Genomic DNA, 50,959 nt, shown 5'->3' with positions numbered 1-50,959 from the left:
GCACGCTCCCGCGGGGGTCTTCCAGCTCACAGCCGTAGACGGCGTGCCCGGCCAGCGCTTCCGCCGGCGCGTCACCCAGCAGCGCCTCCACCGCGGCGCGCCCGGCGTTGTCGCCCACGTGGCCCCGGGCCGTGGTGATGCCGCCGCTGAAGCGCAACGCTCCACCCGCGTCGTAGAAGAGCACCTGGCCGGAGGTGACGGCGCCGAAGCGCTCCGCCTGGACGCCGCCCTCGTCGCGCAGGGCGGTGACGCCCGGAATCGCCGCCGCGGAACGCCACAGCTCGCCCTGCTCCCAATCCTCGCCGGTGCCCTCGGGCTTGAGGAAGAGCACGAAGGCGTCGAGCCGCCCCTGCGCCTTCGCCATCACCAACGAGAGCTCTCCCATGCTCGCGCGCGTGCAGGGACAGAGCGGGTGCGCCAACATCACCAGCGTGGGACGGCCCTCCACGCGTGGCACGGTGGAGTCCCCGGGCCAGCGCGCGGGTGCCGCCAGGGACTCGCCGGGCGTGAGGGAATAGCGAGCCATGGCGAGCGAACCCGCCACGATGCCGCCGAGCCAGACGACGCCGGTCACCACCCACCACCCACGCTTGCCCCCGGGGCGCCTCATCGCTCACCCCCCGGGTTCACCCGCGACCCATGCAGGCGCCCTGCGCACGGAACCGTGGCGGACTTGGCAAGTGAGGCTGTCGAGTGGACGGCGGCGGTGGTGACGAGGTGGGGGGCCTCGGCGTCGACCCGCAGCACCTGGAGGCGCTGGGCTTTCATGGCGTGACAAGCCACACGATAACGCCCAGCCCCCCAGGTCTGTCAGGGGTTTGAATGGCAAATGTTCGGAATGTGCGTCGCGCGACCGCCCAGCTGGATGTCTGTAATGGGAATGAAGCGCCGCGCGAGCGACACCGTCACCCGTGGTGCGTGTTGAGCGCGTCCGCGTAGTGTTGGAGCTGGCGCCTGGCGGCGTCGAACGCCTCCGTCACCGCTTGATAGGCATCCTCGTGCCCGGTGCGCGCCTGCGGATCCCGGCTGGCGACGATGTTCCTTCCTGGCACACTCACATCCACGCGCACGTGGAAATGCCTGCCGTGCTGCTTGTGCCGGTGCGGCTCCTCCACCACCACGTGGCACCCCACGATGCCGTCGTAGAACTGCTCCAGCTTGCCGGCGTGGTCGCGGATGTGCTCGCTCAGGGCCTCGCTCGTCTCCATGCCCCGATAGGTGATTTGCAGCGCTCGGTTCATCGTCCGCCTCGCGTGGTGGTGCCCCCGGGAAGGGGGCATCGGGTTGCCTTCCCTTCCGGATGCATTTGCGCGGCCAGCGCGCCAGGTCCGCGAAATTCCATCAAACGCCACGCAAGCCACACGCTGCGTTTGCGGCGAAATGGGACACCGCGCAGTCTCTGCGGGGCGATTTGCCCCGCCCACCCTGAGAGGCGGATGTAGGCCCGCCCGACTCCGCGCTCAACCCAGGGCCGCCACCTCCAGCACCGCCGCGCCGTGCACCTGGCCTCGCCTCAGCGCGGTGAGGGCGTCGTTGGCGGCGGACAGTGGGAAGGTTTGCACCAGGGTGCGCACCGGCACCTTGGGCGCGAGCGCGAGGAAGTCCAGCGCATCCGCCCGGGTGAGGTTCGCCACCGAGCGCACCACCCGCTCCTCCCACAGCAGCGCATAGGGGAACGCGGGGATGTCGCTCATGTGGATGCCGCCGCACACCACCACGCCGGCCTTGTCCACCGCCCGGAGCGCGGCGGGCACCAGCGCGCCCACCGGCGCGAAGAGGATGGCCGCGTCCAGCCGCTCCGGAGGCACGGTGTCCGAATCCCCGGCCCACTCCGCGCCCAGCTCCCGCGCGAACCGTTGGCCCTCCACGTCCCCCGGCCGGGTGAAGGCGAAGACACGCCGGCCTTGGTGGCGCGCGACCTGGATGAGCAGGTGGGCCGCGGCGCCGAAGCCGTAGAAACCCAACAGACGACGCTCCCTCCCCGCCATGCGGAGGCTGCGAAAGCCGATGAGGCCCGCGCACATCAACGGCGCGGCGTGGACGTCGGTGTACTCGGGCGGCAGGGGGAAGCAGAAGCGCTGGTGGGCCACCGTGAACTCCGCGTAGCCACCATCCAGTTGGTACCCCGTGAAGCGTGCCTGCTCGCAGAGGTTCTCCTGGCCGGCCAGACAGAAGCGGCAGTGGCCGCAGCTCCAGCCGAGCCAGGGGACGCCCACTCGCGTGCCCACGGGAATGGCCGTCGCCCGCTCGCCCGCCGCCTCCACCGTGGCCACGATTTCATGGCCTGGGACCAGCGGCAGCTTGGGCTTCGGCAGCTCACCGTCCACGACGTGCAGGTCGGTGCGGCAGACCGCGCAGGCGCGCACGCGAAGCAACAGCTCCTCCGGGCCGGGGCGAGGAATGGGCAGCCGCGTCTCATGCAGGGGCTGCCCGACCTCGCGCAGCACCATCGCGCGCATGCTTCCTTCCATGCTTCACCCCCTGGCGCCGCGCTCTCCAGAGCAGCGCACCCGGGAGGAAGATGGGAGGGGCCCCTCAAATCTGCACCCCCGCGAGCAGGCCCGGCCACATGCGCACGGTGGTGCGGCCCTCGTCCGCGACGTGGCGCCACTGCGGCCCGATGCCCAGCTCCTTCCACGGGTCGCTGTCATCCCAGGTGACGAGCGTGTTGGCGCTGACGCCACCGAACACCGCGAAGTGCCGCGCCACCTGCCAGCCCGCCGTCAACCGGAGCTGCGCCAGGACATGCTTCGAGTCGTCGAAGAGTCGCTTCGTGTGGACGGTGCTGCTCACCGCGTCGATGTCGAAGAAGAAGCGGCCCGCGGGGATGTGGCCGCCCAGGCCCGCGCCCATGACGAAGCGGCGGCGGTCCTCGTCGATGGAGGGGCTGTAGCCCACCGTGAACAGCGAGTAGATGTGACGGCCGCCCAGCTTCACGCCCACGTTGGTGAGCGCCACGTCACTGGTCCAGGCCTGCACATGCGCCTGACCGCCACCAACGAAGCTGAGGATGCCTACCGCCTCGCCGTCCAACTCACGGGCCACGTTGAGGATGCCCACCTGCGCGCCCGTCACGTTGCTGGCGATGTTGACGATGCCCACCTGCGCGCCATCCACCTCGCCGCCCACGTTGATGATGGAGAGCTGGGCGCCGGAGAGATTCCGCACGTAGCTGACACCCGAGGACATCTGGAGCCCCGTCATCTGCCCCGCCACGTTGAGGCCCGCGGCGGCCTGGAGCCCGTGGACCCGCCCTGTCGCGATGTTGGCGCCCACCGCAGCCTGGAACCCGCGCACCGGGCCGCCCGACACGTTGGCGCCCACGCCGAGCTGCGCGCCCAGCAGGCTCTTCCCCGCGACGTTGACGGCCACGGCCATCTGCGTGCCATTCACCTCGCCCGACGCGATGTTGCCCCCCACCGCGAGCTGCGCGCCTTCCGCGTTCCCGCGCACCACGTTGACGCCCACCGTGGACTGGAGGCCCAGCAGGTCCGCGCCGGCCACGTTGGCGCCCACGGAGAGCTGGGCGCCCGTCACCGGCCCCTGGGCCAGGTTGGCGCCCACCGCGAGCTGCGCGCCGCTCAGCCCGCCCTCCCCCACCCAGTTGCCTGCCAGCGACATCGCCAGGCCGTCCACCCGCTTCGCATGCGTCGCCACCAGGCCGATGGACACGTTGTTGACCACGTTGCCGGTGTGGAAACCCGACGTACTCAGCCCCGGCACCAGGGTGAGGCTGAACGGAATGTGCACTTCGTTCGCGTCGGCCTCCGCCTTCGCCTCGGGCGCGCCTGCCGAAGGCGCATTGGCACCGTCAGGCACGACGGGCATGGAGGACGCGCCATTCGACGATGCCACAGGGTTCACAGCGTCGGACGCTGGCGCGCTCCCCGCGGGCGCCCCGGCGGCCAAGGCGTGGTTCACCGGCTGCTCCGCCGCGGCCACCAGCGGCGGTGCGGACAGCTCGCGCGCCACGCCCGGCCAATCGACAGACGCCGCTCCGCTCGCGGCGCTCGAGGACGGCCCGCCCGCCGTCTCCTCGGCGGAGGCCGAGAACGCCACCACCGCCGCCATCATCCCCGCGCACACCGAGACCTTGCGATTCATCGCCTGGACCTTCCTGGACTGTTTTGAATGAGGCCCGGCCCGCATCGCGCGGGCACCCGGGCCAGGAGGAATCATCGGGAGGCGTCGCCGCCCCGCTCGTGCAAGAGAACACCGGCACCGCGCGGAACTGTCACCTGTCCACTTCAGCGCAGCCGTTGCCATCGGCCGCCCTGTCCTCCCGTGCCCCGTCCCGCCGCGACGTGCTCACCGCGGCCCTGGGGGGCCTGCTCCTGCCCGGCGTCGGCGCCTCACAGCCCGCCCCCTGCCGGCCACCCGCAAGCCCTCGCACGCCGCCGACAACGTGCGCGCGGGCTTCGGCCGGATGCCCGACGAGAAGCTCCGCGCCCGCATCGTGAAGGCGCTGGAGGGCCGAGCGGCGGCTACAGCTCCGGGTCCGGCGTGTACTGGAGCTCGCCCGTGGGCTCCAGCACCAGGCCCGTGCCGGGCTCGTCCGCGTCGTCGTCGCGGCCCACCTCCAGCACGGACTCCTTCGCGTCCCACTGGCCCAGGTAGTACTCGCCGCCCGCGGCCATGCAGGCGCGGCCTTCCGACACCACCGTCTCCACCACTTCCTTGAGGTCGCTGGTGGCGCGAAGCAGCGTCCACGACTTGCCGTCTTCCTTGAAGCCCTCCACCAGGTCCTTGAGCTCGGCGTCGCGAGGCATGCCGTCGGGCAGCGTCTGGCGCTCCCACGTGCGCGGCTCGCGCTGCGGCTGACGGGCCTTCCACGCGCGCGCCAGCGCCAGCAGCTTCTCCTCCGCCGCCTCTTGGAGCGCGTGCATCTCCTCGGGCAGGTCGATCTCCTCCAGCGCCAGCACCGCCGTCTCCAACTGCAGCGCCTTGAGGCTCCACTCGTTCCACGCCGTCTTCAGCATCCGAACCCTCGCTTTCCTGCTCGGCCACCTACCACAGGCCCGCCTGCCCTGGCGGCGGCCAACCCACCGCCATGTGCCCGCCGACCTCCACGCTGCCTACCTTGTGCTCCCAAGGGAGGCAGCGATGGCCAGGAAGAAAAAGGACACCCAAGACGTCACCGAGCACTTCGATGACCTCATCAAGGACATCAAGGTCGCGATGATGACCACCGTGGAAGCGGATGGCAGCCTGCGCAGCCGCCCCATGTGGACGCACGCGCGTGACTTCGACGGAGAGCTCTGGTTCTTCACCCGCGAGCATTCCCCCAAGGTCGACGAGGTGACGCACGACCACCACGTCAACCTCGCGTACTCGGACCCGACCCGGGACCGCTACGTCTCCGTGAGCGGCCGTTGCCGGCTGGTGCTCGACAAGGAGAAGGCCCGCGCGCTGTGGAACCCCACCCTCAAGGCCTGGTTCCCCGACGGCCTGGACGACCCCGAGCTCGCCCTGCTCTGCGTCCGCGTGGAGAAGGCCGAGTATTGGGACACGCCCAGCAGCCGCATGGTCCAGCTCACCGGCATGGTGAAGGCCGCCTTCACCGGACAGCCCTACGCACCGGGCGACCACCAGAAGCTCGACCTGGACGACAGCGCCCCACTGCCCCATTGAGCCGGACGGGCCCACCGGAATGGGCCAGTTATCAAGGTAGGACGGCGCCTCGCGACGGCTCCGCCTCCCCCTGTCCCACTGACACCTTCTTCATCCTTCAAGCAGGGCGGGTCACCATCAACCCATGGCGATCCTGTCCGAGGAGTGTGCCGTGGATGTCGTCCTTCTGACGACCTGGTGTTTCTCTGACAGCGTCGATCGCCTCGCCTTGTACCTCGGGCTGGCCTGATCCATGAGTGCGGCACCCTCGGGTGGTAAGAGCCGCCACGCTCATGAAGTTGAAGTGATGAACGCTTTAGAGTATCAACCATCCGCTTTCGAGATTTTCCGCATGCACGACCGGTATCGTACCGACCCGCATACGGCCGACTCGAATACGTCTAACGAAGGAACATCACGATGGAAAACAAGAGGTCGGTCGCGAAGCCGGACGGCAAGCTCGCGGTCCTGATTCCGGGTCTGGGCGCTGTGTCCACCACGCTGATGGCGGGTGTCGAGCTGGCGCGCAAGGGCAAGGGTCACCCCATTGGGTCGCTCACGCAGATGGGCACCGCCCGCCTGGGGAAGCGGACCGACGGGCGCACCGTGAAGCTCAACGAGCTGGTGCCTCTGGCGGAGCTGAAGGACGTTGCCTTCGGCGCCTGGGACATCATCCGTGAGGACGCATACGAAGTGGCCGTGCGCTCGGGCGTGCTCAGCGACAAGCACCTGGAGGAGGTGAAGCCGTTCCTCCAGAGCATCAAGCCGAAGCAGGGCGTGCACGACCCTGAGTTCGTGCGCCGCATCGAGGCCAACCACATCAAGGCCACCAAGACGCACCGCGAGAGCATCGAAGCGCTGCGCCAGGACATCCGCGACTTCAAGAAGGAGCTCAACGCGACGCGCGCCGTGATGGTGGTGTGCAGCAGCGTGGAGACCTTCCGTCCGCTGCCCGAGTCCTTCAAGACGCTGGCCGCCTTCGAGAAGGCGCTGGACGAGAACAGCCCGGACATCAACCCCACCGCGCTGTACACCTACGCGGCCATCAAGGAGGGCGTGCCCTTCGCGAACGCCACGCCCAACGCCAGCGTGGACACGCCGGCGCTCCAGGAGATGGCCAAGCAGGAGTCGGTGGCCGTCGCCGGCCGCGACCTCAAGAGCGGCCAGACGATGATGAAGACGGTCATCGCGCCCGCGCTCAAGGCCCGCATGCTGGGTCTGGATGGCTGGTTCTCCACCAACATCCTGGGCAACCGCGACGGCGAGGTGCTGGACGACCCCGCGGCCTTCAAGGCCAAGGAAGTCACCAAGTCGAGCGTGCTGGACACCATCCTGCAGCCCGACCTGTACCCGGAGCTGTACAAGAAGTACGCGCACAAGGTGGCCATCCACTACTACCCGCCCCGCGGCGACGCGAAGGAGGGTTGGGACAACATCGACATCACCGGATGGCTCGGCTATCCGATGCAGATCAAGGTCAACTTCCTCTGCCGCGACTCCATCCTGGCCGCCCCGCTGGTGCTGGACATCGCGCTGTTCCTGGACCTGGCCAAGCGGCTGGAGTGGCGCGGCATCCAGGAGTGGATGTCCTTCTACTTCAAGACCCCCATGGCGCAGCCGGGTCTGCCGGTGGAGCACGACCTCTTCATCCAGCTCACCAAGCTGAAGAACACGCTGCGCGTCGTCGCGGGCGAGGACCCCATCACCCACCTCGGGCTCGACTATTACGGAGATGACCTCCCGCTCTCCAAATAAGGTCACCGCGCTCACGTGGCTCTCCACCGTCCTGGGGTTGAGCCACTTGACGCTGGTGTACGCCACCGGCCGGCTGCGGTGGGACCACGTCGCGGCGGACGCGCTGATTCTGGGGGTGGCCTGGTCGGGCCCCCGCCTTCAGCGCTTCCTCCGCGGTGGGCTCGCGCTTTGGCTGACCGGGATGCTGCTGGACAGCCAGGGTCTCTGGCTGTTCCTGCGGGGCCCCATCCACACGGGCGACCTGTGGGAGTTGGAGCGCCAGTGGTTCCCGGCGCCCGGCGGCACCCACTGGCCCGAATGGTGGGCCACGCGCTTCACCCCGGCCATGGACCTGCTGTGCGGCTTCGCCTACGCGGCGTACCTGTACGAGGTCTTCATCCTGGCCATCTTCTTCTTCGTGAAGAAGGACTCGCTCTTCGAAAGGCTGTGCTGGGGCTTCCTGGCGGCGAACGCCATTGGCGTCGTCATCTACGTGCTCTACCCCGCCGCGCCGCCCTGGTACGTGCTCCAGTACGGCCCGGGACCGGCCGACCTGGCCGCGCCCCCCAACCCCGCGGGGACCGCCCGTTTCGACGAGTTGCTGGGCATCAGTTATTTCGCGAGCTTCTACTCGCGCAGCACCAACGTGTTCGGGGCCATGCCCTCACTGCACGCGGCGTACCCCTTCCTGGTGACGCTGTTCGTGTGGTCGCGCGGCTGGGCGTGGCGCATCTCCACCGGGCTGTTCGCGTTGCTCGTCGCCTTCTCCGCCGTATACCTGACGCACCACTACATCCTGGACGTGCTCGCGGGCCTGGGCGTGGCGGCGGTTGCATTCCTGGCGGTCGAAAGCGTCTACGCCCGTTGGACGGCCACCACACCGTGGGCCGTGTCGTTGACTACAAGAGGAGACACCCGTGCTTGAGAACCTGATGGCGTGGTTGACCGGAAACCTGTCTCCGTCCGCCCGCATCTGGACGGCGCTGGCACCGGCCATCGTCGCCTGCACGTACTTCATCGGCGGCTTGCTCCTCTTCTGTATCCGCTGCGCCTTCAAGGGCATTCCCCGCGACGAGGAGACGCTCAAGCGCGGCAGCAACGGGCTGGTGGGCTTCTTCCTGCGGCACTACTTCTTCTGGGTCATCCAGCCGCTGTGGGCGGTGATTCTGCGCTCGGGTCTGCCGGCCAACGCGCTGTCCATGCTGTCGGGCCTGCTGGGCATCTCTTCCGGCGTGGCGGTGGCGGCGGGCCGCTTCGCGCTGGGCGGGTGGCTCTTCCTGTTCGCGGGCATCCTGGACGTGATGGACGGGCGCATCGCCCGCACGCGCAAGGAGGCCAACCCCGCGGGCGCGGCGCTGGACTCGGTGCTGGACCGGTACGTGGACTCGGCGATGCTCATGGGCCTGGCCTGGTACTACCGGGACACCTGGGTGCTGCTGCCCGCGCTGATGGCGCTGCTCGGCTCCTCGCTGGTGCCCTACGTGCGCGCCAAGGGCGAAGGCCTGGGCGTCAATGTGCGCGACGGCGCCATGCAGCGGCTGGAGCGGGTGCTCTTCATGGGCGCGGGCACGGCGCTGTCGCCCATCCTGGAGGCCGTCTTCTGGCCCGAGGAGAAGCACCCCATGCACTGGCTCGCGGTGGTGGGGCTCGTCTTCGTGGCCGTCATGAGCAACGTCACGGCGCTCTCCCGCTTCCGCAATCTGGTGAAGGCGCTGGCGCCCAAGCGTCAGGAGGCGCGCTCCGGCAAGGCCATCATCGGGCTCAACGCCCTGGCGGGCGCGGTGGCCACGGCGGTGGACTTCGCGCTGGTGCTGGCGCTGGTGGAGTGGGCGGGCGTGCTGCCCGCCTGGGCCACGGTGCTGGGCTGCGGCCTGGGCGCGGTGGTGAACTACTCCATCAACCGGGTGCTCACCTTCAAGAGCACCGGCGCGGTGGGGCGGCAGCTGGCGCGCTACTCGGTGGTGAGTGGAACCAGCGCGCTGCTCAACGCGGGCGGCGTGGCGCTACTGACGCTGCACCCGCAGCTGGCCTATGCGCTGGGGTGGTGGCTGGTGCGCGGCGTGGTGTACTTCGCGTGGAACCTGCCGCTGCAGCGTGACTACGTCTTCAACAACGACGCGGCGGCTTCCGAGGACGCGCTCATGGAGCAGCGCCCCCATGCGGCCTGAAGGGCGCTTCCAGGCGCTGAAGGGCCTGGCTGTGGCCACCGCGCTCGTGCTGCCCTCGGTGGCGGCGGCGGGCGCGGTGCTGGAGCCGAAGCTGTCCCCCAGTGACAACTACGGGGAGAACTTCACCTTCATCGGCGACCTGGACGGCGGCACCTTCATCTTCGTGCAGCTAACGGTGACGAACATCGGTCCCGGCTCGCGCACCGGACTGTGCCGGACCACGGTGCTGACGCCGGGGAAGAAGGCCTGGTCGGCGCAGACGAAGGTCAAGGCGCGCGACTGGCGCTATGACGCGGAGAGCTCGACGCTGAAGATGGGGCCGTGCTCGGCCCGCTCCACGGATGGGGCCACGCGCGTGGAAGTCCCGCTGGATGGCGGGCGGGTGCTGCTGGAGTACGCCGCGCCCATGACGCCCCAGGGCCAGGAAGGCACCGAAGTGGAGGTGGGCAAGGACCGCTACCACCACGAGGTGACGCTGGCCTTCAGCGCGTTGAAGGCGACGGTGAAGCGGCCCAAGGGCGAGGACGTCGTCTACACGGGTGGCGGGTACGCGGACCACACGCGCTCCACCATTGCGCCAGCGAAGCTTGCGAAGCGGTGGGTGCGCTTCCGGGCGCTGCTCGGCGGCGAGAAGCTGGTGCTGCTGGCGCGTGAGGGGCAGGACGGTGAATACGGCCCCGTGTACGCGTGGGAGGAAGGCGCCAAGGCCCGCTCGCTGGAGCACTTCACGCTCGCGCGGGAAGGCGTGAAGGAGCGGAGCTCGTGGACGGTGGAGCTGTTCACGGATGGCTCCTCTGCCATGGTGCTGCGCTCCACCTCGCTGATGCAGCGCAGCGCGCCAGTGGAGGATTTGGGCGCGGTGCTGGGCGGGCTGGTGCGTTCGGTGGTGGGCTCGCCGGTGACGTACCTGCACCGGGCGGTGCTGGAGCGTGAGGGCAAGGCACCGGTGACGGGGCTGATGGAAGTGACGCTCGAGGGCGACCTGTGAGTTTTGCTTTGCTGCGGGAAGTGCACCACGTGCCGGGTGTGCGCGGCTGGGTGCGCAAGCAGGTGCTGCGCTCAGTGGCGCGCTGCGTGGAGTGGACCACGAAGCTGCCGGGGCGCGGGCTGAACGTGTCTCAGGTGAACGACTGGCTGTACGTGGGTGGCGCGGTGCCTCGCTCGCGGTACGCGGAGCTGAAGGCGCGTGGCATCACCGCGGTGATTGACGTGCGGGGTGAGCGCTGTGACGACGCGGAGGCGTTGAAGGCGCTGGGCATCGAACTGCTGAACCTGCCGGTGACGGACCGCTATCCGCCATCGGTGGAGCAGCTGATGCGGGGCGTGGAATGGGCCTTGCCCCGGCTGGAGCAGGGCGGCACGCTGTATACCCACTGCGAGCACGGCGTGGGCCGGGGCCCCCTGGTGGGGCTGGCGGTGATGGTGGCGCGCGGCTGGGAGGCGCCGACCGCGTACCGCGAGCTGCGGCAGGCGCGGTGGCAGTCCACGCTGAATGACCGGCAGTTGAACGGGCTCGCGGACTTCGTCGCCGCGTGGCAGGCAAGGACGTCCGAGCGGGCGGCGTAGGCCGCGCCCAGCTCAGTCCCGCTTCAAGATGACGCCGTCATCGCTGATGGCATAGCTCGCGCCAGGGTCCATGACTTCCGGCCGCAGGCCACAGCGTTCCTGCTCCCTGGGCGTGAAGTGAACGAAGGTCATCTTCTCTCCCCGCTGGAGCCAGGCGTCATACGTCTCGATGCGATAGAGACACTGCGTCATGGCATCCGCATTCTTGGGGGGCTTCGTTCCGGGAGGCAGGAAGTCCTCCATCGCGAGCTGGAGCGCCTTCAACTGAGCGCCATCCACGGTGGTCGAAGCCTCCTTCGTCCACTCCGGGAACTGGATACCGGCGGAGACCTCGGGCGGAGCAACTGGCGTCTTGGACCGCAGGTGCATGCACCCACTCATGAGGCTCATGAGGATGATGAAGCCGACTGGTTTCATCTACGTATCCTCCAGTTCGACTGCTGTCGATGCCAGCCTGAGTTTCGGCCTACTCGCCACGGATATCATCCGTGACTCGCTTCGTCGGATGAAACTCACCATCCATCAGCCGGTACACAGTCCGCTCCTGAAAATCGTAAAGGTAGACCTCACAGAGCGGATTGAACATGACGCGAAAATAGTACCGCTGTCGCTGCGCTTGCAGGTCTTCGTTGGAGAAGGTCGTCACCGATGGGTGACTGTGAAAGTCGGCGTAGATGCTGATGTTGTAAGCGTCGGGGTCGCTCACCGCGCTCGGGACGGAACAGGACTTTCTTCCTCCTGGGAGCTGCACGGGGGAACTGATCGAGGACGGGTAGCTGGCGAAGAAAGCCGCTTCGAAATTCCGCTGATAGATGAGGCCGCAGTATTCCTGTCCTTCTCGTCTGTTGCCAACCGTTGCCCCTGGCATCACCCGAATCGCCTCACACAGCCTGGGAGCCAACGCCGGCAAGTTGTCGAAGGGGCCCAGCATGGGGCCCGCCACGACAATGTGCCCGCCGGCGTCCCGCCAATACTTCTGCGCCACGGTGCCAACACAACCGCTTTGAAGAAACGCCACCAGCAACGCACAACGCAGCTTCAACGAAGCCATGGCTGTTCCTCCCCAGAGAAGGCTCTTCTCAGAGCCTCCATCAAAAGGGAGATTGCCACACACGAACGCTCAGCGCCTCGAAGGCAGCCCGCGGTGGAACCTACGGCCCGCTAAAGAGCGCGAGGCCACGCGACAACCAGGCGCGAGCCCTGTCCTCCACGGCATACGTAAAGCCGTCGCGCGAGCCTCGGGCGTACACCTCCTGGTAGCCCGCCGGTGCGTCCGGCACCGCATTCCCGAGCCGCAGCGTCTGCACGGCGCCGCCCTCCTCGCTCACCTCCACGGAGGCCACGGGCGGAGACAGGCCCGCCTGTACGTCCTGCACCGCCGCGTCGAGGAGGCGCGAGGCCTCGAGCCGCTGAAGCCAGATGAGATGCGCCTCCACCTGTGACGCGTCGAACCGGAAGGACTCCGGCGGCGACTGCGGCTCAATCAGCACCCAGCCCTGCGCTTCCTTCGCCACCACCACCGTCGTGTCACCGGCCTGGATGCGCACCTGGCTCACCTGCTCCAACGCGAACCGCAGCAGGAGCAGGTCGCGGAAGTCCACCAGCCGCTTTCGCACCTGCGATGCCGCCACCGCGGACACCTCGTACATCCGCGCATCTCCCTCCAACTGGACGAAGACGGTGTCCTTGGACTCCGACGCACGGCTCAGCCGCAGCACCACCGACTTCCCATTCTTGAGGCGCGCCTCCACCGTGTCATGCGCCTGGGCGAGCGCGGCCTTCGCCTCCGTGGCGGCCTCCCCCGCGAGCACGTCCTGCGCCTCGACCTCCAACAAGTCCCGCACAACCTGTTCGACCACGTGCGCGCTGAACCGGAAGCCCTCCGGCACCTGCGTCCCCTCCGCGAGCCGCCAGCCGCCGGGCGCGCCATTCGACGTCACCGTCACCGGCGCTTCGTCCCCGACTCGAAACACCAACTGCGTGATGTCCCCGGGCGCCCCCCGCACCAGCCGCGCGTCACGCCAATCCATGACGCGCCGACGCCACAACCAGCCCAACAACGTGGGGTGCTCGAAGACGTCCGCGTTGGCCGCCTTGCGCACGTAGGTTCCACCGTTCGGCGCCCCATCCTTCCCGAGCACCAGCTCCAGCGGAGGGCGGCCCTCCTGGAGGATGCGGACCTTCAGCCCGCGCGCGTCATCCAGCCAGAACTCGTTCAGCCGGCCGGCCTCGCCGGTGACGAACTTCGCCCCGGCCACCCGGGTCAGGGACTCCAGCGCGCCCTTCACCATCGCCTCGTCCGCCAGGAAGCGGCTCTCCGGCGAGCCCGGGTCCGCGACCGTCCACCCACTGCCGTCCCGCTGCAGCGTGGCGCGGCGGACGCCCGAGAGCTCCAGCCCGGAGACTCGGGCCGGGTCGAAGCCCGACAGGTCCAACTGGCGTCCACCACCGCTGGCTTCCGGCTGCCCCGGCGGCTGCTCACCGGCGACGAACATGAACACGAGCAGCAGCACGGCTGCGCCAACCACGATGACCAGCGCCTTCTTCATGGCTCTCCCTCGGCTCCGGGCCCAGAGAGAACCCTTACTTCACCCCCGCACGTCTCGGCATCCCCCTCCGTGACTTTCGGAGGGGACAGCTCATGGAGCCCCAGCCGTCGCCTTGCGCCGCCACGCGGCCGGAGTCACCCCGTGGACGCGGCGGAACTGACGGATGAAGTGCGTCACGTCCGCGTAGCCCACGCGCTCCGCGATGATGTCCACGCGCTCGTCCGTGCCACGCAGCCGGCGGCGTGCCTCCGCCATCCGGCACTCCAGAATCCACTCGCCCACCGTGCGGCCCGTCTCCTGCCGCACCACGCCCGCGACGTGCGCGGAGGAGCGCCCCAGCGCCTTCGCCACCTGCGCGAGCGACAGCGGCTCCAGACAGTGCGTCTCGATGTACGTGAGCGCCTTGCGGCTCAGCCCCAGGGACGGCGGCTCGCTCGTCCCCGTTTGGGCCGTCATGCGCTCCAGTTCGATGAGGACCAGCCGCAGCAGCGAGCGCGCGGCTTCCTCCCCCCCCGGCTCGTTCCGGGCCACCTCCTCCGACAGCAGGCGCATCCACCGCGCCAGCCTCCGGCGCTGCGGCAGCGTGGGCCGCAGCACGGGGTGACAGCCCTTGCGCACCCGCAGCAACGGCCCCAGGCGGTTCGCGGCCCCACCGTCCTCGCCCAAGGCATCCGGATGGAAGGCCACGCCCCACCCTTCCGCGTTCGAAGCGCCGGCGCCGTGTGCATCTCCGGGCGGAATCAGGTGGACGTCTCCCGCCCGGACCACCAGGTCCCCCGCGTGCCGCATCTTCGACTCGCCTCGCGTCACCAGCATCACCACGGCGTAGGCGTGCACGGCGGTGGCGCGCCCGCCCCGAGGGTGGACCTGAAGGCGCCCCGCCCATATCGGCAGCCGCCCTTTTTCGAAGTCCAGGCGCGACGACGAATCAGGCCCCCAGGACGGCGGTTGTGGCTCGGACGGCATCGCCCCTTCGTAGCGAGCGAAGCCGCCGGGCTCAACCCTGAGCAGGTCCATGCGCGGCGCCCGCCCGTTCCAGGTTCAGGTCATGGTTCAACATGCCCGCCGCCAGCATCCCCGCGGACGCGGCCACGATGGCCGCCTGCGCCCGGGTGCCGAGGTCCCCCGCCGCGTAGATGCCCGGCACCGACGTCTCGCCCGGGCCCTTCAGCTTCACGAAGCCCTCCTCGTTCAGCTCGAGCCCCAGCCGCTGCACGAGCGACGACTGCCGCTGGGGTGGACGGTCGAAGAGAATCTCCCGGGGCACCCGGGTACCGTCCTCCAGCTCCACCGCATCCAGCTTCTCCCCTGCCGCGATGAGGCCGCGAATACGCCGCGTCTCGAGCCGAACCCCCGCCTTCTCCAGCAGCGCACGCTTGTCGGAGGGCACCTCGAAACCGTCCATGGCGAACACCACCAGGTCGCGGGTCCACCCCGTCAACATCACGGCGAAGTCGAGCGACACCGCGTTCGTGGCCAGCACGCCCCAGGCCCGGTCCTGGATTTCCCAACCATGGCAGAACGGGCACTGGAAGATGGCCTTGCCCCACAAGTCGCTGTAACCGGGCAGCTCGCGCATCACGTCCACCATCCCCGTGGCCAGCAGCACCCGGCGGGCCTCCACCACGTCGCCCCCTTCGAGCGCCACGCGGAACACCGTCCCCGCACGCTCGACGTCCAGCACCCGCGCCTCGCGCAGCTCCACGTCATAGGGGCGCATCTGCTCCCAGGCGACACGCCGGAACTCCCGGGGTGGGATGCCATCCCGCGTGAGGTAGGTGTGCACCTCCTCTGCTGCTGCGTTCCGAGGCGTCCCCCCGTCGCACACCAGGACCTTCTTGCGGCCACGCCCCAGCGCCAGCGCCGCGCTCAAACCGCCTGGGCCACCACCCACCACCACCACGTCCTTCACGTCCTTGCGCTCCATGTCATCCGTCCTCGTCGCGTCCATTGCGTGTCTGCAGCCCAGGGGCAGCGCGGCACCGGCCAGTCCCAGCCCGGCGAGGGCCAGGGCCTCACGGCGCGTCCACGCCGCCCGATTCGTCATGGAGAAGTGCTAACCGGCGGCCCCCGGCCCCGGGAGGGCGCGGCTTCACGCCGAATCGGCGGATTCGCGCGTTCGTTGCGGCACTCCCTCGGGCGGCGCCACGGCGGGCGGCCTGGCACCAAGGTGTGGCTGGCGGGCCGCAGTCCGAGCCTCCAGGCCCTGGTACGCGCATTGCTAACCCAGCCCTCATCAGGAGGACGTCATGCGCTACGCCATGGTGCTGGGAGTCACGCTGGCCTCGCTCGGGGCCGCCGCCGAGGAGCGGTGGACCGCGCCGTATCAAATTGAAGCGGTCTCCGGCCGCACCGCCCGCGTCGTCCTGGGCGAGCATGCGCCGGAGGACGTGGCCTCACGGCTCCAGGTCATGACGCTCGTCGGCACGCAAGGCATGGCGGTGGCGCGCTTCCAGCGGACGGAGTCCGTGTGCACGGTCGAAGAGGACGTGGACCTGCCGCCCGTCTGCCACACCGTGGGCGTCTACACACAGGCGAAGGGGACGCCGGACATCGGTGAGCACATCGTGGCCCTGGCGGGCACCGTCACCGGCACGGTGAGCATGCCCGCGCCCAAGACGGAGCGGGAGCGTCCTGTCCCGGGGCAGTGGACCTCGGACGCGTTCGAGCGTCCCGTGGACGAAGGCGCCGACCCCTTCACGCCCGCGGGCATCCCCGCCCCTGGCTACCGGTGGAAGACCTCGCCCGAAGGGCATGTGACGCTGGAGTCCAGCCGCGATGGCCAGAGCGACGACACACGCGTCCCGCTGGACTCGTGCACGCAGGAACGACAGGGCCCCTTCACCCGGCTGGAGTGCTTCCCGGGCGCGCCGCACATCGCGCCGGGCGACTCCCCTGGCGCATCCCTGCTCTACGTCGACCGGCGGCCACTCGTCGTCAGCTTCGCGGACTACGGCGAGGCCAGCACGGAGCTCGTCGCCTCACTGCGCGTCGGCGGCGACACGCAGTACCTGGTCCACGTGGGACTCAAGGGGCAGGCCGTCACCGGGCTGCTCTTCCGCGAGGGGAACGCATGGCGCCTCCTCCTGCGCCCCGCGGACTATCCCGTCATCGGGTGCTGAAGCACGCGGCGACTACCAGCGCCGCTCCGGCTCCATGGCCGCGGGCCTGCGATTATCGGTGGGCTCCAGCCCGCTCGCCGTGGAGCACCGGCACACCTCACAGCCGCGCTCGCGGTCCATGGTGCAATTCACCCCGGTGACACACGTGAGGTTCCGAGACTCGGCACAGCGCGTCTCGCCCCTCTTCTCCTCGCGCTCCGAACCGTGACGGCAGCCGGCCAGGGCCGCCGCCCCGACGGTCGCCAGCATCAGCCACCGCTGCCCACTGCTCCGCATCCACATCCGCGTCATCGCCACCTCGAGGCACTCATATCGAGCGAAGCAGCCAGCGGCCAGCGGCCCTCACGCCTCCGGCGCGGGCTGCTCGGTCTGCTCTTCCGAGGACGTGCTGTGCTTGCGGCGCCAGCGCTCCACCAGCAGCAGCAGCGACGGGAAGCCCAGCAGCACGATGACCATGTTGATGCCGAAGCCCAGGTTGGCCAGGTCACCAATGGAGTTGAGGCCCGGATGCTTCGCCAGGATGAGCGCGACGAAGCCGATGGCGCTCGTCAGCAGGCCGCCCATGATCGCCCGGCCTGTCTCCGCGTACACGGAGACGAAGTCCGCGCCGCGCTCGCCCAGCCGCTGCACCAGGTGCACCCCCGCGTCCACCGTGGTGCCCACCAGCACCGGCAGCACCATGATGTTGAGGTAGTTGAACTGCAGCCCCAGCAGCGACATCAGCCCCACCAGGCCGACGACGGACAGCAGCGTGGGCAACATGCAGATGAGCGCGGTGCGCAGCTTGCCCAGCGTCAGCCACATGGCCACCAGCACGCTCAGCACCGCCGCCGCGAGGATGCGCGGCCCCTCGCGCGACACCATGTCCAGGATGTCCGCCAGGATGAGCGCCTCCCCCGCCGCCGACACCTGACTGCCGTCCGGCATCTGGAGGCCACGCACTTCCTTGGCGAACTTCCGCGTGCCCTCACCATCCGACAGACTGACGCCACCGGCGTACACCAGCACCACGCCGCCCGTGCTGCCATCCAGACTTTCGAACTGGTGCCGCACGCTGGTGGGCAGGGCCTCCTGGGTGAAGGGCTTCGCCTTCGCCATGTTCAGCGCGCGCACCAGCGTGTTGCGCGTGTCCTCGGGCAGCCGCTCCGGGTCCAGCTTCTCCAACTTCGCGGAGATGGCCTGGAGGATGGCCTGCTTCTCGTCCTGCCGCTTGGGGACCAGGTCATCCAGCGCGCCCACGAAGTCGATGGTGGACTCCTTGCCCCGCGCCACCTTGCGCGCCTCCAACTGGCGCACCACCTCGCGCTCCATCTCCTGCGAATCGGTGAGCACCACCACCGGCGTCTGCGAGTAGCCCAGGATGTCGTTCACCTTCTGGTCCAGCACCGCCGACGCCTGCTTGTAGTCCTCCAGCGTGCGCGAGTCGTAGTTGAACGAGATGCGGTACGCCTGTGACACCAGCGCCAGCACGCCCACGCCCACCACGATGCCCACGCCCCGGTAGGAGCGCGGCAACCAGCGCGCCAGCAGGCTCAGCGGCCCAGCCGCCCCCTCTTGCTGCACCCGCGGCGACCAGCCGAAGCGCGTGGCCAGCCCCAGCAGCGCGGGCAGCAGCAGCACGTAGGAGAAGATGCTCACCAGCATGCCCACCGCGGCGATGATGCCGAACTCGCGGAACGCCCTGAACTCCGACATGGCCAGGCTGAGGAAGGTCAGCGCCGCCACCAGCGCCGCGATGAGCGAGGAGAAGCCGGTGTGCCGGAAGGACTCATCCACCGCTTCCTCGGAGTTCATCCCCTCCGAGCGCAGCGTCGTGTAGCGCCCCAGCAGGTGGATGCCGTGCTCCACGCCCAGGCCGCCCAGCACCGCCGCCAGGAAGCCCGTCAGGAGGTTCACCTGCCCGTAGGCCAGCCCCACGAAGCCGTACGTCCAGCCCAGGCCCGCCATCACCGGCGCCATGGTGAGGCCCACCGACAACGCGCTGCGGAAGTGGAAGGCCAGGTACGCCAGCAGCAACACCATGGCCAGCGTGGACGCGCTCGCCAGGTCGCCAACGATGACGCGCTGCTGATCAATCTTCTTCTTGAAGGTGCCGGTGACGGCCGTCTTGAAGCCGGGCCCGTACTTCGACAGGTCCTGCTGCGCCAGGAAGTCCTCCACCTGGCCCACGACCTTCTTCGAGTAGTTCAGGTCCGCGGCGCTGCCCCGGGGCTTCGCCATCAGCACCACCATGCGCTCGGTGGGGTTGATGTAATAGAGGTCGCCCTGCCCGGAGAGGCGCTGGTTGGCGCGGCCGGTGTACTTCTGCTCGATGTCAGCGAAGTCCACTGACGGAGGGTCCTCCTCCACCAGCGAGACGAAGAGCGGATTGGCCTGCTGCTTCTCCCAGAGGATGCGCGCGTCGATGCGCTCCTGGATGGTCTCCAGGTCGTCGACGTCCACGTAGTAGAGCGAATGCTCGTCGAAGAAGGACCGGGGCCGCTGGTGGGAGACGTAGCGAATCTCCGACAGCGCCCCGAGCTTCGGCGCCATGTCGTCCGCGAAGCGCTTGAGCACCTCCGGATCCGCGCCCATCCCCACCACCACCACGTTGCCCTGACCGCCGAAGCGCTTGCGCAGCTTCTCGATGTCCTGAACGCTGGGGAAGTTCTTCGGCAGCAGTCCCACGAAGTCCGCGTTGAGCGTCAGCGTCCTGGCGAAGTACGCGCCGAGCACGGTGAGCACCAGAGCCAGGAGCAGCGCCTGGAAGGGCTTCCGGTGGTTCCGCACCGCCAGGCGGCCCATGACGCCCTCGAACCGCTCCGACCAACGCTTCTCACTCATGCTTGCGACACCTGCATCTGTTGACTGGCCGAATCGCCGGACACCTTGGGCACGCGCTAACGGGAGAGTCAACGCGTTTATGCCGTGAGGCGGAAAGTAAGGCTGCGAATCACCTGCCTCATGTAACGCCCCCCTGGAGCGAATGCCCGCCTGCTTGTGACACCCGACACGCCGCCGCCCTGGAGGATGTGACGGGTTGGATGGCCCCCATCCGCGCTGTTGGCTGTCCCTACCTGGTGGGCAGACAAGCGGACGTGGACGCCTGCATCGCACCCCCACCGTGGCCACGTTCCCCGGCGACACGGGCTCGCGCATGCGAGCACACGAGGGAGGGGAGGCCGCTCCGCCCTCCGCGCGACCGGGAGGTCCGGGGCCGCGGGTGGTGGCCGCGGGCCGATGATGGAACCGCATCCGAACGACACGACACCTCCGGGCGAGCCGCGGTGGATGGGGCGCGTGGAGCGCGCACTGGGCGCGATGGCCGCGCACAACCACCGGCGTCCGGTGTTGGCGTTGCTGCTGGTGCTGGTGCTGGCCGCCCTGGGTGGCTTCCTCGCGCGAGGACTGCACCTCAACGCCAACCTCGTGGACCTGCTCCCGTCCTCCTTCGAGAGCGTGCAGGACCTGCGGGAGTTGGAGCGCCGCTTCGGCGCGCTCGGCTGGGTGGCGGTGGTGGGGGAAGGCGCGGACCCCGCGTCCCTGAAGCGCTTCGCGGACGACCTGGCGCCCAAGCTGGAAGCCCTGCCCGGCATCCGCTTCGTCGAGGCGCAGCGCCCCGGCGCCTTCTTCCGCGACCGGGCCCTGTACTTCCTGTCGGAAGAGGACCTGCGGGAGGTGCACCGCCGCTTGGAGGCGCGGCTCCAGTGGGAACAGCAGCAGGCCAACCCGCTCTACGTGCCGCTGGTGGAGGAGGAGCCGCCGTCCCTGGACTTCTCCGACCTGGAGGCGAAGTACACGGGCGGAGCCGGACAGCGGCTGGCCACCAGCAACGGTGACTACTACCTGGATGAGGGCCAGCGCCGCATCGTGCTCCTGGCCAAGCCGGACACCACGTCCGCGGACCTGGGTTTCTCGCGCAAGGTCACCGATGAGGTGCGCGGGCTGCTCGCCGCGCAGGACCTGTCGAAGTACGGGCCCGGCTTCAAGGTAGACATCACTGGCACCTTCCAGAAGAAGCTGGACCAGCAGAAGCAGATTGCGCGCGACATCGGCGTGGCATCGGCGGTGGCCACCGCGCTGATGCTGCTCTACCTCCTCTTCCACTTCCGCAGCGCGCTGGCGGTGGGGTTGGTGCTGACGCCCGTGGGCGCGGGCCTGGCGTGGACGTATGGCCTGGTGGCGCTCGTCTTCGGCGAGGTCAATCTCCTGACGGGCTTCCTGGGCGCCATCCTCGGAGGACTCGGCCTGGAGCACGGCATCCACCTGCTGGGGCGCTACCTGCACCTGCGCGGCGAAGGCCACACGTCCGAGGCCTCCACGCGCGCGTCCTTCACGCACACTGGCGGCGCGGCGCTCGTCTCCGCGCTGGTGGCGGCCGTCACGTTCTTCGTGCTGGGCGCCTCGCGCTTCCGTGCGTTCCGTGAGTTCGGCGTCATCGCGGGCGTGGGCATGGTGGTGCTCATCGCCGCCTACGTGCTGGTGCTGCCCGCGCTGCTGGGGCTGGCCTCGCGCTGGGGGTGGACACCCCGGCGCTCCTCCGTCACCACCGCGCGCTCCCCCACGGGCCAACTGCTGTTGCGGCGCCGCCACGTCATCACCGCCGTGTCCGCCGTGCTGCTGCTGGGGCTGCTGAGCCAAACGGGGCGCGTGCGCTTCGACTTCGACTTCGGCTCGCTGGAGGACCAGGACCTGCCGTCCTTCACGCTGGACCGAGAGGTCAACCGGCTCATCGGCTATTCGCAGACACCGGTGGTGGTGCTCACCCAATCGCCCGCAGAGGAACAGGCGATGGTGGAGCGGCTCCACGCGCGGCAACGCGAGCGGGGCAAGGACTCCACCATCGACTTCGTGGCCTCACTGTCCTCGCTGGTGCCCGAGGACCAGCCGCGCAAGCAGCGCGTCCTCCAGGACATCTCGCGGCTGCTGGAGCGCGTCCCGGAGGGCCGGCTGGACGCACGGCAACGGGAGCAGGTGGCGTCGCTGCGAAGACAGGCGGCCTCACCGCCCTTCACCCGTGACGACCTGCCGCCGAGCGTCCAGCAACAGTTCCTGGGCCGGCAGGACACGTCGGGGGGATTCGTCATGGTCTACCCGTCCGTGAACCAGTCGGACGGGAAGGCGGTCCGCACGCTGGCGCGGGAGGTTCGCGGCGTGGGGACACCGGAAGGCACGCGCGTCTCCGCGGCCGGCGAATCCATGGTGATGGCGGACATCCTGGACATGGTGACGCACGAGGCACCGCTCATCCTCGGCGGCACCACGCTGGCGGTATTGCTGGCCATGTGGCTGACGCTGGGCGGCCTGCGCATCGCCCTGCTGTGCATGGCGCCCACCGTGGTGTCACTGGTGGCGCTGCTGGGGCTGATGCCGCTGCTGGGGCTGGAGTTCAACTACCTCAACATCCTCGTCATCCCGATTCTCATCGGAACGACGGTGGACGCGGGGGTGCACCTGCTGACGCGATTGTCGTCACCAGGCCATGACTTCGTGTCGGTGTATTCGGAGACGGGGAAGGCCATCTGCGGCGGCTTGCTGACCAGCGCGATGGGCTTCGGTGCGCTCTTCCTCGCTGACCACCCGGGCCTCAACTCCATTGGCGCACTTGCCAATCTGGGCTTCGCCACCAACCTCCTCGTCATGCTGGTGGCCTTCCCGGCCCTGCTGCTGGTGCTGTCGGAGCGCAGGCTGAAGCGCCATTCCGCCCGAAAGGAATCGCAGAAACCGGAGCCACCGCGCCAGTCGGGGCGCGGCGAGCCCACGCACGCAAGCTGAAACACACACCCACGACGGAGGGAGCAGCATGGCGAAGCAGATGAAGCGGGGTTGGATGTGGGCCGGAGCACTGGCGGGTACCCTGGCGTTGGGAACCGCGTATAGCGCGACGGAGGCTCCGGTGCAGGTGGCGCAGGTGGACCCGTCCACCGGACAGACGGTGACGCCGGGCACCGCGCCGAGCAACACCACGTCGGGCACGGGCCCCGGCACGACGCCGCAGACGGGCTCGACGAACACGAACCCCAACACCCTACCCCCGGCGACGAACCCCAACACCCTGCCCCCGGGAACGTCCACGACGACGCCGGGCACGGGCGGCTCCGGTGCTACGGGCACCACGCCCTACAACACGGGAGCGGAGGGCGCCACGTCCACCGTTCCGGGCACCACGCCCTACAACACGGACGCGGGCACGGGTGGCTCCGGGGTGCTCCCCACGCCAGGCATCGGCACCACGCCCGGACTCGACGCCCCGACGGGCACCGGGACGTCCAACACCGTCCCCGCGCCCTCCGGCGTCGTGAACGACGGCGGCACCGGCTTCTAGCTGTCTCGGCGTCACCCTGAAGCAGCGCCCCATCCGGCACCGCGGGCCTCGCGGTGCCGCTGATGGGGCGTTGCCATGCTGGACAGGCGCGTCCGCGCCTGCTTTGTCCCACGGGCATGGAGACCCTCGTGACGCGCTTGTTGTCGCTGCGAGTGGGCATGCCCCGGGAGCTGGGCGTCACCGGTGCCGCCTCGCCACTGGAGCGGCCCTGGACCAGCGCCATCTTCAAGGAGCCGGTGACAGGGCCGGTGTGGCTGTCACGCACGGGGCTCGCCGGAGATGGCCAGGCGGACCGCAAGGTCCACGGCGGACCGGAGAAGGCGGTCCTCGCCTATCCCATCACGCACTACGACTTCTGGCGCGAACGCATGGCGCGAGACGACGTCGGCGCGGGCGCATTCGGTGAGAACTGGGTGCTCTCCCAGGGCACGGAAGCGGACGTCTGCATCGGAGACGTGCTGCGCGTGGGCGGCGCACGCGTGCAGGTATCCCAACCTCGCCAGCCCTGCTGGAAGCCCGCGCGCCGCTGGGGACAGCGCGACCTGTCGCTACTGCTCCAGCAGACCGGCCGCACCGGCTGGTACTACCGCGTGCTGGAGGAAGGGCCCGTCCAGGAAGGCGACGTGGTGGCGTTGCTCGAGCGGCCCTTCCCCACCTTCACCATCGCCTTCGCCAACCACGCCATGCACGGCCACGCGCCGGAGGACGCCGCGCTGCTGGCGGAGTGTCCCTTGCTGACGCCGAACTGGCGTGACTCGCTCCGCAGGCGCGCGCAGGGTAGTCGGGGAGATGACCGCCCGCGGCTGGTGGGACCCAACAGCGCCGACTGAAGGTCAGTGCCCGCATGGCAAGCCGTTCCCGCGTCTCATTCCCGCCGCCGCCTGGAGAGCAGGCGGCCATGGGAGGGGCCTCTAGCAGAGCGCTCATCGGCTGCTCACGTTCCCGGCCAGCAGCAGTCAGACACAAACCGACCGGAGAACGAGCCATGACGAAGTTCCTCAAGACGAAGGCCGTCCTTGCCTCTCTCGCCGCCGGTGCCATCGCGTTTGGCACCGCCTGTAAGTCCGACTCGGGCGCGACCCGAGAAACGACAGACACCACTGACACCAGCGGCATGGGCACGATGAGTGACCCGAACACCGGCACGAGTACGGACACCCGCACGGACACCACGACACCACCTGGCACGGGCGGCACAGGCATGGATGACCCGGCCCTGTCGCCCGAGTCGGAGACCGTGGACCCGACGCTGAACCCGGGCACCGGCGGCGCGGGTACGGAGGTGGACCCGAACCTGGACCCGGACATGAGCAGCGAGCCAGGCACCGGCGGCGCGGGTGACGTGGAGCCGCTCGACAACACGGACACCGATGAGATGGATGCCAATGACGACTCCACGCTGGAGCCGGGCACCGGCGGCAGCGGCATGACGGACCCGGACACCCGGGTGACGCCGCCCACGCCGCTCCCGGAGACGGGCTCGACGCGCTAAGCCGGCCCGCACTTCACGGCAATGAGACGATGCCCGCGGCGACCGTGCCGCGGGCATTGTCCTTTATGACGCACGCCACGACAGCGAAGAAGACGATGCCCGCGGCGCCTGTGCCGCGGGCATCCCCCTGTGTGTCATCAGCGTGGGACTCAGCTCACGCTGAAGCCCGGATACGGCTGCGGTGACTTCACCGGCTCGATGATGCGTTGGCTGCCACCCGTCCCCGGCGTGCCAGCGGGACCACCCTCCGGCTGCAACGCGGGCGGACTGCCGCGCGGCGAGCGCTCCTCGTCCTCGGTGTCTGCATTCCGGTCAGGCGCGGTGGGTATGGCTTCAGGTGGAATGTGCAACACGTCCTTCTTGCTCATGGCGGCCTCCTTTCCTCCAACCTGGGGCCCCCCTCCGAAATGGGCACCTGGCATCTGGCCGCCTGCCTGGACGGATGCTTATGACCTCGGATGGGTTGCCCGCGCACGGCCCGCCGTATGGATGAACCCACGCCTGTCGTGCGTGACCACGTTGAGGACGAGCGGGCAGCCACTGCCCGTCGGTGGCACCGTCGAGGAGAGCCACGCTGAAATAGTGAACCGAACCTGAAGCGCGGTTCAGAATCTGGTGGGATGCGATGAGCGTGAAGTTGGCATTGGCCGGCAGGCGACGGGAAAGCGAACACCTGTTCTCCCCTCCCGAGGGCCCCATCCCCTGGCTCCAGCGGATGTCGTCGTGGTTCCACGAGCGCCATGGCGAGCTGCTCGAAAGCGCCGTACTGGGCACCGGCCCCCTGGGCGCTCCCACGCTCCGACTGCGGCTGCACCCGGCGGCGGGCGAGGTCGCGCTGGTGGCCACCTCGGGCGCCCACGTCTCCGTGTCCGCGGAGACGTCCACCGTGGGCCCCGGCTACCACCGCTTCCTCTGCGACACGCTGAGGGCCATGGGTGACGCGCTCGGCATCGTCTGGGCGGAGGGCCGCGCGTCCTCGAAGGGGGGCGACCCCACCGGCTACTTCCACACGGGAGACGCCGGGCCCGTGGATGTGCACATGCTGGCGTCGCTCCAGGAAGCCGTGGGGTGGGTGCTGCGCATGCGCCGCCAGGGCGAGTCCGGCTTCGCGCTGTCCATGCGCTTCGGCCACACCTTCGAATATCCCGGTGCGCTGCTGACGCCGCTGGGGCCTCGCGACACGCGCTGGCTGGTGGACGTGTACGAGGACCCGCGCAGGGGCATCGACGTGTTCCCCTGGTGGACGCCGGGCATCGACGCGCGCATGCGGCTCAATCGCGCGCGGTGCCGCCTGTGGACGGACGTGGTCTGGCGCCCACCGCTGCTGGACGACGAGCGCCACCTGATGCGCGACGTGGCCCGCCTGCTGGAGCAGGCCTGGCGCGAGAACCCGTCCCTGCCCTATCCGTGGCGGGAGTGGCAGGAGGTGCTCGGCTTCCTGGGCGTGGGAGGCACCCTGGCCGAGGAAGTCCACCAGCGCGCCTCCCAGGCACCTGGCGGCCCGCCCATGGGCTATCGGCGCGGCGAGGTCCAGGTGGCGCTGCCAGCGGGCTGGGAGATTCGCATCCCGGGGTCGCTCGCGGAGGCGCACCTGCAGGATGGAACATGGGTGGCCCGGGACCATCGGCGCAGCGTGCGCTTCGTCCCCCTGGAGGACGGCGGCGCCGACAGCCTCATGCCCTCCCTCATGGAGCGCCGCGCGATGGACCTGGAGCACCACGGCAAGCGGGTCAGCGGACGGGCCTCACTCCACATGGAGCCGGGCGAGTGCCGGCTGACCGCCCTGTGTACCTCGGGCAAGCGCCGCGCCCTGTGCGTGGTGAGCTTCGACGACCCGGACGAGCAGGACTGGGCGCTGGGGACCTGGCGCTCACTGGACCACGCTGTCGCCGCGTGACGCTTGCCAGCCCAGAGGTGCCATCCCACATTGAGCAGGCCTTTCCATCAGAATCGAGAGCCTGCAATGAGTCGGGAAGTCTGGCCAGGCAAGCCCTGGCCTCGCGGCGCCACCTTCGATGGTTCAGGGGTCAACTTCGCCATCTACTCCCAGGTCGCGACCCGCGTGGAGGTCTGCCTGTTCGACCCCGCGGACCCGGCGCGCGAAATCGAACGGTTCGGCCTGCCGGAGTCCACGGACTTCGTGCACCACGGCTACGTGCCGGGCCTGGAGCCAGGCACGCTCTACGGTCTGCGCGTTCATGGCCCGTACGAGCCCACCAAGGGCCACCGCTGCAATCCGCACAAGCTGCTGGTGGACCCCTACGCCAAGGCGCTCTACGGCGACGTGGACTGGCGCCAGCCGGTGTTCGGCTATCCACTGGGGCACGAGCAGCAGGACCTGGCGCGAGACGAACGCGACAGCGCGGCGGGCGTGCCCAAGTCCGTGGTGGTGAGCGACTACTTCGACTGGGGCAATGACCGGCGCCCGGACATCAACTGGCGTGAGACGGTGCTGTACGAGGCTCACGTGCGCGGCCTCACCATGCGCCACCCCGGCGTGCCCGAACACCTGCGTGGCACCTACGCGGGCCTGGCCTGCCCGCCCGTCATCGAGCATTTGCTGAAGCTGGGCGTGACGTCGGTGGAGTTGCTGCCGGTGCATGCCTTCGCGGACGACTCGTTCCTCGACGACAAGAAGCTGTCCAACTTCTGGGGCTACAACACGCTGGGCTACTTCGCGCCGGAGCAGTACTACGCCAGTCGCAAGACGCCCGGCGCCGCCGTCGCCGAGTTCAAGGCGATGGTGAGGGACCTGCACGCCGCGGGCATCGAGGTCATCCTCGACGTCGTCTACAACCACACCTGCGAGGGCAACCACCTGGGGCCCACGCTGTCGCTCAAGGGCATCGACAACGCGAGCTACTACTGGCTGATGCCGGACGGGCGGCACTACCTGGACTTCACCGGGTGCGGCAACAGCATCAACGCGTCCAACCCGCAGGCGGCGCGGCTCATCATCGACAGCCTCCGCTACTGGGTGACGGAGATGCACGTGGACGGGTTCCGCTTCGACCTCGCCACGGTGCTGGGCCGCACGGGTGAAGGCGCGTTCGACCGCGACGCGGCGCTGTTCCAGATTCTCCACCAGGACCCGGTGCTCGGCCGCGTGAAACTCATCGCCGAGCCCTGGGACGTGGGCCTCGGCGGCTACCAGGTGGGCGGATTCCCTCCGCCCTGGCGCGAGTGGAACGGCAAGTACCGGGACGCGCTGCGCCGCTACTGGAAGGGCGATGAGAACCTCGCCAGTGAGATGGGCTACCGAATCACGGGCAACGCGGACCTGTACGCGGAGGCGCGCCGGCGGCCCCAGGCGAGCATCAACTTCGTCACCGCGCATGACGGCTTCACGCTGCACGACCTGGTGACGTACAGCCACAAGCACAACGAGGCCAACGGCGAGCACAACCGTGACGGCGCGGACGACAACCAGTCGTGGAACTGCGGCGTGGAGGGTGAGACGGACAAAGCGGACGTCATCGCCCTGCGCGAGCGGCAGAAGCGCAACCTGCTGGCCTCGCTCTTCCTGTCCACCGGCATCCCGATGATTGTCGCGGGTGACGAGATGGGCCGCACGCAGGGCGGCAACAACAACGCGTACTGCCAGGACAACGAGCTGTCGTGGGTGGATTGGAACCTGGATGAGCGGCGGCGGAAGCTGCTGGCGTTCACGCGCAAGCTCATCCACTTCCGCCACCGCCAGCCGGTGCTCCAGCGCCGCCGCTTCTTCAAGGGTCAGCACCTGTGGGACTCCGAGCACAAGGACCTGACGTGGTTCCGGCCGGATGGCCCGGAGATGAAGGCGGAGGACTGGGAGAAGCCCTTCGTGCGCTCGCTGGCATTCCTCCTGGGCGGCGACGCCATCCCCACGCCGGACGAGCGCGGGCAGCGCATCATCGGTGACGCGCTGCTGATACTGCTCAACTCGCACCATGAGCCGGTGACGTACAAGCTGCCGCCTGCCGCGCAGAGCCAGCGATGGGAGCTGGAGCTCTGCACCACCGACGACAACCGGGGACCGGAGCCGGTGAAAGGTGAGACGTTCGAGCTCATCGGCCGCTCGCTCGCGGTGTTCCGGCAGGTCGCGGACTGAGGCAGATGCCGCATGCTAGGGTTCCCCGCCGAGGCCTTCCCCGGCGGGTGCGGCATGCCGGTGCCTAAGCGAAGCAGGTCCGCCGCCAGGGCGCTCGCACGAGCCGGAGGAACCGTGTCGCGGGATGCACAGGAAGAGGGCGTGAAGCAGGTGTACGGGGAGATTGCCTCGGCCTACGAGGTGCTCTTCCCCGCCCTGCACCGGTACGAGGAACGGGTGGAGCGGTTCCTCGCGGCGGTGGTGGCGCCCGGCGCCCGCGTGCTCGACGTGGGGTGTGGGCCGGGGCTTCACACCCGCGGACTGGACGCCTCCATCGCCGTGGTTGGCACCGACCTCTCCGAGGACATGCTCGCGCTGGCTCGGACAGCGCGGCCGGGTGGCGCGTGGCATGTACACAGCTACCACCAGCCGATTCCTCCCGACTGGGGCCGCTTCACCGTCGCACTCGCCATTGGCTGTCTGGACTTCTGCGACGACCTGCCTCGCGTGCTGAAGCACCTCGCGGAGGCGCTGGAGCCGGGCGGCAAGCTGCTCTTCACCGTGCTGGAGCGACGGCCGGGGTTGGACGGGCACGAGGCGCCCGTGCAGCCGATTCAAACGGCGGGGCCGGCGGTGACGCTGCACCTGTACTCATTCGAGGAGACCGCCCGGGCCGTCGCGGAAGCAGGGCTGCTCCCACGCACGTACGCGCATGCACCCGGCTGGGTTCAGCTCACGGAGCAGCGGACCATGTGGTTCGGGTGGTGGGAGGTGGAGCGGCGCTGAGCGCGTGGCTCCAGGACCGCACTTCTGGTGCCTGAGGGCCACAGCCCGGCCACTCCAAGGTGTGCACGAGGCTTGCACTGGACTCCTCCCAGGAGGCATCGACACGTGATTCGGCTGCGTTGGACCTGCATCGGGGCGTCTCTGCTGGCAATGGCCGTGGGTTGTGCGGAGGCCCCCCTCCGCGGCGACCCAACGCCGCCGAGCGTGTCGATTGCGCTCGTGGATGGCGGATGCGACCCGGAAACGAACTTCCGGTGCTTGTGCGTAGGGAACGTCGGAGACGCGGCGCCCCACCTTCGAGAGATCGGCGTAGACCTGGACGCCCTGCAAAAGAACGGTTGGCCGTGCGTACCGGGTGACTTCGACCAGGACGGAGAGCAGGACTATGCCTTTCCGGGCGAGGGATACTCGTGCAACCGGCCCGTCCCGGTGCGGGTGCTCTTCACGCGAGGCGGGCACCTGCGGGAAGTCCAGACGCTGCCGCGGAAGTTGAGCTGCCTTCAGCGCGATGTCTCCAATGACGCGGCCCTGCCCCCGGGACAGGGACTGGTCGATTGGGGTGAGGGGAATGCCACCTGGCGCTACCGGTTCGACGGCAAGGGCTGGCTCACCACCTCCCATCTCTCCGAGGCGCACTGATTCGGTACAACCGGGGCACACCGCGCCAGGCCCCAGGCCCGCCTCGGTGTGCCGCGCGAATCCCTCCACTCCGACGCGGCATCGCCGCTGCCGAGGCCTCTTGACGATGACGTTGTTTCCTCTTCGTTGGTTTTGTGCCGGTGCTCTTCTCATCACCCTGAGCACCGCCTGCACCCGCTCCACGCCGGCCGCGACGGTGGAGCGGAACATCCCCGTGAAGGCGCAGTCCCAGGGTCCGGACGAATACGTGCTGGCGGATGACGTGAGCGTGCGGAAGCTCGCGCCTGGCGTGTGGCTGCACATCACGGTGGTGACGTTGGAGCCATTCGGCCGCGTCTCCACCAACGGGCTCATCATCGAGGACGGTGAAACGTCCTTGCTGGTCGACACGGGCTGGGATGCACGGCAGGGCGCGCTACTGCTCGACTGGGCCCGGGACACGCTTCGGCGTCCGGTCCGCGCGGCGGTGGTGACGCACTTCCATGAAGATCGCCTCGGTGGTGTTCCGGCGCTCGCCCCGCATGGCATCCCCGTCCATGGCTTGGAGGAGACGGCACGGATTGCCACGTCCCTGGGCCTGCCAGGCCCCACGGAGACCTTCGCCAAGACGAGCACGGTGGACTCCCTGGAGCTCTTCTTCCCGGGGGCGGGCCACGCGAAGGACAACATCGTCGTGTGGCACCGGGACAGCGGCGTGCTGTTCGGCGGCTGCTTCGTGAAGGACGGCGCCTCGACGAACCTGGGCAACGTGGCGGACGCGGACGTAGCGGCCTGGCCCGCGAGCCTGTCGCGGACGCGGCAGCGGTTTCCGGAGGCGCGCGTGGTGGTCCCGGGTCACGGACAGCCCGGTGGGCCGGAGCTGCTGGGCCACACGGAAGCGCTGCTCCGCTGAGCGACCTCGCGGAGCAACCGGGCAGGCGCGGGCGATGTGACTGTGCCTCGCCCACACGGACAGGAGCGTTGGCCAACACACCGTGGTGGGTCGTCCCACGCTCGCTCGCCTGCCGCTGAAGGTCTGTCCCCGGACATTCCCACACGGCTCCAGGGTTCACGGACATGGGCGCGGGCCCTTGCCGTCCCTACCGTCCCGCGGAGAAGCACGGGCCAATGGGCGTAGGGGACGGAGGGAGACATGAGGCTTGTGGCTGCGGTGTCGCTCGCGATGGTGGCGAGCGCGTGTACCTCGGTGCGGATGGAGCAGCGGGACGGTTGCTGGGTGAAGCAGACCCGGGCCTTTCCCTCCACGCTCAAGGAGGAAGTGGGGCCGTGCGCTCGGCCCGTGCCCATCTGGTCCGAGGACCGGCTCACGCGGCTGGTGCAGGAGTGCGTGATGCACACGGACTACCGCTGGCAGAGCAGCGCGTTGGTGGCGTGGAACCGAAGCGAACCCCTGCCGGAGCGGGAGTCCGAGGAGAAAGTCCTCGCGGCCTGCATGTCCCGGGCGGAGACCATCCTGAACACGGAGAAGGGCGCGCTGGAGCAGCGGCTGAGCGAGGTGGCGCGGGAGCGGGACACGCTGAAGGCGAGCATCGAGAAGGAGCGCAACCAGCATCAAGCCGCCCTCACGGAGCAGCTCACGCGTCACGACGCCAGCATGGAGCGGGCACGCAACCAGATGCATGAGAGCAACAACCTGCTCGCGGAGGCGCTGGGTGAAGCAGCGAAGAAGCCCGCGCCCTCGGCGGTGGCGACGGCCACCTCCACGTCCAGCAGCGAGGGACTGGCGAACACGCAGACCGACTCCACGCAGCGCAGCGACGCGGCGCTCCGGGGTGACGTGTCGTCCTCTGCACGACGGAGCTCGTCGTCGCAGGGCCCCCAGACCGCGCCACCGCCCAGGGTGGTGAAGCCCATCATCGACACCACGGACGACACACCGCTCATGTGCGAACTGCCGTCGGCGACGAAGACGAAGGCGAATCAGTCACGCGCGTCCTCAAAGAAGAAGCGGCCGGGTGTCCGATACGCGTCTGAGTGCACGCAGATGAAGCCTGAACCATCCTTTCAGCCCGCCGAGCCGGAGGAGGCCATCCTGGCAACGCCCGCGCAGCAGACGGCGAAGGCGCCCATCCCTCTGGTGCCCCAGGACGCTGACGCCGTGAAGTAGCGCCGAGGCACACCACCGCGGGGCCGCCCCTTCACACGAAGTGGGCGGCCTCCAGTGCATACCCCTGCGCACGCATCGCCTGCAGTGCGTCACGGAGGCGCGGGGAGATGAGCAAGCGCGGCTCGGGCCTCAGTTCTCCACGCCGGTCCCCGAACAACGTATCTGAAGCGATTGCCGCGGAAACCGAGAAGGGGCCTATGCCCGAAGCGGTGCCGGAAGCTCCGAGCGCAACGCATTCAGCGAGTTGCGCGACATGGCGGTCGCGGAGAAGAACGTGCTTGAGGACAAGTTCCCCGTCACTGGCGTCAGGGCGCTTACTTCTGCCCCAGCACACTGGGTGACATCGCCACTGGCGATGACTGCCAACCTACCGGAGGTGCAGCGCTTTCTGCTGGGTGAAACAGCGCCACAGCGCCTCCTGCAGTCAAGGGAGGCAACGTTAGCCAAACTCCTCCGAACCCCCTACGAGGCAGAGGCGAGGGCGCTACTTCCACAGAGTGAACGCCCAGCGCTCGCGACCGAAGAACAGAAACACCAGCACGCGCTGGCGGAGGTGCTGGGACGACCTATTCAGTAACAACGGGCTCAGGGTCAACAAGGTCCATTACCGCCGGGCGGACGCGCGCCGGGCGATGCTGCGGAGGATTGGCTTTTAGGTAGTCATTGCAAAAGTCATCCAACATTGGCTGGAGCCCTTCACGAATCAGGCTCCCGACATCATGCCTTGGCACGACGCCATAGCCGCCGCTGGTTGTCCATGTGATTGCGCGAGCAAGGCTTTTTGTCGACAGGAGTCTAACGAACTGACGAAGCGTGATGTCGACAGAGTAAATCACCGCTTCTTTTGGTTTCCCGATGTCGATGTTCACATGAAGGACGGGATACCCCGAGACCGAAATAGCTTCGTCGTCAGTGAAAATGCGGATGCCGGAACGTCTCAGGGCGAGTTCGGTCATTGTCCTCACCTGAGCAGTTGTAATGCTGGCATGTGGCGGCAAGCTTTGGACGACAATTGCGACACCAGGCAAATAGCGAAGCGATTCGTCGACGTCGTCTGAAGCGGAAGCCGTCGCCCCAAAAGACATCAAAACCAACATCAATATATAGGACAGTTGGCGCATGCCACCAGCCTCCCGCAGCCCAGGAGGCTGCATCAATCTGCTCCGTCGCCCATCGCGGCGGCCCGTTCCTCGTTCGCGAGGTCTGCCCCGGAGAGAATGCGGTATCCAAGGGTCAAGGCGGCGCCTGCTTTGGCCGCGTCCACTTGGACTCGGTGCCCCTCTGGCGTGATGGCCGTCACCTTCCCGTCCCGCACAAGCGCGAGACGCTTGGACGTGTGAATCTGTTCACCAACGGCATCTCCGGGCGCGTTGGCCACCTTACCCGTGGAAACATCGACGACTTGCACGAGGATGGACACGGACGTCTTAGAGCGGTGCCGATCTGTACGACTCAAAGTGGCGTCGGGTTGTGCCTCCACACAGGCGATGACGCCCGACACCCAGCCCTTGGTCGGCGCAGGTTGCTGATAGACGTGGAGGGTGTTCCCGTAGCGGTTCGCAACGATGCTGCTTGGCCCCCTCGTAGTTCCGGAGTCAAGACGCCAGTCGTAGTTGCGGGGCCGACAGATAGCGACGGCGCGCTGATGGAAGTAGTCCTCAAGGGTGTCCACGCTTGTGAAGGCATTCCCCTTCACCTCGATGCGAACAATGCCTGGGGCAACCTCGGTGTCTCGGTAGCCCCCGCGGATACCCATTCGCTGGTACGGAGTGGCGCATCCAGCAACCGTCAAAACAACTATCACAGCCCCCACAAGCCTCTTCATGTTCCCCAGCCTCCCGCACGGCCTGAACGCCCGTCAACGCCCAGCCCTACCACCCTGGGGTGAGGGTGCCCCAGAGTGGGGAGGCTGAAGGGGCCTTGCAGGAATCCGTCCTCCCGGTCAAAGCTGGTCTTCGGGAGGGTGAATGGCGAAGGTGCCGCGACCAGCGCACGCAGCGACGCTTTGGGGCGACCGAATCAAGCGGGTTCCAAGCGTCGTTCCGGTGGCGGAAGTGCTCGTCCCCAATGCGTGCGATGCCACCTACGCAATGGATGGGGACCGGCATTGGGTGCACAAGCGCCTACTGGGCGCCGATGGGCTTCTTGCGGAAGCGCTTGGTCTCCTGCTTGGTCAAGCGCTTGGCGCGCCCGTCCCGGAGGGAGCCGTAACAGGCCCGCCTGACGACACCACCTGGCTCAGCGAAGTCATCCCGGACATCCAGCATTGGGACCGTCAGCTTGCGAACTTCATCGTCAACTATCCCGATGTCGGACGGCTGCTGGCACTCGACGCCATTCTCCTCAACGATGACCGCCATGAGGGGAACCTCGTCTTGCAGGCGACGGCGGAGCATGAGTACTCGCGCCGTGCCTGGGGCATCGACATGGCCAATGCCCTGGCTGGTAGGCCCACCGACTTCGCTGCGGCGGGCATGAATACGCCGAGCATCGCAAAGCTCGTCGACGGGATTCCGGTCACGCTCATCCAAGAGGGGGCAATGCTGGCCGCTGTCCAGGCCCAGTCCCTCAGCACCTACCTCGTGAAGTCGATGGTGATGGAGGCCTGCTCGCTCTCTCGTGAACCCCGTGAAACAGAGGATGTGCTCCTGGGTGCGCTCCTCAGTCGAATGGCGCGTGCGCCGGAGCTCGTAGCAGAGTATCTTGAGAAAGTAGGTTCGCGCCCATGACTGCCCGATTTCGACTCGTTCACTTCATGCCTGACCCCTTCTCGGGCATGCGTGTGCCAGTCGCAGCGCTCGTGCAGCAAGGGAGTGGCGTACGGGTTGTTCGGGCGCCACATGCTGCTGGTCCCGGCTGCGTCGGCGGCCTTGCTACGTGGCACAACATGCAGGGACTCCTTCGTGGCCTAGAGTCCGTCGAGAGATTCGACCAGTTGCCAATGAGCCTGGGACCGCATGCCGTCCTTGGTGGGCAGCTCGCCGTTCCAGCACAGGTGAACGACCCGCTGTCCTGGGTGGCGAAGTTCATCCTCCCTCAGCGCCCCCTCGCTGCCGGCGATGCGCGGGAGTCCGCCTTCCCATCCCCTCGACGAGACTCAGTGGGGAATCTCTTCTTTCAGACATGGCGCGTAGAGCAGTTCGTGGAGCGCCGCTTCAAAGGGGAGACACTGGGCCTCGAAGATGAGTACGCCGGCAACATCACGCATGCTGTCATAGGTGCGGAAGAACTTATGTTGATGGAGCCCGTCCTCGGACTCCGGCATGACGTGCAAAACCAGCTTGAGGAAATCAGTAAGAGCTTTCTTGCATGGGAGAAACTCCTAGAGCGAAAGCAGGCTCGACGTAAGCCGCGATTCGTCGCTTTCATGTTCTCAAGTCCGCGAGCGACCGTGCGCGAGGCAAAGTCGTTCCTTGGCATCGCAGAGGCCGAAGTCATCGACGTAGAGGTCCCGACTGAGCGGGACCGTTTTGTTAGCGACATCCGCCGAGTCGGACTCACCAATCCTGTACACGCCCATCTTAGAAGTTAAGGGGTGTCCATCGCATGTGCGGATGATGGCAGGCGCCTCCGTCACGGAGTGAAGGCTACCGACGAGGGGCGCACTCCTGTCCCCGGTATCCAGGAAATGGGTACAGCGTTTCCATTCCCAGGGTGTATTCGCTGAGCTGTCTGATTGCCGCGCCTGCCTGCTGCCCCGAGGGGAACCACCCGAAGTACGGGAGAGCCGATTTCGTGAACAGGTTCGTTAAGCTGCCGCACTTCGGGTTGAGGCGTTCCGCTCGTACTCCTCGGGTCTGACATAGCCGCGAGTTCGGGTGCTCAGAAATCCGCCCCGATCAGGTCTTCTATTTCTACCGGTTGTCATTGGATGGGGAGAAGATCCCACCGGACGCGAAGCTCTTCAGGCCCAGGGGAAAAGCAATCTCGTTGTCATCCGGGAAGATCTTGCCAATGACATCCTCCGCGCGGGTTGCGATGGAATGATCTTCCAGGAGATGGACGACTACGGCCGTGAATGGGGAAAGCTGCGAGAATGAATACCCCGAACATGCGTGCCGTCGAGGCAGCCGCGAGCGCCAAGGCCGCGTTGCTGGAGGAAGAGCTGGAGCAGGGCCAACGTCCGCCGGACGAGGTCGAGCGCATCCTCTTCCATCTCTCGCGGCACACGCGCGCCGCCGCCATCGCCCAGTTGCTCGCGTATGCGGATGGAGCCACCTTCCGCGATCGGCTGGTTCGCTCCGGGCAGCCCCACCGCCGGCGGCTCCAATGGGCGACGGGCGAGCTGCGGCCCTTCAACCGCTTCACCGCGACGGGCCATTACGGGCCGCTCTGCGACTCACTGGCCCCGGGGTGGGCGAGTTGGCCCACGACATTGCCCGCCTGTCGGCGGACACGCCCGTGAAGGGCCACGAGTTCGAGGAGGACTTCCTCTAGGCGCGCCTGCTCGGCCTCCTCATCGCCACCGAAGAAGACGCGGTACCCGGTCGCGCGGAGCCACTGCTGGACGCCTTGGAGCGGGGCATGGACGGTCAGGACTTCCCCCGGCTGCCCACATGGTGCCGGGCCCTCCTGGTGCGAGGACAGGAGGGCATTGACGCCACCTTCCAAGCGCTCCTGAAGGAACGAGAGCACCACTGCCACACGCAGGCGAAATCCTTCATGCCCAGGGATGAAGAGTCGGAGACGGAGCCCTTCATCTTCGTGGGGGCATGGCGCTCCTGCATCTGGCCGAGCGTCGCGGGCTCTCGGCGCAGTCCGACTATCTCTTCCTGCCCAGCCTCGCCCGTGCGGGCTGAAACGCTGGTTTGCCATCATGCGCACGGGCAACCAGGCCACTCGCGGATTCCATCCTGTCAGACGCCACGCCGCGTCCCGTCGCTCGACCTCGGCGGAATCCAGAGGCGTCACGGGGCTGTCCCCGGGCTCCCAACTCCGGGCAGGGGCGCACTGCGCCCAGGTGTCGGCGAGGGTGTTCCCGGGTCCATCGCTCGCAGTGGTTTCCTCATGTCGGACCGCCCGGCCGGACCCCCGTCGGGTCCAACAGGAAGCAGGCGCCAGATGCGCCTGGCTCCGAACTAGCTCACTGGTAGAGCACAGGTCCAAATCCTGCGGAGAAGGTTCGATTCCTTCGTTCAATCCAGAGGGTTCCGCCGCGAGCTGACGTGAGCGCGGGTCCACCGCTTCCCACTCCTCCCACCTCGATGCCCGGCGATTCGCCAGGGCGACAAGGCCCCTTCCGAGCTGTCAGCGGAAGCCCCTGCCGCCGTCCGCGGAGGTGCCCGGCGCGCAGGCGCGAGCAGCCAGGAAGCGGCCAGGACAGGCGGTCCGCGCTCCACGTCCGTGAACGGTGGGGCCCTCACTTTTCAGCAGTACCCGGGACACACGCGGCAACGCGCACTGAAACGTCCCGGTTCTTCAAGCTCCCCGGAGGGGGAAAGGAGGTGCGCGATGAGCATCATGCGTGTGGATATCGGGCAGAATGAGCGGGCGTTCGTGCTGGTGGACGAGAAGCCGGAGCGCTACCTCGTTCCCGGCCGGTACTGGCTGCTCCACCCCTTCCGAAAGGTGCGGCTGGTGCGCGTGAGCACCGAGCAGCCGCTCGTCCAGCTCGACCCGGCGTTCCTGCCCCTCGTGCCGGAGACGGACCTGCAGGTCGTGGAGCTGAGTGCCGACGAGCGCGCCATCCTCTTCCACAAGGGCCGCCCCGTGCGGTGGCTCGGCCGGGGCCTGCACCAGGTGTGGACGGTGGAGCGCCTTCCCAGCCGTCAGCTGACGCCCGGCGCGCCCACCGTGCGCGTGGAGCGCGTGGACACCTCGGGTGTCACCACGGCGCCGCTGCGTGACGACGTGCGTGCCCTGGTCCCCACCAGCGACTACACAGAGGCCACCGCCACTGAGGGCACCGTCGTGCTCCGCTACGTGGATGGCGTGCTGGACGCCGAACTTCCTCCGGGCCGTCACGCCGCGTGGACCGTCGCCCGCAAGGTGCAGCTGGCCGTCATCGACCTGCGTGAGCGCCTGCTCCACGTCACCGGCCAGGAGGTGATGACGAAGGACCGCGTCACGCTGCGCCTCAACCTGTCAGCGGCCTTCCGCGTCTCGGACGCGCGCCGGCTCGCCGTCGTGTCCCGCGCTCCGGATGACGTCCTCTACCTGGCCATGCAACTGGCCGCGCGCGAGGCCGTGTCGGAGCGGACGCTGGATGAGCTGCTCGCCTCGCGAGAAGCCGTGGCCGAAAGCCTCTTCACCCAGGTGAAGGACCGCGCCCACACGGTGGGCCTGGACCTGCTGCGCTTCGGCATCAAGGACGTCGTCCTCCCGGGTGAGATGAAGGAGCTGCTCAACCGCGTCATCCAGGCGCAGAAGGAAGCGGAGGCCAACGTCATCCTGCGACGCGAGGAGACGGCCGCCACCCGCTCCATGGCGCAGACGGCCAAGGTGCTGGCGGAGAACCCGCTGCTGGTGCGCCTCAAGGAACTGGAAGCCTACAAGGACCTCGCGTCCAAGGTGGGGCAGGTGCACCTCGTCCTCGGCGAGGGCGCGGTGCCCACCCTGCAACTCAAGAGTCACTGACTCGCAAATCAATCTCGGGTTACCCTCGCGGCCCCACACCCGCGAGGAGCCCGAGATGTCGTCTTCGAACCACTACGTCCCCAACCTGCGCGATATCGAATTCAACCTCTTCGAGTTCCTCGATATCGGCCAAGCCTCGCTGGGCCACGCACCCTTTGGCGACCTGGACGAGACGGCCGCACGCCAGATGCTCCAGATGTTCGCCCAGCTCAGCACCAACGAGCTGGCCCAGAGCTTCGAAGAGCCGGAGCACAACCCGCCGAAGCTCGAGAATGGCGAGGTGACGCTGCCGCCCGGACTGAAGAAGGCGATGAACGCCTTCTTCGACGCGGGCATGCACCTGCTGGAGCAGCCGCCACACCTGGGCGGCCTGGGCGCGCCGCCCTCCCTGGGCTGGGCCGCGTTCGAGCTGCTGGTGGGCGCCAATGCCTCGCTGGCCTTCTACACGCTGGGCAACCTGCTGGCGCGCATCATCGACCGGCTGGGCACGGACGCGCAGAAGCAGCGCTTCCTGCCGCACATGCTGGACCGCCGCTGGGGTGGCTCCATGGTGCTCACCGAGCCCGACGCCGGCAGTGACGTGGGCGCCGCCCGCACCAAGGCCCGCCGCGTCTCCGACGACGTCTGGGAAATCGAAGGGGTGAAGCGCTTCATCACCAACGGCGACTCGGACATGTCCGAGAACATCATCCACATGGTGCTCGCGCGTCCGGAGGGCGCGGCGCCTGGCACCAAGGGCCTGTCGCTGTTCGTCGTGCCCAAGTACTGGGTGAATGAGGACGGCAGCCTGGGTGAAGCCAACGGCGTGGTGTGCACCAAGCTGGAGAAGAAGATGGGGCTCAAGGGCTCCGTCACCTGTGAGATGACCTTCGGCGACGGGAAGCCCTGTCGCGGCCTGCTGCTGGGCGAGGTCCACGACGGCATCCGGCAGATGTTCTACATCATCGAGCAGGCCCGCATGGCGGTGGGCGTGAAGTCCATGGCCACGCTGTCCGCCGGCTACGGCCGCGCGCTGGCCTTCTCCAAGGACCGCCTCCAGGGCGCGGACCTGATGCAGGCCCGGGACAAGACGGCGCCCCGCGTGCCCATCTTCCGTCACCCCGACGTGCGCCGCATGCTGATGGCGCAGAAGGCCCACGCGGAGGGCATGCGCGCGCTGTGCCTCTACACCGCGTTCATCCAGGACGGCGTGGAGCGCAAGGGCGGCCACCGCGCCACCGAGGCGGGCGAGCTGGACACGCTCAACGACATGCTGCTGCCGCTGGTGAAGGGCTACTGCTCGGAGAAGGCCTACGAGCTGCTGGCGCTGTCGCTCCAGGTCCACGGCGGCTCCGGCTACCTGCAGGACTACCCGGTGGAGCAGTACATCCGGGACCAGAAAATCGACACGCTCTACGAGGGCACCACGCACATCCAGGCGCTCGACTTGCTCATGCGCAAGGTGGCGCGTGACGGCGGCGCGACGCTCCAGGGCCTGCTGTCCCAGATTCGCGAGACGGCCGAGCGCACCGGAGAGGGCAAGGAGTTGGAGGCCGAGCGCGCCGCGCTGGGCCGCGCGCTGGGCGACTTGGAGACGATGCTCGGCACGCTGATGGGCAAGCTGGGCGAGTCCATCTATCACGTGGGCCTGCAGGGCAACCGCGTGCTGGCCGCCGTCGCGGAGGTCGTCATCGGCTGGCTGCTGGTGCGCCACGCGGAGGTCGCGCTGGAGCGCATGAAGAGCAACCCCGGGGACCGCGCCTTCTACGTGGGCAAGCTCGCCAGCGCCCGCTGGTTCTGCCACGAGGTGCTACCCGGCGTCGCCCACGCCGCCCGCATGGTGGAGCACGGCAACCTGGACCTGATGGAGGTGCCGGAAGAGTCGTTCTGACGCGGAGACACCCAGGCGAGCCTGGCCACCGGTGCCAGGCCCGCCGTCGCGGCCGGGAGGCGCTCGCTACTTCCTCAGCGCGTCCCCCGGCACCGGCAGCCCGCGCGCCGCCAGGTCACGCTCCACGTACAGCCGCAGGACATGCATGAAGTCCTGCGCGTTCGTCACCACGCCAAAGGCCTGGTGCGTGCCGCGGTCCTTCAGCTTGCTCACCACGAACTCGGACGAGTCCACGCAGATGGTGGGCAGCTCCCGCAATGAGCCGTCCTTCTCCGTGACGAACGCCGGCAGCATGTTGCCGGTGGCGATGGCATGCAGCGCCGTGGCGATCATCACCGCCATGGTGGACTTCACCGCGTGCTCGCGCATGGCCACCTGCGCCTCCAGGTTGTCCGTCACCACGTCCGGCAGCGGCCCGTCGTCACGGATGGAGCCCGTCAGCACGAAGGGCACCTTGTGCACCACGCACGCGTGCATGATGCCGCTGGTAATCACCCCGGCCTCCACTGCCTTGGCGATGGAGCCCGCCGCCCGCACCTTGTTGATGGCGCGCATGTGCAAGCCGTGGCCGCCCGAGGTGGCCTCGCCCGAGCCGCTCATCCCCAGCGTGGTCCCGAAGATGGAGGCTTCGATGTCATGCACCGCCACCGCGTTGCCCGCCAGCAGCGCGCCCACGAAGCCATTGGCGACAAACCACGTCATGTCCGCGCGCGCCCGCGAATGCACCAGCGCCGGCCCCGTCACCCAGATGGGGTAGCCCCCGCGCTCTCGCTCGTCCACCAGCACCCGGGCCATGTGCGCGTAGTCGATGGGCTTCTCGCGGGACACCGCGCTCGTCATGAACTTGAACTCCCCCTCGCCCTCATCCGCGAGGTAGGCGGAGTTCACGAACACGCCTTCGCTGCCATCCTCCGCGAAGCCTACCACCACGTGCTCGCCCGCACGCACGCGACGGCCTTCGCGAATCCACAGCTCGCCTTGGGCATCCAGCACCAGCGCCCCGTCCATGCGCGGCTCGCGCGGCATGCGCCACGCGCCGCCCACGCGCACGTAGGTGGGTAGATTCGTCGTGGTGAAGAAGCCCTCCGGCAACACGCCGTCCGCAGGCGCAGGCTGGAAGCGCGCGTCCGGACAGGAGGAGAAACGCGCGGCCGTGAAGTCAGGATGAGGAATGGAGCTCACACCAGCACCATGCGCGGAGCCCTCGCCCGCTTCAAGCGCCTCGGCATCCGCGGACCACCAGATGTCAGGGGACGACAGTAAAGCCGGGATTGCGCGTCACTACATCCGCGCGTCCACACCCACTCCGCCCAGCCGTGGACGGCTGCTGGCCGAGGCCAGCTCACGACGCAGCAACTCCGCATAGCGAGCCGCGGCATGCCGCAGCCGGGCCGCCTCGTCTGGAGCGTGGGCGTCGTAGGATGCGGCGGCCAGCGCCTCCGCGTCCAGCGACGGTTCCACCGCCGCGCCCGCCAAATCCCAGGACAGGTCCTGGCAGCCCACCAGGTCGTGCGCCCGGTTCGCGGATGCTCTCCGGACACCAGTAGCGCGGCGCTCCCTCAGTCCTCATTCCCGCGGGAAGCGGGTGGCGGCTGGGTCAGGTGGCTGTGCGCAATCGCGGCCAGCTCCTCCAACCTGGGCACACGCCACGTCGCCGCGTTCCGCTGACGCCAGGCATCCGCCCACGCCATGAAGGTGCGCAGTTGCTCCGTGCTGGGTGACACCTGCCAGCGCCGCCGCTTCGCCAGGGACAGCGCCTCCAACGGTGGATGCCCCAGCGCCACCAGGACGCACAAGGCGAGCAGCGCGCTGCGCCCCACCCCATGCTCACAGTGGATGTAGACCTTGTGGCCCCGAGCCAGTTGGTCCGTCACCCACGCGACGCCGTCATCCAGCCGGTCGCCACGGATGGCCCGGAGGTCCTCGGTGGGCAGGTGCAACAAGGTGATGCCGTGCTCGCGCAGGACGTGCTCGTCGTCACAGTCCTCCACCCGCACGTCCACCACATAGCGGATGCCAAGCGCCCCCGCGAGGTGCTCCGCCGTATCGATGGGGAAGCGGCCCCCCACCGCCAGCGAGGGCAGCACCCAGTCCAGGTTCAATCTCCGGGACAGCGCGCTCATGCCGCCCAAGGTAGGGCAGCTCGCTCGCGCTGGCAGCCTCCGCGGACGCCAGGACGCATTTTGAAGTGTTTTTCGACCCACCTTCCGGAAAATTCGCTGGAATCACGGGGGGTTCCGGGCGCTGGCCTTGAAAATCAAGAAGCACGCAACTCCGGGTCTCAAGCTCCGAGAATAGGTGCAAGACGTACATGCGGCGCCCTCGCGCCGCTCCAGACCCCTACGGAGCCCCCCATGAGCAGCAGCTACCGCATCAAGTCGGGCGACACCCTCTCCCACCTGGCGCAGCGCTACAACACCAGTGTCAGCGCGCTGATGAAGGCGAATCCGCAGATCAAGAACGCGGACCTCATCTACGCCGGCAAGTCGCTGAACATCCCCGGTTCGAAGGACTCCTTCGAGAGCGGCTCTGCGGGCCGCGCGGGTGGCGCCACGGGCGGCGGCGGCAGCAGCGGCGGTGCGCAGGACGTGCAGGGCCCCAGCAGCTCCGGCCCCGGCGTCCGCGGCCCCAAGGGCAGCCCCTTCGAAATCGCGTCGCAGCACCTGGGCAAGAACGCGGGCTCGCTGAAGCTGGAGAAGAACGGCGTGGGCGCGGACATGGAGGACTGGGTCCCCAACAACGTCAACTGCGCCAACTTCGTGTCCGCCGTGCTGGAGCAGTCCGGCCAGATTTCCGACTCGCAGCACGACAACAGCGTGATGGGCCTGATGGCCAAGCTGGACAGGGACCCCAAGTTCAAGCGCATCGACCTGAAGGACGCGAAGCCGGGTGACGTGGTCTCCATGAAGACCAACGGCGGCCAGCACGTGGTGATGTTCGCGGGCTGGAAGGACGGCAAGCCGACGTTCATCGGCTCCAACAACGTCAACTCGGATGGCTCGCAGCGCGTCACCATCTCCAGCATGAACTACCCCATCATGGCGGTGCACCAGTACCAGGGCTGAGCGCCCGCACAGACATGAGCGAGCACCCACGGGGCTCCGCGTCCGACCTTCCAGGCGGGCCCGGGGCCCCGCTGGCGTCCAGGCACCCGCAACGGCTCAGAGGCAGGGCGCCAGCGACGGCGCGGCCTGGATGAGGCGCGCGTGTCCCGGCTCCTCTCCGAGCATGACCCGCTCGCCCCGCCCAAGCTGTGAGCGCTCAGGGCGCGCCGCGGCCCGAGTGCAGGCAGACCACGGCCTCATCCAGCAGGTCGAGCGCCGCGTCGGACCAGCCCCGAAGCTTCATGCGCGGGGACACAGACGTGGTGAAGGGGATGAGGCCGGCAACGGCGGCGTCCTCGATGAGCTGAGCCTGTTGCTCGGGGTTGAGCTGGGCCCAACGCTTCTCGCGGCTCACGCCCTTGCGCCAGTCGTATCCATCGCCGGACCACTGCGCGGCCAGCGCGGCGCTCAGGTAGGCCGTGCCACCGTGCTGGTGCTGCCACACGTGCGTCAGCTCATGAACGAGCAGGCCGAAGTCCACGCCCCCGCTCCGAGGCGGGACGAAGACGGTGTTGCCGTGCGCGAAGGCCCGCCCGGGAAGGCCCAGCAGGCCCAGCCGACCGACCTTCACCCGCACCACCGCGTAGTTCAGGCTGTCTCCAAAGATGGGCCGCAGGCGGGCGATTTCCTCCGCCGAGAGGCGGCGGCCCGGCGGCTCCAGACCGACCAGCACCTGCACCGAGCTGAGCACGCGCCCGCCCACCATCAACACGGCATCCGCGGGAAGCTGCGCCACGCGCGTCAGGCCCTGGCCCAGTTGGGGCAGTCCCTCGCGAGGCCGGCCGCGCACGCACTGCGCCACGCCTCCGCCCATCGCCTTCAGCACCACCCCCACGCTGCGAGCCACTCCCACCGACGCGCTCGAGACACCGGTGAGCAGACCCCGGCCCGCATCCACCAGCCGCTCTGAGAAGGTGGCCGCGTGGCTCATGCCATGTTCCTCAGCGCCCCGCCGTCATGGCGCGCAGCCCGGAGAGCCCCATCACGGACTCCACCAGCGTGCGCAGCGCACCCGGGCGCCACGGGCGGGACAGCGCGAAGTGCGTGAGGCTGGAGGCGCTGTAGGCCGCCGCCACCTCGGGACGGAAGTAGGACGACACGAGGATGCGTGGCCCCGCCAGGTCGCGCTCCACCAGCCGAGCCAGGAAGGTCGGCACGGCCGCTCGCTCCACGGAGTCCAGGTCCACGATCACGGCCTCGGGCACCACACCCAGGTCCATCCGACGATCCGCCGACGCGATGCCCAACGTGGGGACCAGTTCGAAGTCTGACGCCAGCTCGCGGCCCATCGCCAGCCGGAAGAGCGGCTCCTCCGAGACGAGCATCACCCGAGGCCCCTTGGGCACGCTCCGGTGACGCCGTGCGGGCGCGGGAGTGGGCTCGATGGGAAGACGCAGTGCGCCAGCCTCCACCAGATGGCGGGCATCGAGGAGGGACTGCGCACGGCGAATCAGGGGGGCGGGGGCGCTGGACACAACGCGACAATAACCAGCAATAGCGGAAATATCAATCTTTGCTTCAATTACTGAGCACAATTCCTGGTTTTCAGGACCTCCAAACCCATGGAGGTGGGCGTCTTGGCACGCCCGTTCAGTGAGTCAGAAGCAACACCTATTCAAGCGTATCGGGTCTGGAATGACCCTACTGTTTCCACAGGGGGATTGCCGCGTACCCGCGGCCTTCGCGGGCTCACCCAGGGCAACAGCCGCGCCGCTCACTCGAACTCGAGCGCGCGCTGGAAGTCGGCCGGGTTGGAGGCCGCGCTCTGCGCCGTCTCCAGGGTGATGATCCCCTCCCGATAGAGCTGCGTCAGGTGCTGGTCGAAGGACTGCATGCCGAACATGTCTCGGCCCTTCTCGATGACGTCCTTCAGCTCGTTGGCGCGGTCGTCGCGGATGTACTGCTCCACCGTCTTCGTCTGCACCATGATTTCCAACGCCACGGTGCGGCCCTTGCCGCTGGCCCGGGGCAGCAGGCGCTGCGACACCGTGGCCTTGAGGCAGTCCGCCAGGCGCATGCGCACCATTGTCTGCTCTTCGGCGGGGAACACCGACACCAGGCGGTTGATGGTGCGTGACGCATCCGTCGTGTGCACCGTGGAGAGCACCAGGTGGCCCGTCTCCGACGCCTTGAGCGCGATGTCGATGGTCTCCGTGTCGCGCATCTCGCCTACCAGGATGACGTCCGGGTCCTGGCGCAGCGCCGCGCGCAGCGCAATCGCGAAGCTCTGCGTGTCCGGGCCAATCTCCCGCTGGGAGATGGAGGACTTGATGTTCTTGTAGATGAACTCGATGGGGTCCTCGATGGTGAGGACGTGCAGGTTCTCCGTGCGATTGATGTGGTCAATCATCGCCGCCAGCGTGGAGCTCTTCCCCGAGCCCGTCGCGCCCGTCACCAGCACCAACCCGCGCTCGTTGCCGGCAATCTTCTTCAACACCTGCGGCAATCCCAGTCCGTCAATGGTTGGGATTTCATCCGGGATGATGCGCAGGATGCACGCCAGCGAGCCCCGCTGCCGGTAGATATTCACCCGGAAGCGCGCCACACCTGGGAGGCTGTAGGACGCGTCGCACTCCTGAAGCGTGTCAATCTGCTTCTTCACCTCGGGGTCCGACACGACATGGACTGCCACCTGTCGCGTGTGGTCCGCGTGAAGCTTTTCCATCTTCAAGGGCCGGAGCGCGCCATTGACCCGGTAGATGGGCGGATCCCCCGGCCGGAAGTGGATGTCCGATGCACCGTTCTGCACACCGACCGCGAGCAGCTTGTTGAGCGTTGCCAGATCCAGGGGAGTGACCCTCGTCAGCAAGGAAGGCCCCGGACTCTAGGCGGATACTCAACAGTTGCACATGGTGCGCAATTACCCCGGGGCAGACACCAGGGTCAGTTCCGCAATCTCAGGCGAGGGCCCCAACCGCAGCGGCGGCCCCCAATAGCCTGTCCCCCTGTGGGTATAGACGCGCACCCCGGCAATGGTTGCCAGACCACGCACCACCGGCTGCTGCAATTTGACGAGGAACATGAAGGGAAACACCTGTCCGCCGTGCGTGTGCCCGGAAAGCTGCAGGTCCACCATCACGCCAGCCTCCGCCACGCGCAGGGCGGACCGGGGCTGGTGGGCCAACAACAGACGCGGCACGCCCTGCGGCGCCCCGCGCAGCGCCAGCTCCGGACGGCTGGCATGCGAGGGAATGATGTGGCCCGCGTCATGGTCCGTCACCCCCGCGATGGTGAGCCGCGCTCCGTCGCGCTCCACCACCCGGTGCTCGTTCTGAAGGACGGTGAGCCCCAGGCGCGCCACCTCCGCCGCCCAGGCCGGTCCCCCGTGGTAGTACTCGTGATTGCCGGTGACGTAGAAGACGCCCAGTGACGCGCGCAGCTCCGACAGGGGCTTCACCTCGTCCCGTAGCGCGTCCACGGCGCCGTCCACCAGGTCGCCCGTCACCGCCACCACGTCCGGCTGGAGCGCGTTCACCTGCTCCACCACGCGCCGCAGCCAGCGGCCGTCCAACGTGGGCCCCACGTGGATGTCCGAAATCTGCACCACCTTCAGGCCGCTGAGCCCGGGTGCCAAACCCGCCACCGGCACCGTCACCCGCTCCACCGTCGCCCGGCCACGCGCCGTGATGAAGGCGTACACCACCGCCGGCACCGTCACCCCCACCGCCACCAGGGCCTTGCCTCGGGCCAGGGCCAACGCGTCCGTCACCACGCCCGACCACGACAGGCCCAGCCCCACCAGGTCCACGACCACCACCGCGCTCAGCAGGATGCCGAAGGCGCCCAGCCACACGTAGGACGTCCACTGGAGCACCTGCGCCCAGAGAGTCGGTTCGCGGCGCGACGCCACCATTCCTACGGGCAGCGACAGGAAGAGCAGCGCCACCAGGACGGGCCCCAGCCATGCCCACGGCAGCGGTAGCTGCGGGCTCACGAACAGGCGCACCGCGATGTACGCGTGCAGCCCGCCCATCAACGTGAGGATGCCACCCAGCGACATCAACCACCGCAATGCCAGCGACAGGGACACTCTGGGCCGTCGGGCCTCCTGCTCCACACCAGGGGTCAGCTCCGCCACGAACGACGTCCTCCTTCTCACCGGTGCCAGCCATGACCGCGTCCGGAACGCGGGGACATAACGACAACAGATTGCCGATGCCCGGCAACCCGCCCGTACGCCAGGCGAGCCAACGCCTCTTCTCGTGCACCACGCCTAAGACACGGGTGACGGGTTGGCGAGCCAACTACGTTCAAAGCATGAGAACTTCACGTATCTTCACAGCCGCACTGCTCGCAGCGGCAGGCTCGGCCTGGGCCCAGCCCGTCCAGTACCTGGACCTGCGAACGCCTCGGGTCGCGCTCAATGCGCGTGTCACCGACCGCGACCTCACCAGCCCTGACCTGCAGGTCGGCTTCAGCGACGGCTCCCTTCGAGGCCGCGCCTTCGGCAGGCCCCTCAACCTCACGCTGGACGCCGCGCGGATCCGCGGCATCTATGGAAGCGGCCCCGTGGACCTGCGGATGACGCAGGAAGAAGGAGCCCTGCACGCCAAGGGCACGTTCGGTGGGCAGCTCACCGACTTCCAGGTGACGCCGCAGACGCTCAAGGGCGACGTGGGCCGGTGCAGCTACCAGCTCAAGGCCTCCGAGGAAGGCCGCTATCAAGGCTGGCGTTCGTGTCTCGCCGGATTGGAGAACCCGGTATCGCTGTCGATTCCGCCTGCCATTGGCGGCGACGACGCCCGGCTCGTGGCCACCCTGGCTTTGATTCTGTCGCGGTAGCCCCACCGCGGGCGGCTATGGTGCGCGCCGTTTCCCTCACGACGGAGCGCATCCATGGCACGCATGCACGAAGTGGACTTCCACATCTACGGCGAGGACCTGCAGTTCGTCGAGGTGGAGTTGGACCCAGGAGAAGCCGCGGTCGCCGAAGCCGGCACGCTCATGTACATGGAGGACGGCATCGAGATGGAGACCATCTTCGGTGACGGCTCGGAGAAGACGAGCGGCTTCTTCGGCTCGCTGCTCGGCGCAGGCAAGCGCCTGCTGACGGGTGAGTCCCTCTTCACCACTGTCTTCCTCAACAAGAGCGGTAGCGGCAAGCGCAAGGTGTCCTTCGCCGCGCCCTACCCGGGAAAAATCATCCCGGTGAACCTGAGTGAGCTCGGCGGCGAGCTCATTGCGCAGAAGGACAGCTTCCTCGCCGCGGCCAAGGGCGTCTCGCTGGGCATCGCCTTCCAGAAGAAGCTGGGCACCGGCCTGTTCGGCGGCGAGGGCTTCATCATGCAGCGGCTCCAGGGTGACGGGCTCGCCTTCATCCACGCCGGCGGCACGCTGCACGAGCGCACGCTGGGCCCGGGTGAAATGCTGCGCGTGGACACCGGCTGCATCGTCGCGTTCCAGCCCACCGTGGACTACGACATCCAGATGGTGAGCGGCATCAAGACGGCCTTCTTCGGCGGCGAGGGCCTCTTCTTCGCCACGCTGCGCGGCCCCGGCAAGGTGTGGCTCCAGTCGCTCCCGTTCAGCCGGCTCGCGGGCCGCATTCTCTCCGCCTCGCGCCCGGGTGGCGCTCGCGACGAGGGCAGCGTGCTGGGTGGCGTCGGCCTGGGCAGCCTGCTCGGAGACGACTAGCGCACCGGGCAGGCCGGCCGTTCGCGGACCGCTATCCGCGCCGCCGCCGCGACAGGCCGGCCAGTCCCGCCAGCAGCACCCAGGAGCCCACCACGCCCACGGGCGATGCGCCGCAGCCACACCCCACGTCGAGCGCCGCGGGCCCCCGCACCTCGAAGCCCGTGGTCCGCGAGCGCGCCGGCACGCGGCTGGAGGTGACGAGGCGCTCCTGCGCCGCGACGCTGTGCGAGCCTACGGACAGCGCGCTCTCGCGGGGCACCTGGTAACGGAAGGCCCCGGTGTCATCGGCCGTCACCGTGGCGACTTCAATGCCGTCCACCTCGATGACCACCGTGGCGCCAGCCGTCGCCGCGCCCGCGAAGAGCGGCGTGGAGTCCACCACCTCGCCATCAGCGGGAACCACCAGCACCGGCCAACCGTCCTCTGGGAACTGGGTGCCGCCATCTCCCTGGGACGTGCCCGCATCCTGCCCGGACGTCCCTCCGTCCCCCTCGCCGCTCACCACCTGGGACTCGAATCGGATGGGCTGCGAGTAGGGCCCGCTGATTCCCGCCTCGTTGTGCGAATGAACGGTGACGAAATGAGGGCCCGGCGCCAGCGGCGATTCAGCAGGCCACTGGTAGCGGAAGCGGCCCGCGCCATCCACGGGGATGATGACCTCGGGGCCATTGTCCACCTCGATGCCCACCGTCTGCCCGTTGGGCGCGACGCCCGCGAACAGCGGCGTGGTTCCCACCGTCTCCCCGTCCTGGGGAATCACCAGGATGGGCTCCACCACCACGCCACCATCCTCCAGCGTGGTCGCGACAGAGAACGACACAGGCGCGGAGGGCGCGCTGTACGCCCCCATCGCCTCCGCCACCACGTGGACCGTGCGCGTGCCGACATCGAGCGGCGCCTGATGCGGAGGGATGCCAGCGGTGAACACGCCATCCGCGCCAGAGCTCACCTGAAGCAGCTCCACGCCATCGACGAACACGAGGACTCGAACGCCAGGGTCCGCCCGGCCTTCGAAGCGAGGACGGTGAGGAACGCCCACCGCTCCGGACACGGGAGCGCTGACAGACGGCGTCCCGGGCGTGCGGTAGGCCACGTGGTATTCCTCGGTGAAGCCTTCGCTCCCCGTACCCGCGCCATTCGTTCCGCCATCCGACGGGGTGAGGGTCCCGGCAGCGCCGCCCGACACGCTCATGGGACACGACGCCGTCGCCCCCTGCAGCAGCACGCCGCCGCCACCGCCACCACCGCCCGGGCCGAGCACCCAGCCCGGGTAGCTGACGTTGCCGCCGTTGCCGCCCGCGGCTCGGGCGCTCCCGCAGGACAGTGAGTCCTGCGCGCGAAGGATGAGGACACCGCCCGCGCCACCACCGCCCGCGCCATCGTCTCCCGGCGTGTGGCTGGCGGCGAGCCCATCCGCGGAGAAGCGCCCGGCGCCCGAGAACGCCCTGGCCCGGATGAACACAACACCGCCGCCCGCGCCGCCATTCGAGCCCAGGTCATCGTTGCCCTCGCCCGCGCCTCCGCCACTCCCGAAGACAAACTTGTCGATGAGCGAGTACTTCACGGGCGCGCCACCGAAACCGCCCACGTCCCGCATCATGTCCGCCTCCGACGTGCGGCCCCCGACAC

General features: G+C 68.5%; 49 protein-coding genes and 1 tRNA gene. 27 read left to right on the top strand and 23 right to left on the bottom strand.

What is annotated here, in order from left to right:
* The 5 genes from FMQ63_RS24925 to FMQ63_RS24905 form a co-directional block, all read right to left on the bottom strand.
* Nucleotides 1-610, bottom strand: a 610-nt coding sequence (locus tag FMQ63_RS24925; RefSeq protein ID WP_141276748.1) for a RedB protein, incomplete at its 3' end; no start/stop codon positions are given.
* 295 nt (nucleotides 611-905) lie between these two features.
* Complete coding sequence (locus FMQ63_RS24920; RefSeq protein WP_011550590.1) at nucleotides 906-1,241, bottom strand: HPF/RaiA family ribosome-associated protein; 336 nt, start codon at nucleotides 1,239-1,241, stop codon at nucleotides 906-908.
* Nucleotides 1,242-1,460: 219 nt separating this feature from the next.
* Entirely contained in the window at nucleotides 1,461-2,471 is a 1,011-nt protein-coding gene (locus FMQ63_RS24915; RefSeq protein WP_011550589.1) for a zinc-dependent alcohol dehydrogenase family protein, read from the bottom strand.
* 64 nt (nucleotides 2,472-2,535) lie between these two features.
* The gene (locus tag FMQ63_RS24910) at nucleotides 2,536-4,104 is read right to left on the bottom strand and encodes a hypothetical protein (RefSeq protein WP_225909707.1); all 1,569 of its coding nucleotides are present in this window, start codon (nucleotides 4,102-4,104) and stop codon (nucleotides 2,536-2,538) included.
* A gap of 380 nt (nucleotides 4,105-4,484) precedes the next feature.
* Nucleotides 4,485-4,979, bottom strand: coding sequence for a hypothetical protein (locus tag FMQ63_RS24905; RefSeq protein WP_011550587.1), 495 nt, complete (start codon nucleotides 4,977-4,979; stop codon nucleotides 4,485-4,487).
* A gap of 124 nt (nucleotides 4,980-5,103) precedes the next feature.
* Here FMQ63_RS24905 and FMQ63_RS24900 point away from each other — a divergent pair, with 124 nt between their 5' ends.
* The 6 genes from FMQ63_RS24900 to FMQ63_RS24875 all read left to right on the top strand — a co-directional run bounded on the left by FMQ63_RS24900 (nucleotide 5,104) and on the right by FMQ63_RS24875 (nucleotide 11,078).
* Complete coding sequence (locus tag FMQ63_RS24900; RefSeq protein ID WP_011550586.1) at nucleotides 5,104-5,631, top strand: pyridoxamine 5'-phosphate oxidase family protein; 528 nt, start codon at nucleotides 5,104-5,106, stop codon at nucleotides 5,629-5,631.
* 399 nt (nucleotides 5,632-6,030) lie between these two features.
* Nucleotides 6,031-7,365: an inositol-3-phosphate synthase gene (locus FMQ63_RS24895; protein WP_011550585.1), complete on the top strand. Its 1,335-nt coding sequence runs from the start codon at nucleotides 6,031-6,033 to the stop codon at nucleotides 7,363-7,365.
* A complete protein-coding gene (locus tag FMQ63_RS24890) occupies nucleotides 7,343-8,269 on the top strand; it encodes a phosphatase PAP2 family protein (RefSeq protein ID WP_011550584.1) in 927 nt (308 codons plus the stop codon). Before FMQ63_RS24895 ends, FMQ63_RS24890 begins: the two co-directional genes overlap by 23 nt.
* Complete coding sequence (locus FMQ63_RS24885; RefSeq protein WP_020478414.1) at nucleotides 8,262-9,512, top strand: GtrA family protein; 1,251 nt, start codon at nucleotides 8,262-8,264, stop codon at nucleotides 9,510-9,512. Before FMQ63_RS24890 ends, FMQ63_RS24885 begins: the two co-directional genes overlap by 8 nt.
* Nucleotides 9,502-10,500 carry a hypothetical protein gene (locus tag FMQ63_RS24880; RefSeq protein ID WP_020478415.1) on the top strand — a complete coding sequence of 333 codons (999 nt, stop codon included), beginning with the start codon at nucleotides 9,502-9,504 and terminating at the stop codon, nucleotides 10,498-10,500. The genes FMQ63_RS24885 and FMQ63_RS24880 overlap by 11 nt, the downstream gene beginning before the upstream one ends.
* The gene (locus FMQ63_RS24875) at nucleotides 10,497-11,078 is read left to right on the top strand and encodes a dual specificity protein phosphatase (protein WP_011550581.1); all 582 of its coding nucleotides are present in this window, start codon (nucleotides 10,497-10,499) and stop codon (nucleotides 11,076-11,078) included. Before FMQ63_RS24880 ends, FMQ63_RS24875 begins: the two co-directional genes overlap by 4 nt.
* Nucleotides 11,079-11,090: 12 nt before the next feature.
* On the opposite strand, the gene FMQ63_RS24870 is transcribed toward FMQ63_RS24875, so the two are convergent.
* From FMQ63_RS24870 to FMQ63_RS24850, 5 genes are all read right to left on the bottom strand, one after another.
* Nucleotides 11,091-11,495 (bottom strand): hypothetical protein, encoded by a 405-nt coding sequence (locus FMQ63_RS24870; protein ID WP_011550580.1) that lies wholly within the window; start codon nucleotides 11,493-11,495, stop codon nucleotides 11,091-11,093.
* 49 nt (nucleotides 11,496-11,544) lie between these two features.
* On the bottom strand, nucleotides 11,545-12,129 hold the full coding sequence (locus FMQ63_RS24865) for a hypothetical protein (protein WP_020478416.1): 585 nt from the start codon (nucleotides 12,127-12,129) through the stop codon (nucleotides 11,545-11,547).
* 100 nt (nucleotides 12,130-12,229) lie between these two features.
* A complete protein-coding gene (locus FMQ63_RS24860; protein ID WP_011550579.1) occupies nucleotides 12,230-13,627 on the bottom strand; it encodes a DUF4340 domain-containing protein in 1,398 nt (465 codons plus the stop codon).
* 90 nt (nucleotides 13,628-13,717) lie between these two features.
* Entirely contained in the window at nucleotides 13,718-14,644 is a 927-nt protein-coding gene (locus FMQ63_RS24855) for an AraC family transcriptional regulator (protein WP_020478417.1), read from the bottom strand.
* The gene (locus tag FMQ63_RS24850; protein ID WP_011550577.1) at nucleotides 14,625-15,674 is read right to left on the bottom strand and encodes an NAD(P)/FAD-dependent oxidoreductase; all 1,050 of its coding nucleotides are present in this window, start codon (nucleotides 15,672-15,674) and stop codon (nucleotides 14,625-14,627) included. The genes FMQ63_RS24855 and FMQ63_RS24850 overlap by 20 nt, the downstream gene beginning before the upstream one ends.
* Before the next feature lie 202 nt (nucleotides 15,675-15,876).
* Between FMQ63_RS24850 and FMQ63_RS24845 the strand changes: the two genes are divergently transcribed.
* A complete protein-coding gene (locus FMQ63_RS24845; RefSeq protein WP_011550576.1) occupies nucleotides 15,877-16,749 on the top strand; it encodes a hypothetical protein in 873 nt (290 codons plus the stop codon).
* 12 nt (nucleotides 16,750-16,761) lie between these two features.
* Here the strand turns inward: FMQ63_RS24845 and FMQ63_RS24840 are convergent, their stop codons facing one another.
* Both FMQ63_RS24840 and FMQ63_RS24835 read right to left on the bottom strand, forming a co-directional pair.
* Entirely contained in the window at nucleotides 16,762-17,040 is a 279-nt protein-coding gene (locus tag FMQ63_RS24840) for a hypothetical protein (RefSeq protein ID WP_090486621.1), read from the bottom strand.
* 51 nt (nucleotides 17,041-17,091) lie between these two features.
* Nucleotides 17,092-19,572, bottom strand: coding sequence for an RND family transporter (locus FMQ63_RS24835; RefSeq protein ID WP_026114070.1), 2,481 nt, complete (start codon nucleotides 19,570-19,572; stop codon nucleotides 17,092-17,094).
* A 399-nt stretch (nucleotides 19,573-19,971) separates the two neighbouring features.
* Here FMQ63_RS24835 and FMQ63_RS24830 point away from each other — a divergent pair, with 399 nt between their 5' ends.
* The 4 genes from FMQ63_RS24830 (at nucleotide 19,972) to FMQ63_RS24815 (ending at nucleotide 24,545) form a co-directional block, all read left to right on the top strand.
* Entirely contained in the window at nucleotides 19,972-22,503 is a 2,532-nt protein-coding gene (locus FMQ63_RS24830) for an RND family transporter (protein ID WP_216608669.1), read from the top strand.
* Nucleotides 22,504-22,531: 28 nt separating this feature from the next.
* Entirely contained in the window at nucleotides 22,532-23,053 is a 522-nt protein-coding gene (locus tag FMQ63_RS24825) for a hypothetical protein (RefSeq protein ID WP_011550572.1), read from the top strand.
* 116 nt (nucleotides 23,054-23,169) lie between these two features.
* Nucleotides 23,170-23,883 carry an MOSC domain-containing protein gene (locus tag FMQ63_RS24820; protein ID WP_011550571.1) on the top strand — a complete coding sequence of 238 codons (714 nt, stop codon included), beginning with the start codon at nucleotides 23,170-23,172 and terminating at the stop codon, nucleotides 23,881-23,883.
* Nucleotides 23,884-24,038: 155 nt separating this feature from the next.
* Nucleotides 24,039-24,545, top strand: a complete 507-nt coding sequence (locus FMQ63_RS24815) for a hypothetical protein (RefSeq protein ID WP_225909705.1) — start codon at nucleotides 24,039-24,041, stop codon at nucleotides 24,543-24,545.
* A gap of 149 nt (nucleotides 24,546-24,694) precedes the next feature.
* Here the strand turns inward: FMQ63_RS24815 and FMQ63_RS24810 are convergent, their stop codons facing one another.
* The gene (locus FMQ63_RS24810) at nucleotides 24,695-24,913 is read right to left on the bottom strand and encodes a hypothetical protein (protein WP_225909704.1); all 219 of its coding nucleotides are present in this window, start codon (nucleotides 24,911-24,913) and stop codon (nucleotides 24,695-24,697) included.
* A gap of 257 nt (nucleotides 24,914-25,170) precedes the next feature.
* Between FMQ63_RS24810 and FMQ63_RS24805 the strand changes: the two genes are divergently transcribed.
* The 7 genes from FMQ63_RS24805 (at nucleotide 25,171) to FMQ63_RS38125 (ending at nucleotide 32,723) form a co-directional block, all read left to right on the top strand.
* Complete coding sequence (locus FMQ63_RS24805; RefSeq protein ID WP_011550568.1) at nucleotides 25,171-26,442, top strand: hypothetical protein; 1,272 nt, start codon at nucleotides 25,171-25,173, stop codon at nucleotides 26,440-26,442.
* 66 nt (nucleotides 26,443-26,508) lie between these two features.
* Nucleotides 26,509-28,635: a glycogen debranching protein GlgX gene (gene glgX, locus FMQ63_RS24800; RefSeq protein WP_011550567.1), complete on the top strand. Its 2,127-nt coding sequence runs from the start codon at nucleotides 26,509-26,511 to the stop codon at nucleotides 28,633-28,635.
* A gap of 12 nt (nucleotides 28,636-28,647) precedes the next feature.
* Nucleotides 28,648-29,400, top strand: coding sequence for a class I SAM-dependent methyltransferase (locus FMQ63_RS24795; protein ID WP_011550566.1), 753 nt, complete (start codon nucleotides 28,648-28,650; stop codon nucleotides 29,398-29,400).
* A gap of 204 nt (nucleotides 29,401-29,604) precedes the next feature.
* The gene (locus tag FMQ63_RS24790) at nucleotides 29,605-30,039 is read left to right on the top strand and encodes a hypothetical protein (RefSeq protein WP_228556491.1); all 435 of its coding nucleotides are present in this window, start codon (nucleotides 29,605-29,607) and stop codon (nucleotides 30,037-30,039) included.
* A gap of 106 nt (nucleotides 30,040-30,145) precedes the next feature.
* Entirely contained in the window at nucleotides 30,146-30,931 is a 786-nt protein-coding gene (locus FMQ63_RS24785; protein ID WP_011550565.1) for a subclass B1 metallo-beta-lactamase MYX-1, read from the top strand.
* A 240-nt stretch (nucleotides 30,932-31,171) separates the two neighbouring features.
* Complete coding sequence (locus tag FMQ63_RS24780) at nucleotides 31,172-32,146, top strand: hypothetical protein (RefSeq protein WP_011550564.1); 975 nt, start codon at nucleotides 31,172-31,174, stop codon at nucleotides 32,144-32,146.
* A 253-nt stretch (nucleotides 32,147-32,399) separates the two neighbouring features.
* Nucleotides 32,400-32,723: a hypothetical protein gene (locus FMQ63_RS38125; protein ID WP_228556490.1), complete on the top strand. Its 324-nt coding sequence runs from the start codon at nucleotides 32,400-32,402 to the stop codon at nucleotides 32,721-32,723.
* Here FMQ63_RS38125 and FMQ63_RS24775 read toward each other — a convergent pair.
* Together FMQ63_RS24775 and FMQ63_RS24770 are read right to left on the bottom strand one after the other, a co-directional pair.
* A complete protein-coding gene (locus FMQ63_RS24775; RefSeq protein ID WP_141276745.1) occupies nucleotides 32,713-33,267 on the bottom strand; it encodes a hypothetical protein in 555 nt (184 codons plus the stop codon). The two genes, FMQ63_RS38125 and FMQ63_RS24775, sit on opposite strands and share 11 nt — an antisense overlap.
* Nucleotides 33,268-33,299: 32 nt before the next feature.
* The gene (locus FMQ63_RS24770) at nucleotides 33,300-33,971 is read right to left on the bottom strand and encodes a hypothetical protein (protein WP_225909703.1); all 672 of its coding nucleotides are present in this window, start codon (nucleotides 33,969-33,971) and stop codon (nucleotides 33,300-33,302) included.
* A 142-nt stretch (nucleotides 33,972-34,113) separates the two neighbouring features.
* On the opposite strand from FMQ63_RS24770, the gene FMQ63_RS38120 reads away from it, so the two are divergent.
* From FMQ63_RS38120 to FMQ63_RS24740, 6 genes are all read left to right on the top strand, one after another.
* Nucleotides 34,114-34,875: a hypothetical protein gene (locus FMQ63_RS38120; protein ID WP_011550562.1), complete on the top strand. Its 762-nt coding sequence runs from the start codon at nucleotides 34,114-34,116 to the stop codon at nucleotides 34,873-34,875.
* A 26-nt stretch (nucleotides 34,876-34,901) separates the two neighbouring features.
* On the top strand, nucleotides 34,902-35,678 hold the full coding sequence (locus FMQ63_RS37560) for a hypothetical protein (protein ID WP_228556489.1): 777 nt from the start codon (nucleotides 34,902-34,904) through the stop codon (nucleotides 35,676-35,678).
* A gap of 519 nt (nucleotides 35,679-36,197) precedes the next feature.
* Nucleotides 36,198-36,551 (top strand): hypothetical protein, encoded by a 354-nt coding sequence (locus FMQ63_RS37555; RefSeq protein ID WP_176973853.1) that lies wholly within the window; start codon nucleotides 36,198-36,200, stop codon nucleotides 36,549-36,551.
* Between the two features lie 669 nt (nucleotides 36,552-37,220).
* Nucleotides 37,221-37,285, top strand: a tRNA-OTHER gene (locus tag FMQ63_RS24750).
* Between the two features lie 312 nt (nucleotides 37,286-37,597).
* Complete coding sequence (locus FMQ63_RS24745) at nucleotides 37,598-38,722, top strand: slipin family protein (protein WP_011550557.1); 1,125 nt, start codon at nucleotides 37,598-37,600, stop codon at nucleotides 38,720-38,722.
* A gap of 55 nt (nucleotides 38,723-38,777) precedes the next feature.
* On the top strand, nucleotides 38,778-40,592 hold the full coding sequence (locus tag FMQ63_RS24740) for an acyl-CoA dehydrogenase (protein ID WP_011550556.1): 1,815 nt from the start codon (nucleotides 38,778-38,780) through the stop codon (nucleotides 40,590-40,592).
* A 66-nt stretch (nucleotides 40,593-40,658) separates the two neighbouring features.
* Here FMQ63_RS24740 and FMQ63_RS24735 read toward each other — a convergent pair whose 3' ends face one another.
* The 3 genes from FMQ63_RS24735 to FMQ63_RS24725 all read right to left on the bottom strand — a co-directional run bounded on the left by FMQ63_RS24735 (nucleotide 40,659) and on the right by FMQ63_RS24725 (nucleotide 42,715).
* Complete coding sequence (locus FMQ63_RS24735; RefSeq protein WP_011550555.1) at nucleotides 40,659-41,774, bottom strand: hypothetical protein; 1,116 nt, start codon at nucleotides 41,772-41,774, stop codon at nucleotides 40,659-40,661.
* A 99-nt stretch (nucleotides 41,775-41,873) separates the two neighbouring features.
* Nucleotides 41,874-42,095, bottom strand: coding sequence for a hypothetical protein (locus FMQ63_RS24730; RefSeq protein ID WP_011550554.1), 222 nt, complete (start codon nucleotides 42,093-42,095; stop codon nucleotides 41,874-41,876).
* Nucleotides 42,096-42,151: 56 nt separating this feature from the next.
* Complete coding sequence (locus tag FMQ63_RS24725) at nucleotides 42,152-42,715, bottom strand: dual specificity protein phosphatase family protein (RefSeq protein ID WP_225909702.1); 564 nt, start codon at nucleotides 42,713-42,715, stop codon at nucleotides 42,152-42,154.
* Between the two features lie 231 nt (nucleotides 42,716-42,946).
* On the opposite strand from FMQ63_RS24725, the gene FMQ63_RS24720 reads away from it, so the two are divergent.
* Nucleotides 42,947-43,657: a LysM peptidoglycan-binding domain-containing protein gene (locus FMQ63_RS24720; RefSeq protein ID WP_026114068.1), complete on the top strand. Its 711-nt coding sequence runs from the start codon at nucleotides 42,947-42,949 to the stop codon at nucleotides 43,655-43,657.
* 196 nt (nucleotides 43,658-43,853) lie between these two features.
* On the opposite strand, the gene FMQ63_RS24715 is transcribed toward FMQ63_RS24720, so the two are convergent.
* From FMQ63_RS24715 to FMQ63_RS24700, 4 genes are all read right to left on the bottom strand, one after another.
* Entirely contained in the window at nucleotides 43,854-44,627 is a 774-nt protein-coding gene (locus FMQ63_RS24715) for a DUF4157 domain-containing protein (RefSeq protein WP_011550551.1), read from the bottom strand.
* Between the two features lie 10 nt (nucleotides 44,628-44,637).
* A complete protein-coding gene (locus FMQ63_RS24710) occupies nucleotides 44,638-45,171 on the bottom strand; it encodes a hypothetical protein (RefSeq protein ID WP_225888460.1) in 534 nt (177 codons plus the stop codon).
* 239 nt (nucleotides 45,172-45,410) lie between these two features.
* On the bottom strand, nucleotides 45,411-46,505 hold the full coding sequence (locus FMQ63_RS24705) for a type IV pilus twitching motility protein PilT (RefSeq protein ID WP_011550549.1): 1,095 nt from the start codon (nucleotides 46,503-46,505) through the stop codon (nucleotides 45,411-45,413).
* A 51-nt stretch (nucleotides 46,506-46,556) separates the two neighbouring features.
* Nucleotides 46,557-47,774, bottom strand: coding sequence for a metallophosphoesterase (locus FMQ63_RS24700; RefSeq protein WP_020478427.1), 1,218 nt, complete (start codon nucleotides 47,772-47,774; stop codon nucleotides 46,557-46,559).
* Between the two features lie 179 nt (nucleotides 47,775-47,953).
* Here FMQ63_RS24700 and FMQ63_RS24695 point away from each other — a divergent pair, with 179 nt between their 5' ends.
* Both FMQ63_RS24695 and FMQ63_RS24690 read left to right on the top strand, forming a co-directional pair.
* Entirely contained in the window at nucleotides 47,954-48,478 is a 525-nt protein-coding gene (locus tag FMQ63_RS24695) for a hypothetical protein (RefSeq protein ID WP_020478428.1), read from the top strand.
* 54 nt (nucleotides 48,479-48,532) lie between these two features.
* A complete protein-coding gene (locus FMQ63_RS24690; RefSeq protein WP_011550546.1) occupies nucleotides 48,533-49,330 on the top strand; it encodes a TIGR00266 family protein in 798 nt (265 codons plus the stop codon).
* A 31-nt stretch (nucleotides 49,331-49,361) separates the two neighbouring features.
* On the opposite strand, the gene FMQ63_RS24685 is transcribed toward FMQ63_RS24690, so the two are convergent.
* Nucleotides 49,362-50,959, bottom strand: a 1,598-nt coding sequence (locus FMQ63_RS24685; protein WP_141276742.1) for an MYXO-CTERM sorting domain-containing protein, incomplete at its 5' end; no start/stop codon positions are given.

Origin of the sequence: Myxococcus sp. CA005 (genome assembly GCF_006518205.1) — a bacterium.
Taxonomy (GTDB): Bacteria; Myxococcota; Myxococcia; order Myxococcales; family Myxococcaceae; genus Myxococcus; species Myxococcus xanthus.
Note: the sequence above shows the minus strand (reverse complement) of the source record. Positions and strands in the feature narration are given on the sequence as shown.

Bases quoted from the DNA above. Each gene is read 5' to 3' on its own strand.
- FMQ63_RS24920 (WP_011550590.1), bottom strand. From the start codon at position 1,241: ATGAACCGAGCGCTGCAAATCACCTATCGGGGCATGGAGACGAGCGAG.
- FMQ63_RS24915 (WP_011550589.1), bottom strand. From the start codon at position 2,471: ATGGAAGGAAGCATGCGCGCGATGGTGCTGCGCGAGGTCGGGCAGCCC.
- FMQ63_RS24910 (WP_225909707.1), bottom strand. From the start codon at position 4,104: ATGAATCGCAAGGTCTCGGTGTGCGCGGGGATGATGGCGGCGGTGGTG.
- FMQ63_RS24905 (WP_011550587.1), bottom strand. From the start codon at position 4,979: ATGCTGAAGACGGCGTGGAACGAGTGGAGCCTCAAGGCGCTGCAGTTG.
- FMQ63_RS24900 (WP_011550586.1), top strand. From the start codon at position 5,104: ATGGCCAGGAAGAAAAAGGACACCCAAGACGTCACCGAGCACTTCGAT.
- FMQ63_RS24895 (WP_011550585.1), top strand. From the start codon at position 6,031: ATGGAAAACAAGAGGTCGGTCGCGAAGCCGGACGGCAAGCTCGCGGTC.
- FMQ63_RS24890 (WP_011550584.1), top strand. From the start codon at position 7,343: ATGACCTCCCGCTCTCCAAATAAGGTCACCGCGCTCACGTGGCTCTCC.
- FMQ63_RS24880 (WP_020478415.1), top strand. From the start codon at position 9,502: ATGCGGCCTGAAGGGCGCTTCCAGGCGCTGAAGGGCCTGGCTGTGGCC.
- FMQ63_RS24870 (WP_011550580.1), bottom strand. From the start codon at position 11,495: ATGAAACCAGTCGGCTTCATCATCCTCATGAGCCTCATGAGTGGGTGC.
- FMQ63_RS24865 (WP_020478416.1), bottom strand. From the start codon at position 12,129: ATGGCTTCGTTGAAGCTGCGTTGTGCGTTGCTGGTGGCGTTTCTTCAA.
- FMQ63_RS24860 (WP_011550579.1), bottom strand. From the start codon at position 13,627: ATGAAGAAGGCGCTGGTCATCGTGGTTGGCGCAGCCGTGCTGCTGCTC.
- FMQ63_RS24855 (WP_020478417.1), bottom strand. From the start codon at position 14,644: ATGGACCTGCTCAGGGTTGAGCCCGGCGGCTTCGCTCGCTACGAAGGG.
- FMQ63_RS24850 (WP_011550577.1), bottom strand. From the start codon at position 15,674: ATGACGAATCGGGCGGCGTGGACGCGCCGTGAGGCCCTGGCCCTCGCC.
- FMQ63_RS24845 (WP_011550576.1), top strand. From the start codon at position 15,877: ATGCGCTACGCCATGGTGCTGGGAGTCACGCTGGCCTCGCTCGGGGCC.
- FMQ63_RS24840 (WP_090486621.1), bottom strand. From the start codon at position 17,040: ATGACGCGGATGTGGATGCGGAGCAGTGGGCAGCGGTGGCTGATGCTG.
- FMQ63_RS24835 (WP_026114070.1), bottom strand. From the start codon at position 19,572: ATGAGTGAGAAGCGTTGGTCGGAGCGGTTCGAGGGCGTCATGGGCCGC.
- FMQ63_RS24830 (WP_216608669.1), top strand. From the start codon at position 19,972: ATGGAACCGCATCCGAACGACACGACACCTCCGGGCGAGCCGCGGTGG.
- FMQ63_RS24825 (WP_011550572.1), top strand. From the start codon at position 22,532: ATGGCGAAGCAGATGAAGCGGGGTTGGATGTGGGCCGGAGCACTGGCG.
- FMQ63_RS24820 (WP_011550571.1), top strand. From the start codon at position 23,170: ATGGAGACCCTCGTGACGCGCTTGTTGTCGCTGCGAGTGGGCATGCCC.
- FMQ63_RS24815 (WP_225909705.1), top strand. From the start codon at position 24,039: ATGACGAAGTTCCTCAAGACGAAGGCCGTCCTTGCCTCTCTCGCCGCC.
- FMQ63_RS24810 (WP_225909704.1), bottom strand. From the start codon at position 24,913: ATGAGCAAGAAGGACGTGTTGCACATTCCACCTGAAGCCATACCCACC.
- FMQ63_RS24805 (WP_011550568.1), top strand. From the start codon at position 25,171: ATGAGCGTGAAGTTGGCATTGGCCGGCAGGCGACGGGAAAGCGAACAC.
- glgX (WP_011550567.1), top strand. From the start codon at position 26,509: ATGAGTCGGGAAGTCTGGCCAGGCAAGCCCTGGCCTCGCGGCGCCACC.
- FMQ63_RS24795 (WP_011550566.1), top strand. From the start codon at position 28,648: ATGCTAGGGTTCCCCGCCGAGGCCTTCCCCGGCGGGTGCGGCATGCCG.
- FMQ63_RS24785 (WP_011550565.1), top strand. From the start codon at position 30,146: ATGACGTTGTTTCCTCTTCGTTGGTTTTGTGCCGGTGCTCTTCTCATC.
- FMQ63_RS24780 (WP_011550564.1), top strand. From the start codon at position 31,172: ATGAGGCTTGTGGCTGCGGTGTCGCTCGCGATGGTGGCGAGCGCGTGT.
- FMQ63_RS38125 (WP_228556490.1), top strand. From the start codon at position 32,400: ATGGCGGTCGCGGAGAAGAACGTGCTTGAGGACAAGTTCCCCGTCACT.
- FMQ63_RS24775 (WP_141276745.1), bottom strand. From the start codon at position 33,267: ATGCGCCAACTGTCCTATATATTGATGTTGGTTTTGATGTCTTTTGGG.
- FMQ63_RS24770 (WP_225909703.1), bottom strand. From the start codon at position 33,971: ATGAAGAGGCTTGTGGGGGCTGTGATAGTTGTTTTGACGGTTGCTGGA.
- FMQ63_RS38120 (WP_011550562.1), top strand. From the start codon at position 34,114: ATGGCGAAGGTGCCGCGACCAGCGCACGCAGCGACGCTTTGGGGCGAC.
- FMQ63_RS37560 (WP_228556489.1), top strand. From the start codon at position 34,902: ATGCCTGACCCCTTCTCGGGCATGCGTGTGCCAGTCGCAGCGCTCGTG.
- FMQ63_RS37555 (WP_176973853.1), top strand. From the start codon at position 36,198: ATGCGTGCCGTCGAGGCAGCCGCGAGCGCCAAGGCCGCGTTGCTGGAG.
- FMQ63_RS24745 (WP_011550557.1), top strand. From the start codon at position 37,598: ATGAGCATCATGCGTGTGGATATCGGGCAGAATGAGCGGGCGTTCGTG.
- FMQ63_RS24740 (WP_011550556.1), top strand. From the start codon at position 38,778: ATGTCGTCTTCGAACCACTACGTCCCCAACCTGCGCGATATCGAATTC.
- FMQ63_RS24725 (WP_225909702.1), bottom strand. From the start codon at position 42,715: ATGAGCGCGCTGTCCCGGAGATTGAACCTGGACTGGGTGCTGCCCTCG.
- FMQ63_RS24720 (WP_026114068.1), top strand. From the start codon at position 42,947: ATGAGCAGCAGCTACCGCATCAAGTCGGGCGACACCCTCTCCCACCTG.
- FMQ63_RS24715 (WP_011550551.1), bottom strand. From the start codon at position 44,627: ATGAGCCACGCGGCCACCTTCTCAGAGCGGCTGGTGGATGCGGGCCGG.
- FMQ63_RS24695 (WP_020478428.1), top strand. From the start codon at position 47,954: ATGAGAACTTCACGTATCTTCACAGCCGCACTGCTCGCAGCGGCAGGC.
- FMQ63_RS24690 (WP_011550546.1), top strand. From the start codon at position 48,533: ATGGCACGCATGCACGAAGTGGACTTCCACATCTACGGCGAGGACCTG.